59 protein-coding genes and 1 other RNA gene (2 of these 60 only partly in view) are annotated in these 55455 nt (G+C 68.4%); 16 read left to right on the top strand and 44 right to left on the bottom strand.

Annotation, left to right across the window (positions count from 1 at the left end; translation table 11 throughout):
* Positions 1-726 carry the 5' end (the start) of a DNA gyrase/topoisomerase IV subunit B gene (locus ACTJKH_RS14650; RefSeq protein WP_372443554.1) on the bottom strand. 1377 nt of this gene lie to the left of the window's left edge, so the window shows 726 of its 2103 coding nt (coding positions 1-726); its start codon is at positions 724-726; its stop codon lies beyond the left edge, outside the window.
* Between the two features lie 182 nt (positions 727-908).
* On the opposite strand from ACTJKH_RS14650, the gene ACTJKH_RS14645 reads away from it, so the two are divergent.
* Positions 909-1121, top strand: a complete 213-nt coding sequence (locus ACTJKH_RS14645) for a DUF7455 domain-containing protein (protein ID WP_042540282.1) — start codon at positions 909-911, stop codon at positions 1119-1121.
* An 87-nt stretch (positions 1122-1208) separates the two neighbouring features.
* On the opposite strand, the gene ACTJKH_RS14640 is transcribed toward ACTJKH_RS14645, so the two are convergent.
* A complete protein-coding gene (locus ACTJKH_RS14640) occupies positions 1209-2249 on the bottom strand; it encodes an alanine racemase (RefSeq protein WP_440737515.1) in 1041 nt (346 codons plus the stop codon).
* On the bottom strand, positions 2246-2953 hold the full coding sequence (locus ACTJKH_RS14635) for an alanine racemase C-terminal domain-containing protein (protein WP_440737514.1): 708 nt from the start codon (positions 2951-2953) through the stop codon (positions 2246-2248). The genes ACTJKH_RS14640 and ACTJKH_RS14635 overlap by 4 nt, the downstream gene beginning before the upstream one ends.
* Before the next feature lie 79 nt (positions 2954-3032).
* Between ACTJKH_RS14635 and ACTJKH_RS14630 the strand changes: the two genes are divergently transcribed.
* A complete protein-coding gene (locus ACTJKH_RS14630; protein ID WP_440737513.1) occupies positions 3033-4049 on the top strand; it encodes a sugar-transfer associated ATP-grasp domain-containing protein in 1017 nt (338 codons plus the stop codon).
* Positions 4050-4128: 79 nt separating this feature from the next.
* Here the strand turns inward: ACTJKH_RS14630 and ACTJKH_RS14625 are convergent, their stop codons facing one another.
* The 3 genes from ACTJKH_RS14625 to ACTJKH_RS14615 all read right to left on the bottom strand — a co-directional run bounded on the left by ACTJKH_RS14625 (position 4129) and on the right by ACTJKH_RS14615 (position 7164).
* A complete protein-coding gene (locus ACTJKH_RS14625; protein WP_210098072.1) occupies positions 4129-4821 on the bottom strand; it encodes a coenzyme F420-0:L-glutamate ligase in 693 nt (230 codons plus the stop codon).
* Positions 4821-6056 carry an RNA polymerase sigma factor gene (locus ACTJKH_RS14620; protein WP_056517175.1) on the bottom strand — a complete coding sequence of 412 codons (1236 nt, stop codon included), beginning with the start codon at positions 6054-6056 and terminating at the stop codon, positions 4821-4823. Before ACTJKH_RS14620 ends, ACTJKH_RS14625 begins: the two co-directional genes overlap by 1 nt.
* 166 nt (positions 6057-6222) lie before the next feature.
* On the bottom strand, positions 6223-7164 hold the full coding sequence (locus ACTJKH_RS14615; RefSeq protein ID WP_440737512.1) for a proteasome assembly chaperone family protein: 942 nt from the start codon (positions 7162-7164) through the stop codon (positions 6223-6225).
* Positions 7165-7268: 104 nt separating this feature from the next.
* On the opposite strand from ACTJKH_RS14615, the gene ACTJKH_RS14610 reads away from it, so the two are divergent.
* The 3 genes from ACTJKH_RS14610 to sucB all read left to right on the top strand — a co-directional run bounded on the left by ACTJKH_RS14610 (position 7269) and on the right by sucB (position 11963).
* Complete coding sequence (locus ACTJKH_RS14610) at positions 7269-8741, top strand: leucyl aminopeptidase (RefSeq protein WP_440737511.1); 1473 nt, start codon at positions 7269-7271, stop codon at positions 8739-8741.
* A gap of 2 nt (positions 8742-8743) precedes the next feature.
* The gene (gene lpdA, locus ACTJKH_RS14605) at positions 8744-10117 is read left to right on the top strand and encodes a dihydrolipoyl dehydrogenase (protein ID WP_440737510.1); all 1374 of its coding nucleotides are present in this window, start codon (positions 8744-8746) and stop codon (positions 10115-10117) included.
* 67 nt (positions 10118-10184) lie between these two features.
* A complete protein-coding gene (gene sucB, locus ACTJKH_RS14600; RefSeq protein WP_440737509.1) occupies positions 10185-11963 on the top strand; it encodes a 2-oxoglutarate dehydrogenase, E2 component, dihydrolipoamide succinyltransferase in 1779 nt (592 codons plus the stop codon).
* Positions 11964-11971: 8 nt separating this feature from the next.
* On the opposite strand, the gene ACTJKH_RS14595 is transcribed toward sucB, so the two are convergent.
* Positions 11972-13492: a hypothetical protein gene (locus ACTJKH_RS14595; RefSeq protein ID WP_440737508.1), complete on the bottom strand. Its 1521-nt coding sequence runs from the start codon at positions 13490-13492 to the stop codon at positions 11972-11974.
* A 163-nt stretch (positions 13493-13655) separates the two neighbouring features.
* Between ACTJKH_RS14595 and ACTJKH_RS14590 the strand changes: the two genes are divergently transcribed.
* Entirely contained in the window at positions 13656-14366 is a 711-nt protein-coding gene (locus ACTJKH_RS14590; protein ID WP_259162624.1) for a DUF4191 domain-containing protein, read from the top strand.
* Positions 14367-14417: 51 nt separating this feature from the next.
* On the opposite strand, the gene ACTJKH_RS14585 is transcribed toward ACTJKH_RS14590, so the two are convergent.
* Positions 14418-15605: a RimK family alpha-L-glutamate ligase gene (locus ACTJKH_RS14585; RefSeq protein ID WP_056307480.1), complete on the bottom strand. Its 1188-nt coding sequence runs from the start codon at positions 15603-15605 to the stop codon at positions 14418-14420.
* 27 nt (positions 15606-15632) lie between these two features.
* Here ACTJKH_RS14585 and ACTJKH_RS14580 point away from each other — a divergent pair, with 27 nt between their 5' ends.
* On the top strand, positions 15633-16112 hold the full coding sequence (locus ACTJKH_RS14580; RefSeq protein ID WP_259162628.1) for an ATP-dependent zinc protease family protein: 480 nt from the start codon (positions 15633-15635) through the stop codon (positions 16110-16112).
* 6 nt (positions 16113-16118) lie between these two features.
* On the opposite strand, the gene ACTJKH_RS14575 is transcribed toward ACTJKH_RS14580, so the two are convergent.
* Positions 16119-16505, bottom strand: coding sequence for an RDD family protein (locus ACTJKH_RS14575; RefSeq protein WP_210099192.1), 387 nt, complete (start codon positions 16503-16505; stop codon positions 16119-16121).
* Positions 16506-16665: 160 nt separating this feature from the next.
* On the opposite strand from ACTJKH_RS14575, the gene glnA (ACTJKH_RS14570) reads away from it, so the two are divergent.
* Both glnA (ACTJKH_RS14570) and ACTJKH_RS14565 read left to right on the top strand, forming a co-directional pair.
* Complete coding sequence (glnA, locus tag ACTJKH_RS14570; RefSeq protein ID WP_140037208.1) at positions 16666-18090, top strand: type I glutamate--ammonia ligase; 1425 nt, start codon at positions 16666-16668, stop codon at positions 18088-18090.
* A 125-nt stretch (positions 18091-18215) separates the two neighbouring features.
* The gene (locus tag ACTJKH_RS14565; protein WP_440737507.1) at positions 18216-19037 is read left to right on the top strand and encodes a hypothetical protein; all 822 of its coding nucleotides are present in this window, start codon (positions 18216-18218) and stop codon (positions 19035-19037) included.
* A gap of 47 nt (positions 19038-19084) precedes the next feature.
* Here the strand turns inward: ACTJKH_RS14565 and ACTJKH_RS14560 are convergent, their stop codons facing one another.
* A complete protein-coding gene (locus ACTJKH_RS14560; RefSeq protein WP_440737506.1) occupies positions 19085-19585 on the bottom strand; it encodes a GNAT family N-acetyltransferase in 501 nt (166 codons plus the stop codon).
* A 131-nt stretch (positions 19586-19716) separates the two neighbouring features.
* On the opposite strand from ACTJKH_RS14560, the gene ACTJKH_RS14555 reads away from it, so the two are divergent.
* On the top strand, positions 19717-20865 hold the full coding sequence (locus ACTJKH_RS14555) for an AI-2E family transporter (RefSeq protein WP_440737505.1): 1149 nt from the start codon (positions 19717-19719) through the stop codon (positions 20863-20865).
* On the opposite strand, the gene ACTJKH_RS14550 is transcribed toward ACTJKH_RS14555, so the two are convergent.
* From ACTJKH_RS14550 to ACTJKH_RS14535, 4 genes are all read right to left on the bottom strand, one after another.
* Positions 20852-21769: a diacylglycerol/lipid kinase family protein gene (locus tag ACTJKH_RS14550; protein WP_440737504.1), complete on the bottom strand. Its 918-nt coding sequence runs from the start codon at positions 21767-21769 to the stop codon at positions 20852-20854. The two genes, ACTJKH_RS14555 and ACTJKH_RS14550, sit on opposite strands and share 14 nt — an antisense overlap.
* A 69-nt stretch (positions 21770-21838) precedes the next feature.
* Positions 21839-24814 (bottom strand): bifunctional [glutamine synthetase] adenylyltransferase/[glutamine synthetase]-adenylyl-L-tyrosine phosphorylase, encoded by a 2976-nt coding sequence (locus tag ACTJKH_RS14545; protein ID WP_440737503.1) that lies wholly within the window; start codon positions 24812-24814, stop codon positions 21839-21841.
* A gap of 9 nt (positions 24815-24823) precedes the next feature.
* On the bottom strand, positions 24824-26161 hold the full coding sequence (gene glnA / locus ACTJKH_RS14540) for a type I glutamate--ammonia ligase (RefSeq protein ID WP_042541155.1): 1338 nt from the start codon (positions 26159-26161) through the stop codon (positions 24824-24826).
* A gap of 2 nt (positions 26162-26163) precedes the next feature.
* Entirely contained in the window at positions 26164-26379 is a 216-nt protein-coding gene (locus ACTJKH_RS14535; protein WP_210098084.1) for an SPOR domain-containing protein, read from the bottom strand.
* A 70-nt stretch (positions 26380-26449) separates the two neighbouring features.
* Between ACTJKH_RS14535 and ppgK the strand changes: the two genes are divergently transcribed.
* Positions 26450-27196 carry a polyphosphate--glucose phosphotransferase gene (ppgK, locus tag ACTJKH_RS14530; protein ID WP_440737502.1) on the top strand — a complete coding sequence of 249 codons (747 nt, stop codon included), beginning with the start codon at positions 26450-26452 and terminating at the stop codon, positions 27194-27196.
* A 64-nt stretch (positions 27197-27260) separates the two neighbouring features.
* Here ppgK and rnpB read toward each other — a convergent pair.
* From rnpB to ACTJKH_RS14510, 4 genes are all read right to left on the bottom strand, one after another.
* An RNA gene (gene rnpB / locus ACTJKH_RS14525) (RNase P RNA component class A) lies at positions 27261-27617 on the bottom strand.
* A 30-nt stretch (positions 27618-27647) separates the two neighbouring features.
* Entirely contained in the window at positions 27648-29342 is a 1695-nt protein-coding gene (locus ACTJKH_RS14520; protein WP_440737501.1) for a bifunctional 3'-5' exonuclease/DNA polymerase, read from the bottom strand.
* Between the two features lie 25 nt (positions 29343-29367).
* A complete protein-coding gene (locus ACTJKH_RS14515) occupies positions 29368-30099 on the bottom strand; it encodes a zinc ribbon domain-containing protein (RefSeq protein WP_440737500.1) in 732 nt (243 codons plus the stop codon).
* A gap of 34 nt (positions 30100-30133) precedes the next feature.
* On the bottom strand, positions 30134-30556 hold the full coding sequence (locus ACTJKH_RS14510) for a YchJ family protein (protein ID WP_440737499.1): 423 nt from the start codon (positions 30554-30556) through the stop codon (positions 30134-30136).
* Between the two features lie 22 nt (positions 30557-30578).
* Between ACTJKH_RS14510 and ACTJKH_RS14505 the strand changes: the two genes are divergently transcribed.
* Together ACTJKH_RS14505 and ACTJKH_RS14500 are read left to right on the top strand one after the other, a co-directional pair.
* Positions 30579-31418, top strand: a complete 840-nt coding sequence (locus ACTJKH_RS14505; RefSeq protein WP_440737498.1) for an aldo/keto reductase — start codon at positions 30579-30581, stop codon at positions 31416-31418.
* A 23-nt stretch (positions 31419-31441) separates the two neighbouring features.
* Complete coding sequence (locus ACTJKH_RS14500; RefSeq protein WP_440737497.1) at positions 31442-32377, top strand: methyltransferase family protein; 936 nt, start codon at positions 31442-31444, stop codon at positions 32375-32377.
* Here the strand turns inward: ACTJKH_RS14500 and ACTJKH_RS14495 are convergent.
* Positions 32349-33185 carry a helix-turn-helix transcriptional regulator gene (locus ACTJKH_RS14495; RefSeq protein ID WP_440737496.1) on the bottom strand — a complete coding sequence of 279 codons (837 nt, stop codon included), beginning with the start codon at positions 33183-33185 and terminating at the stop codon, positions 32349-32351. The genes ACTJKH_RS14500 and ACTJKH_RS14495 overlap by 29 nt on opposite strands.
* Before the next feature lie 100 nt (positions 33186-33285).
* On the opposite strand from ACTJKH_RS14495, the gene ACTJKH_RS14490 reads away from it, so the two are divergent.
* Entirely contained in the window at positions 33286-34050 is a 765-nt protein-coding gene (locus tag ACTJKH_RS14490; RefSeq protein ID WP_440737495.1) for an SDR family oxidoreductase, read from the top strand.
* A 23-nt stretch (positions 34051-34073) separates the two neighbouring features.
* Here ACTJKH_RS14490 and ACTJKH_RS14485 read toward each other — a convergent pair whose 3' ends face one another.
* On the bottom strand, positions 34074-34964 hold the full coding sequence (locus ACTJKH_RS14485) for a TIGR01777 family oxidoreductase (RefSeq protein WP_440737494.1): 891 nt from the start codon (positions 34962-34964) through the stop codon (positions 34074-34076).
* Positions 34965-35066: 102 nt separating this feature from the next.
* Between ACTJKH_RS14485 and ACTJKH_RS14480 the strand changes: the two genes are divergently transcribed.
* Positions 35067-35900, top strand: a complete 834-nt coding sequence (locus ACTJKH_RS14480) for a hypothetical protein (RefSeq protein ID WP_440737493.1) — start codon at positions 35067-35069, stop codon at positions 35898-35900.
* A gap of 19 nt (positions 35901-35919) precedes the next feature.
* Here ACTJKH_RS14480 and ACTJKH_RS14475 read toward each other — a convergent pair whose 3' ends face one another.
* Entirely contained in the window at positions 35920-36300 is a 381-nt protein-coding gene (locus ACTJKH_RS14475) for a hypothetical protein (RefSeq protein WP_440737492.1), read from the bottom strand.
* 130 nt (positions 36301-36430) lie between these two features.
* Between ACTJKH_RS14475 and ACTJKH_RS14470 the strand changes: the two genes are divergently transcribed.
* Positions 36431-37519 carry an AAA family ATPase gene (locus tag ACTJKH_RS14470; protein WP_440737491.1) on the top strand — a complete coding sequence of 363 codons (1089 nt, stop codon included), beginning with the start codon at positions 36431-36433 and terminating at the stop codon, positions 37517-37519.
* A gap of 36 nt (positions 37520-37555) precedes the next feature.
* Here the strand turns inward: ACTJKH_RS14470 and ACTJKH_RS14465 are convergent, their stop codons facing one another.
* From ACTJKH_RS14465 to ACTJKH_RS14355, 23 genes are all read right to left on the bottom strand, one after another.
* Positions 37556-38359 carry a sigma-70 family RNA polymerase sigma factor gene (locus tag ACTJKH_RS14465; protein WP_440737490.1) on the bottom strand — a complete coding sequence of 268 codons (804 nt, stop codon included), beginning with the start codon at positions 38357-38359 and terminating at the stop codon, positions 37556-37558.
* A 171-nt stretch (positions 38360-38530) separates the two neighbouring features.
* Complete coding sequence (locus tag ACTJKH_RS14460; RefSeq protein ID WP_210098113.1) at positions 38531-38845, bottom strand: HU family DNA-binding protein; 315 nt, start codon at positions 38843-38845, stop codon at positions 38531-38533.
* A gap of 234 nt (positions 38846-39079) precedes the next feature.
* Complete coding sequence (locus ACTJKH_RS14455) at positions 39080-39475, bottom strand: flagellar assembly protein FliW (protein WP_259162650.1); 396 nt, start codon at positions 39473-39475, stop codon at positions 39080-39082.
* Positions 39472-40359, bottom strand: coding sequence for a flagellar hook-associated protein FlgL (gene flgL / locus ACTJKH_RS14450; RefSeq protein WP_440737489.1), 888 nt, complete (start codon positions 40357-40359; stop codon positions 39472-39474). Before flgL ends, ACTJKH_RS14455 begins: the two co-directional genes overlap by 4 nt.
* Before the next feature lie 17 nt (positions 40360-40376).
* On the bottom strand, positions 40377-41783 hold the full coding sequence (gene flgK / locus ACTJKH_RS14445) for a flagellar hook-associated protein FlgK (protein ID WP_440737488.1): 1407 nt from the start codon (positions 41781-41783) through the stop codon (positions 40377-40379).
* Positions 41784-41790: 7 nt separating this feature from the next.
* Positions 41791-42273 carry a flagellar export chaperone FlgN gene (flgN, locus tag ACTJKH_RS14440; RefSeq protein WP_210098118.1) on the bottom strand — a complete coding sequence of 161 codons (483 nt, stop codon included), beginning with the start codon at positions 42271-42273 and terminating at the stop codon, positions 41791-41793.
* Positions 42274-42395: 122 nt separating this feature from the next.
* A complete protein-coding gene (gene csrA, locus ACTJKH_RS14435) occupies positions 42396-42644 on the bottom strand; it encodes a carbon storage regulator CsrA (RefSeq protein ID WP_259162653.1) in 249 nt (82 codons plus the stop codon).
* An 88-nt stretch (positions 42645-42732) separates the two neighbouring features.
* Positions 42733-44799, bottom strand: coding sequence for a flagellar biosynthesis protein FlhA (locus ACTJKH_RS14430; protein WP_440737487.1), 2067 nt, complete (start codon positions 44797-44799; stop codon positions 42733-42735).
* 48 nt (positions 44800-44847) lie between these two features.
* Positions 44848-45951, bottom strand: a complete 1104-nt coding sequence (locus tag ACTJKH_RS14425; protein WP_210098121.1) for an EscU/YscU/HrcU family type III secretion system export apparatus switch protein — start codon at positions 45949-45951, stop codon at positions 44848-44850.
* A complete protein-coding gene (locus ACTJKH_RS14420) occupies positions 45948-46709 on the bottom strand; it encodes a flagellar biosynthetic protein FliR (RefSeq protein WP_259162656.1) in 762 nt (253 codons plus the stop codon). Before ACTJKH_RS14420 ends, ACTJKH_RS14425 begins: the two co-directional genes overlap by 4 nt.
* The gene (gene fliQ, locus ACTJKH_RS14415) at positions 46709-46984 is read right to left on the bottom strand and encodes a flagellar biosynthesis protein FliQ (RefSeq protein ID WP_210098123.1); all 276 of its coding nucleotides are present in this window, start codon (positions 46982-46984) and stop codon (positions 46709-46711) included. Before fliQ ends, ACTJKH_RS14420 begins: the two co-directional genes overlap by 1 nt.
* Positions 46984-47820, bottom strand: coding sequence for a flagellar type III secretion system pore protein FliP (fliP, locus tag ACTJKH_RS14410; protein WP_440737486.1), 837 nt, complete (start codon positions 47818-47820; stop codon positions 46984-46986). Before fliP ends, fliQ begins: the two co-directional genes overlap by 1 nt.
* A 127-nt stretch (positions 47821-47947) precedes the next feature.
* Positions 47948-48373, bottom strand: coding sequence for a flagellar biosynthetic protein FliO (locus ACTJKH_RS14405; protein ID WP_440737485.1), 426 nt, complete (start codon positions 48371-48373; stop codon positions 47948-47950).
* A gap of 3 nt (positions 48374-48376) precedes the next feature.
* On the bottom strand, positions 48377-49033 hold the full coding sequence (locus tag ACTJKH_RS14400) for a FliM/FliN family flagellar motor switch protein (protein WP_440737484.1): 657 nt from the start codon (positions 49031-49033) through the stop codon (positions 48377-48379).
* Positions 49030-49950: a flagellar motor switch protein FliM gene (locus ACTJKH_RS14395; RefSeq protein ID WP_440737483.1), complete on the bottom strand. Its 921-nt coding sequence runs from the start codon at positions 49948-49950 to the stop codon at positions 49030-49032. The genes ACTJKH_RS14400 and ACTJKH_RS14395 overlap by 4 nt, the downstream gene beginning before the upstream one ends.
* 4 nt (positions 49951-49954) lie before the next feature.
* On the bottom strand, positions 49955-50764 hold the full coding sequence (locus tag ACTJKH_RS14390; protein WP_210098126.1) for an OmpA/MotB family protein: 810 nt from the start codon (positions 50762-50764) through the stop codon (positions 49955-49957).
* Positions 50761-51561: a motility protein A gene (locus ACTJKH_RS14385; RefSeq protein WP_259162660.1), complete on the bottom strand. Its 801-nt coding sequence runs from the start codon at positions 51559-51561 to the stop codon at positions 50761-50763. Before ACTJKH_RS14385 ends, ACTJKH_RS14390 begins: the two co-directional genes overlap by 4 nt.
* A gap of 2 nt (positions 51562-51563) precedes the next feature.
* The gene (locus tag ACTJKH_RS14380) at positions 51564-51779 is read right to left on the bottom strand and encodes a flagellar FlbD family protein (protein WP_210098128.1); all 216 of its coding nucleotides are present in this window, start codon (positions 51777-51779) and stop codon (positions 51564-51566) included.
* A 123-nt stretch (positions 51780-51902) separates the two neighbouring features.
* Entirely contained in the window at positions 51903-53069 is a 1167-nt protein-coding gene (locus ACTJKH_RS14375; RefSeq protein ID WP_210098129.1) for a flagellar hook protein FlgE, read from the bottom strand.
* A 30-nt stretch (positions 53070-53099) separates the two neighbouring features.
* Positions 53100-53549 carry a flagellar hook capping FlgD N-terminal domain-containing protein gene (locus ACTJKH_RS14370; protein ID WP_440737482.1) on the bottom strand — a complete coding sequence of 150 codons (450 nt, stop codon included), beginning with the start codon at positions 53547-53549 and terminating at the stop codon, positions 53100-53102.
* Between the two features lie 12 nt (positions 53550-53561).
* The gene (locus ACTJKH_RS14365; protein WP_440737481.1) at positions 53562-54905 is read right to left on the bottom strand and encodes a hypothetical protein; all 1344 of its coding nucleotides are present in this window, start codon (positions 54903-54905) and stop codon (positions 53562-53564) included.
* Positions 54902-55252, bottom strand: coding sequence for a hypothetical protein (locus tag ACTJKH_RS14360; RefSeq protein ID WP_440737480.1), 351 nt, complete (start codon positions 55250-55252; stop codon positions 54902-54904). The genes ACTJKH_RS14365 and ACTJKH_RS14360 overlap by 4 nt, the downstream gene beginning before the upstream one ends.
* Positions 55249-55455, bottom strand: the 3' portion of a protein-coding gene (locus ACTJKH_RS14355) for a hypothetical protein (RefSeq protein WP_440737479.1). Its footprint extends 219 nt past the window's final position; the window shows 207 of its 426 coding nt (coding positions 220-426); its start codon lies beyond the right edge, outside the window; the stop codon is at positions 55249-55251. The genes ACTJKH_RS14360 and ACTJKH_RS14355 overlap by 4 nt, the downstream gene beginning before the upstream one ends.

Here is a 55455-nt window from a genome sequence, read left to right as displayed (position 1 = left end):
CGTGGGCTGACCTTCGACCTCCGAGCCGTTCGCCGCACGCTCGTCGCGGATGACCAGCTCGAGGCCGGGGACGAGGAAAGCGGTCTGGCGCGCCCGGGTCTCCAGTTCGTTGAGCTGGAAGGCAGCGTCCTTCGTGAAGATCTGGTGATCCGCCCAGTAGCGGATGCGGGTTCCACTGGTACCGCGGGGGGCCTTGCCGACGACCCGGAGCTCGCTCTTGTCGCGGAACGGTGTGAACTTCGCGTCCGGTCGCTTCTCGCCCGAGTCCGCGAAGAGACCCGGCTCGCCGCGGTGGAACGACATCGCGTACGTCTTGCCGCCGCGGTCGACCTCGACGTCGAGGCGCTCGGAGAGTGCGTTGACGACCGACGCGCCGACACCGTGCAGACCACCGGATGCCGCGTATGACCCGCCGCCGAACTTTCCGCCGGCGTGCAGCTTCGTGAACACCACTTCGACGCCGGTGAGACCGGTGCGGGGCTCGACGTCGACGGGGATGCCGCGGCCGCGGTCATGGACCTCGACGCTTCCGTCCTCATGCAGGATGATGTCGATCTTCGAGCCGTTGCCCGCGACGGCCTCGTCGACGGCGTTGTCGATGATCTCCCAGAGGCAGTGCATCAGGCCCGGGGATCCGTTCGAACCGATGTACATACCGGGACGCTTGCGGACAGCCTCGAGCCCTTCGAGCACCTGGAGATGATGGGCGGAATACTCGGCGGTCACAATCTCCGAGTCTATTCGCGATGCCCCCTCCGGGCCCGCAGACACTCCCCGCAGAGGGGCACTGGGGCACCGGCGCGTACGCGCTGAGCGAAACACGCCGCAAACCGGGCATTACTACAGCCACAGCGTGGTTACATTGAACACGCCCAACCAGCGAACCCGACACTCAAGGAGGCACCGTGATGAACGCAACGACCGAACGTGAGACCTCCGCCGTCGAGTTCCGCCTGACCGCCATGGATCGCTGTGATTCGTGTGGCGCTCAGGCCTACATCGCGGCCGAGGTCAACGGCTCCGAGCTGCTCTTCTGCGCCCACCACGGACGCAAGTACGAAGAGAAGCTTCGCAGCATCGCAACGAGCTGGCACGATGAGACCGCTCGTCTGATCGACTGAACCACTCGGTCTGATCTGCCTCGGAGCCCGTCATGAGACGGGCTCCGCTTCTGTTAAGCAGCGGCTTTCGTCGCGCGGCCTCGCTCGTCAGGCGACGACGACGCGTCGAACACGCGACGTCAGTCGGGTGAGGATCTCCTCCCCGACCGTGTCGACGCGCTCGGCGAGCGTCGTCGCGCTCGACTCTCCGTGCTCGCCGGCACCGAAGAGCCACACCGGATCGCCGGCTCGCATGCCCGGCCACCCCGCGACGACCGCCGTCGTCGCGTCGATGCGACGGAGCTCACGCGCGCCCGCGGTCGTCCCGACGTGGCAGCCTGCGAGAGTCGAGGGGATGCCGTCGAAGGAGCCGATCGCGATCACGGCCTCATCATCGCGGACGGTGACGACCGTCGCGACGAGCTCCGCGACGGGGAGGACACCCTCGAGCTCCGGACCGTCAGCCGAACGGACGCCGTAGCAGAACGCGCCGATCCGCGACACGGATCCGCGCAGCTCCGGTCGCCACCACGATGCTGCGGATGCCGTCAGGTGCAGCGCCTCCGGGGTCGGCCCCGACGACTCGACCACACGGACGGCCTCGAGGAACACCGCCTGAGCGTCGTCATCCTCGGCGTCGCTCGCCTCGGCGAGGTGGCTCCAGATGCCCGCGAGTTCGAGATGACCCGCAGCCTCCGCCGCGCGGACGTTCGCGATCGTCTGCTCCCACTCCTCGGGGAGGAGTCCGTTGCGGTGCAGTCCGGTGTCGATCTTGAGATGGACGCGGGCGCGCACGCCCTGGTCCCGTGCCCGGGTGACGATCCGGGTGAGGTACTCGGCCGACCCCACTCCCAGATCGATCCGGTGGTGCAGCGCGTCGTCGATCTCCGCGTCGGTCGATGTCACCCAGGCCAGGATCCTCCCGGTGTCGCCCAGCACGCGTCGCGCCTCGACTCCGCTGCCCACGTCATACGAGCCGTACCACTCGACGCCTGCCTCCTTGGCCGCGTCGACGGCCCACCGCAGCCCGTGGCCGTAGGCATCGTCCTTCAGCACGACCATCAACGTCGACGGGGCGATGCGCTCGCGGACGGCGGCGATGTTCGACACGAACCTGTCGGTGCGGATGCGCAGCTCCGGGCGAGTCACGCCTCCCACCCCCGGTCGGCGTGCGAACCGGCCACCGCGATGAGCTCGGCGATCGTGAGCCCGGTCACGGCGCTCCAGCGCGCGAGACCAGGGCCTGCAGACCCTCTGCCGCCGAAGTACGTGGCATCCGCCCCCAGCTCGACGTCGTCCGAGTCCTGGAGGTCGATCACGCACACGTCCATCGCGACACGCCCGACGATCGGCCGCGACGCACCGGCGATCTCGACGGTCGCCGCGTTGCCGAGCGCACGGACGATGCCCTGCGCGTACCCCCCGGTGATCAGCGCCGCGGTCGTGTCCTGCGTCGCCCGGTGCGTGTATCCGTAGGAGACGGCATCCCCGGCCTTGAGCGGCTTCGTCGACAGGACCCTCCCGGCGAGCCGCATCACCGGAGTCGTGCGAAGCGTGCCGTCTGCACCCGGGAGTCCGTAGAGAAGGGATGCGTCGATGTCGGCCACGCCCTCGGTGAGCGCCTCGATGCCCTCGAGGCGCAGCGCCTCGACTTCTTCGGAATGGTCCACCAACACCGCGGCTGCGCCGGCGGCGGTCACGGCGTGGGCGATCGCGAGCACCCCATGCCCCCAGGCATCCCTGCGCAGATCGGCGACACGGCCCCCTGCGTCGACGGCTGCGGTCGATGCCGCTGCCAGAGCCGACCGGGAGATCACCGCGCGTGGACGGGAGCTGGATGTCTTCTCACACACCTGTCCAGCCTAGCTCCGGCTTCCCAGGATGCTCTGTGCGCCCCCCGTAGACTGGTCATGACCCCGAATTTGGAGATCCATGTCACGCTTTTCCCTCGTGCCCCGCGTCCGCTACCTGCTGGCGCGCGCCCGCCGCATCGACGTCGCCTCGGTGATCGAGAGGGCCAAGGAGTCATCCGCCCAGCACGGCAAGGCCGTACCTCTCGTCGTGGTCGACATGCTCTGGTCGGCTGGACGCCACAACGTCGGATTCCAGGACTACATCGACTACGACTTCGCGATCCTCACCAAGGCGGAGCGCGACACGTTCATGACGCATCCGGTGTCCAACGAGATCTCGCAGAAGTACGACCACCCCGACTACCGGCACCTCTTCCATGACAAGGCCGAGTTCGACGCACGCTTCGACGCGTTCCTCAAGCGCGAGTGGATGCTGATCACCGAGGGCAACGCCGACGAGCTGCGCGCGTTCACCGAGCGCCAGGGCACGATCGTCGTCAAGGAGACCCACGGCCAGGCCGGCACCGGAGTGCACCGCTACCACGCGGCCGACGTCACCGACTGGGACGCGTTCCACGCCGAACTGCTGGCGAAGAAGCAGGTGCTGGTCGAAGAGGTCATCCGCCAGCACGCCGACCTCGCCGCCGTCTGCCCCGGCACTGTGAACACCACCCGCATCACCGCCTTCTTCGACGGGGAGAAGACGCACATCCTCGCCATGGCGCAGAAGTTCGGCCGCGGCGCGGTGAGCGACCAGATGAGCTTCGGCGGTTTCTACACGATGCTCGACGAGAACGGCCACTCTGTGGGCTCCGGCTACGACTCCCACGGCCACGTGCACGTCACGCACCCCGACTCCGGCTTCCCGATCGCCGACTTCCAGCTGCCGATGATGGACGAGGTCCGTGAGTTCGTCGACCAGGTCGCCCGCGTCGTGCCGCAGATCCAGTACGTCGGCTGGGACATCGTCGTGACGCCCGACGGCCCCGTGCTCGTGGAGGGCAACTGGGGCGCCGGCGTGTACGAGAACAAGCCCAGCGTCACCGGCATCCGCACCGGTCACAAGCCTCGCTACCAGGCCGCGATCGGGTTCTGACCCCGAAGCGCAGACGCAGAGAAGGCCCGGATGCTGAGCATCCGGGCCTTCTTCGTGAGTTCTGGGCTCAGTGAGCGCTTCAGACCGCTCGGACGATGCCCATCGGTGTCGACTGCGTCGCCTGGCCGAGCGGGTTGTCTCCGAGGATCTGCACGAGACGACGCTCACCGGCCTTGTCGAGAGTCGAGCCGAGGATGTTCCCGCCGATGTCGTTGATGTCGACCACCGCGACGTCGGCGTGTCCTCCGACCAGCTTCTGCAGACGGAGAGCGACCTCACGCGGATTCTTCGGTCCGAGCACGACCGCCTCGTTGTAAGGCGGGATCGTGTTCTTCGTGGGTCCGTCGATGGCACGCGCCTTGTCTCCCGCGATGCGGTAGAAGTCGCCACGTCGCCCGAAGGCCTTCGTGATCACCGAGACGCCCGCCGCGAACAGGATCCGCAGGGTGCCGCACTCGCGCAGCGCCATCTCCATCGTCTCGGGCATGCCGAGGCCGATGCCGTACGACGTCCGCACCACATAGCGCGAGAGGAAGCGCGCGAGCGGACGCGGCGTGATCTCGTCGAGACGGTAGGACCGCCCCTGCGTGATCGCGACGATCTTCTCGGTGACGAACAGCAGGTCACCCGGCTGCACCGCATCCTTCGCGTACTCCGTGATCACCGAGTCGAGATCGTCGTTCGGCATGATGACGCGGGTGCGCAGCGGAATGCGCGCATAGCTCTTGCCGTCGACGCTCGCCTCGAGCGCCTTGCCCTCGTTCGCCTGCATCACTCGAGGTAGTCCCGCAGCGACTGCGAGCGGCTCGGGTGGCGCAGCTTCGCCATCGTCTTCGACTCGATCTGACGGATGCGCTCACGCGTCACGCCGAACGTGTCACCGATCTGGTCGAGCGTCTTGGGCTGGCCGTCGCCGAGTCCGAAGCGCATCCGGATCACACCGGCCTCACGCTCGGAGAGCGAGTCGAGCAGCTGCTCGAGCTGACGCTGCAGCATCGTGAAGCCGACCGCGTCCGCGGGGACCACGGCCTCGGTGTCCTCGATGAGGTCACCGAACTCGCTGTCGCCGTCCTCGCCGAGCGGCGTGTGGAGCGAGATCGGCTCGCGGCCGTACTTCTGGACCTCGACGACCTTCTCGGGCGTCATGTCCAGCTCGCGGCTGAGCTCTTCCGGGGTGGGCTCTCGGCCCAGGTCCTGCAGCATCTGGCGCTGCACGCGGGCCAGCTTGTTGATGACCTCGACCATATGCACCGGGATGCGGATGGTACGGGCCTGGTCGGCCATCGCGCGGGTGATCGCCTGACGGATCCACCAGGTGGCGTAGGTCGAGAACTTGAAGCCCTTGGTGTAGTCGAACTTCTCGACGGCGCGGATCAGGCCGAGGTTGCCCTCCTGGATCAGGTCCAGGAACTGCATGCCGCGACCGGTGTAGCGCTTGGCGAGCGAGACGACGAGACGCAGGTTGGCGCCGAGCAGGTGGCTCTTCGCACGCTGTCCGTCACGAGCGACCCACTGCAGGTCGAGTCCGAGCTGACCCGCCTTCTCTGCGGCGGTCATCGTCGAGAGCTTCTCCTCGGCGAACAGGCCGGCCTCGATGCGCATCGCGAGCTCGACCTCTTCGGCCGCGTTCAGCAGCGCGACCTTTCCGATCTGCTTCAGGTAGTCCTTGACCGGGTCGGCGGTCGCGCCGGTGATCTGCGTGGAGTAGACCGGCACATCCTCGTCGTCGTTCGACGAGATGACGATCGCGCCGGTGGGCAGCGGCTCGGTGAACTTGGGCTTGGAGTCCTCGTCGTCCTCGTCGGGCTCTGCGGCGGGAGGAGTCTCGTCGTCTTCGACGATGTCATCGGCCTTCTTCTTCTTCGCGGGCGCGCGCTTGGCAGCGGCCCGCTGGGCTGCGGTCTTGGGAACCGGCTTCTCAGCGGCCTCCTCGACCGGAGCGTCGACCTCGGGAGCGTCGGCGGTCTTCTTCGTCGTCCGGGTCTTCTTCGTCGTGGCAGGAGTCACGTTTCGCCTTTCACGGGGCCGCTCGCAGGCCCCGGAGCATTTCGGACACTAGTAAGACCCTTGTCAAGTCAGATCTCCGGAAAGATCGATTGACAACGGGTCAGAGTCCTAGTATCGCACACGTGTGGGCATGCAGATGCATTCCGCCGAAGTTCGCGCCCGGATGTCAACCCCGACCGGGCTTGTCCTCGTCGCTGCTGGGGCGCGAGGCGAGATAGCGCTCGAGCTCGGCGGCCAGTTCATCGGCGCTCGGGAGATCGCGCTCGTTGAAACCGCCCTCGTCGTACGAGCCGTCCTCGGGGTCACGGCCCGCCATGTAGGCGTCGTAGCGGCGCTCGAGACCCTGCACCATCTGCTGCAGCTCGTCGTTTCCGAGCACCTGCTCGTCGACGCGTGTCAGGTAGTCCTGGCGGCGCTCCTGCACCTCATCGAGCAGGATCACCAGGCCCGTAGCGGCCATCAGCTTCTCGGCGGCCGCGATCACGGCCTCCGGATTCTCGGTCTCTGCGAGGTAGTGCGGCACGAGCAGGACGAAACCGACGACGCGGTCGCCGTGCTCGGCGAATCGGAACTCGAGCAGATGCCCTGCGGTCGCCGGCACCTGTGTGCGCGGACGCCACACGGAGTGCGCGACCGTGAGCTCGCGGCGGTTGCCGCTGACCGTCGTGCCGATGGGACGGGTGTGGGGCACGGGCATCGCGATCGAGTGCACCCAGTTCAGACCCGAGACCTCGAATTCGTCGGCGAGCTCGAGCACGGTGCGGGCGAACTCGTTCCAGGCGAAGTCGGGCTCGTAGCCCGCGAGGAGCAGGAACTTCTGACCGAGGGCGTCGGTCGCGAGCGAGAGCTCCAGTCGAGCGGGACGGAACTCCGCGAGGTGGTCCTGATCGAACGAGATCACGGGGCGACGCGCGCGGTAGTCGAGGAGTACGTCGTTGTCGAAGACCGCGATCGGCTCGGGAGAGGTCGTCTCGCGGAGGTGCTCGATGAGCCCTGAGACAGCGTTGCCCGCGTCGGTGAAACCCGTCAGGAGCAGGACAAGGGGCAGCCCGCGCGGCACCGCCGGCGCGTTCGCTACACGTTCATGGATCTCTCCGGAGAAGGGCATGAGTCCATGCTACGAGCAGGTTCCCGCGGGCGGGCGGCGACCGTCATGCTGAGAGCGAACAGCCGCTCCGCGTCTCCCCCGGCAGGCTTCCCTAGGATGGAGTCATGACGCTTCCCGCGCTCTCGCGCACCTCAGATCAGTTCCCCGGAAGCGCTGCAGACGCCGCAGTGCTCGTCATCGCCGACATCTCCGACTCCACAGAGTCGTTGTCCGGCCACCCGGGACTCGCCGACTCACTGAAGGGCATCGGCTTCACGGGCTCGCCGTCGGCGTTCACCCGCGTGTACGCCCCCGAGGTCACCGAGCTGCCCTTCGCCGTCGTCGGTGTCGGACGCACGCCCGATGCCGCAGCCGTGCGCAACGCGGTCGGCGCTGCGCTTCGCTCCCTCACCGGGTTCGAGAACGTCTCGCTCGGACTCGCTCCCGGGCTCGAGGAGTTCGCCTCCGCTGCCGCCGAAGGCGCGGTTCTCGGCGGCTACCGATTCGACAGCTACCGCCGGGAGCCCGGCAAGAGCCGCGCCACGTCGGTCGTGCTGCATGCGGATCTCGACGAACAGGATCTCTCTCGCGCCGTCGCCGTCGGCGAGGCCGTCGCCCTCGTCAAGGACCTCGTCTTCGTCCCCGCCGAGTGGCAGAGCCCCACCCAGCTGGCGCAGAGTGCGGCGGACAGCGTCGAGGGCCTCGACGTCACCGTCGAGATCCTCGATGAGGATGCGCTGGCCGAGCAGGGCTTCGGCGGGATCCTCGGCGTCGCCCAGGGCTCCGACCGCCCTCCTCGTCTCGTGCGCCTGGACTACGCACCCGAGAACGCCACCCGGCACATCGCGCTGGTCGGCAAGGGCATCACCTTCGACACCGGCGGGCTGTCGCTCAAGCCCGCGGCATCGATGGTCGGCATGAAGTTCGACATGGCGGGCGCCGCGACGAGCGTCGCCGCGCTGCGGGCGATCGCCGCGCTCGGTCTTCCCGTGCACGTCACCGCCTGGCTGTGCATCACCGACAACATGCCCTCCGGGCGCGCACTGCGCCCCGGCGACGTCATCCGGATGCTCGACGGCACGACCGTCGAGGTTCCGAACACCGATGCCGAGGGCCGACTGGTCATGGCAGACGGCCTCGTCGCCGCCAGCCGCGAGAACCCGGACGTCATCATCGACGTCGCGACGCTCACCGGCGCGATCGTGATGGCGCTGGGTCACCGTCACACGGGCGTCTTCGGCGCCGACGACGCGGTCGCCGAGTTCCTGAGCGCCGCGCGGGCCGCGGACGAGCTCGCCTGGCACATGCCGCTCCCCGAGCACATGGAGGACTCGCTCGACTCCCCCATCGCCGACATGCAGAACGCGAACATGAGCGATCGCATGGGCGGTGCGTCGTACGCGGGTCTCTTCCTGCGACGCTTCGTCGGACGCGTCTCCGACGAGAAGGACGCCCCTCGCATCCCCTGGGTGCACCTCGACATCGCCGGATCCGGCGAGCACAACGGTGCGCCGTACGGCTTCACCGACAAGGGCCCCACGGGCGCGATGGTCCGATCGATCATCGCGTTCGCCGAAGCATCCCACACGGAGGCATGACCATGACCACGCACACCTTCGACATCGTCGTCCTGGGCGGCGGAAGCGGCGGATACGCCGCAGCACTGCGCGCGAGCGAGCTCGGCAAGTCCGTCGCGCTGATCGAGAAGGACAAGGTCGGCGGCACCTGCCTGCACCGGGGATGCATCCCCACAAAGGCACTCCTGCACGCGGCCGAGGTGGCCGAGCACGTGCGGGATGCGGCTCACGTGGGCATCTCCGCCACGCTCGAGGGCATCGATCCCGCCGGGGTGCGCGCCTACCGCGAGGGCATCGTGGCGAAGAAGTACAAGGGTCTCGAGGGGCTGGTGAAGGCCCGCGGCATCACGACGGTCGCCGGCGCCGGCCGTCTCAACGCGGACCGCTCGGTCAGCGTCGGCGACGACGTCTATGTCGGCACCGACGTCATCCTCGCCACCGGCTCGTACAGCCGCACGCTGCCGGGTCTCGAGATCGGCGGCCGGATCCTCACGAGCGAGCAGGCGCTGGCGCTCGACGTCATCCCAGAGCGCGTGCTGATCCTCGGCGGCGGCGTCATCGGCGTCGAGTTCGCGAGCGTGTGGCGGTCGTTCGGGGCCGAGGTCACGATCATCGAAGCTCTTCCGCATCTCGTCCCGAACGAGGACATCGCGATGAGCAAGGGCCTCGAGCGCGCCTTCCGGCGCCGCGGCATCCAGTACTCGCTCGGGATCCGATTCCAGAGTGCGACGCAGGACGACGGATCGGTGACCGTGACGCTCGACGACGGCAAGGAGTTCTCCGCCGACTACCTGCTCGTCGCAGTCGGCCGCGGGCCGGTGACAGCCGATCTCGGCTTCGAAGAGGCCGGCATCGCCCTCGACCGAGGATTCGTCACGGTCGATCAGGATCTGCGCACGGGCGTCCCCGGAGTGTGGGCCGTCGGCGACATCACCCCGGGTCTGCAGCTCGCGCATCGCGGCTTCCAGCAGGGAATCGCCGTCGCCGAGCGGATCGCCGGGCTCTCTCCCGCCAACATCCCCGACATCCAGATCCCGAAGGTCACGTACTCGAGCCCCGAGGTCGCGTCGGTCGGAGTGACCGAAGAGGCGGCCGTCGCCGAGCACGGCACGGACGCCGTCGTCGCCTACGAATACAACCTCGCGGGCAACGGCAAGAGCGAGATCATCGGAACGAGCGGCCTCGTCAAGGTCGTCCGGCTCAAGGACGGCCCCGTCATCGGCGTCCATCTGCTCGGCGATCGCGTGGGCGAACTCATCACCGAGGGCCAGCTGGCCGTCGCGTGGGAGGCTCACCCCGAGGACATCGCGCCGCTGATCCATGCGCATCCCACGCAGAGCGAAGCACTCGGCGAAGCCTTCCTCGCGCTCGCCGGAAAGCCACTGCACGCCCTCTGAACACCAACCGGTGCACAGTTCACTAAGCTAGACACGCGTCATTTAACTTCTTGAAGGAGACTCAGTCATGAGCACATCCGTCGTCCTCCCCCCTCTCGGCGAGAGCGTCACAGAGGGTACGGTCACCCGCTGGCTCAAGCAGGTGGGAGACACCGTTCAGGCGGATGAGGGCCTGCTCGAGATCTCGACCGACAAGGTCGACACCGAGATCCCGTCGCCCGTCACCGGAGTGATCGAGGAGATCCTCGTCTCCGAAGACGAGACCGTAGAGGTCGGCGCGCTGCTCGCGCGCATCGGCGACGGCAGCAACTCCGCTCCCGCCGAGGATGCTCCTGCCGCAGCCGCTCCGGTTGCCGAGCAGGCACCCGAGCCCGCCGCGCCGCAGGCCGAGGCGCCCGCCGCACCGGCAGAGCCCGCGCCTGCAGAGGCAGCACCGGCCGCCGCACCGGCAGGAGACGCCACCGACATCGTCCTCCCCGAGCTCGGCGAGAGCGTCACCGAGGGCACCGTCACCCGCTGGCTGAAGCAGATCGGCGACACCGTCGAGGTCGACGAGGCACTCCTCGAGATCTCCACCGACAAGGTCGACACCGAGATCCCCTCGCCCGTCGCCGGCGTGCTGCAGGAGATCGTGGCCGCCGAAGACGAGACCGTCGCCGTCGGCGCCGTACTCGCACGCGTCGGCTCCGGTGCTGCACCCGCGGCTCCGGCAGAGGCTCCTGCGCCGGCAGCCGAGGCTCCGGCACCCGCTGCTGCTCCGGCTCCCGCACCTGCCGCACCGGCGCCCGCCGCGGCTCCCGCACCTGCCGCACCGGCGCCCGCCGCGGCTCCCGCACCTGCCGCACCGGCGCCCGCCGCGGCTCCGGCACCGGCCGCTGCTCCGGCACCCGCTGCCGCACCGGCACCCGCCGAGTCGAAGCTGTCCCTCCCGACCGAGAGCGACAACCTGTACGTCACCCCGCTCGTGCGCCGTCTGGCCTCGCAGCAGGGCGTCGACCTGGCCGGCGTCACCGGCACCGGTGTCGGTGGACGCATCCGCAAGGAAGACGTCCTCAAGGCCGCCGAGAGCGCCGCATCCGCACCCGCTGCGGCCGCAGCGCCCGCCGCACCGGCCCCGCTCGAGGTCTCGCCGCTGCGCGGAACCACGCAGCCGATGTCGCGTCTGCGCAAGGTCCTCGCCAAGCGCGCCGTCGAGTCGATGCAGCAGACCGCTCAGCTGACGACGGTTGTCGAGGTCGATGTCACCGCGCTCGCGGAATACCGCGACAGCGTCAAGGGCTCGTTCCTCGAGAAGACCGGCGACAAGCTGTCGTTCCTGCCGTTCTTCGCACTCGCTGCCGCCGAGGCGCTGCGCGCCTTCCCGATCGTGAACGCCACGGTCGACGGTGAGAACATCGTCTACCCGGAGTCCGAGAACGTGTCGATCGCCGTCGACACCGAGCGCGGTCTGCTCACGCCCGTCCTGCGCGACGCCGCGTCGAAGAACATCGCCGAGATCGCTCACGAGATCGCCGATCTCGCTGCGCGCACCCGCGACAACAAGCTGAAGCCCGACGAGCTCGCCGGCGGCACGTTCACGCTGACCAACACCGGTTCGCGTGGCGCACTGTTCGACACCCCCGTCGTGTTCCTGCCGCAGTCCGCGATCCTCGGCACGGGCACCGTCGTCAAGCGCCCGGGCCTGGTGAAGGTCGGCGGTACCGATGCGATCGCCGTGCGCTCGTACGTGTACCTCGCGCTGTCGTACGACCACCGCATCATCGACGGTGCGGACGCTGCCCGCTTCCTGGGCGCCGTCAAGGCCCGCCTCGAGTCGGCGCAGTTCGCCGCTCAGCTCGGAGCCTGACCTCAGCATCACTCTGGCTGGTCCGCGACGTCGTAGGCGTCGCGGACCAGCCATTTCTCATTCACCCGCGCGAGCACCATCATCTGCTCCTCCCCGCGCGATGACTCCGTGTCTCCCTCCGCAGCGGTCCACGTGACCCGGACGACCGCGACATCGCCGTACTGATCGACCGGCGAGAGCGTCGGCTCGGCCTCCGCGTGCGTCATCAACGCCTCGACGACTCCCGTCGATCCCCCCGCGACGGCCTCAGCACAGATCATGTCGCCAGCCTCTGCGCAACGCAGCACCGACGACAGCGCACCACGAGCCGCCGCCAGCGGGTCGTCTGAACTCGCCCGCTCGTCCGGCGACTCGGACGACGGTTGCGGCGACGGGCCGGATGACACCTCGACCTCGCCGACGGCGACCGTGGGCTCTGCCGACGGTGCGGCGCCGACCGGGCCCGTCGTCGCGGACGGCCGATCGGTCGCCCCACCCGACTCCTCCCCTGCGCCGCCCGGCCAGCTGAGCCCCACTCCGAGCACGACGACGGCCACTCCGACCGCGACGACGACCATGCGTCCTCGGCGTCCGCGCTCACCGCTCTCGTGACGCGGCGGAGCCGACTCGGAGACGTGGCCCGGTGTCTTTCGCTGCTCGGCGCGTCCCGGTCGCCGGTTCGCCCAGCCGCGCGCTGTCGCGTCACGGAGTCGATCCTGCAGAGAGACCCTCACCTCGCTCAGCCGACGCCCCAGCACCCGCACAGCGCGCCCGACTCCCGAGGCAGCCCGTCGCCCGCCGAAGCCCTCGTCTCCCCCGCTTCGCGCCGCGCGCCTCGTCTCAGCCGACATCGTCACGCGTCGAGCCACGTCGACGTCCCGCGCACGCTCCGGCGCGTGTGCATCGCGACCGATCGGTCGCGGAGCAGCGATCGCGAACAGCTCGCTCTCCCAGCGATCGAGCAGACGCTGCGGCATCCCCGGGCGGTCTCCGTTCGTGCTCAACCCCTCTCTCACCTCGGTCAGCAGACGACTCAGCGACCGGTCCGCGCATTCCCGCTGCATCCGGCCGATGAGGCGAGCGGCTGCGGTGCGCGCGTCCTCACCCGCGCCGATGACGAACATCGGGCGCCCGTCATCGGTCAGCCACCATTCGCCGGAGACCGCGTGGTCGCCCGTGCGGGTGAGTTCGCCCAGTCCTCTCAGGATGCTGGCGACCATCGTGGTGGCCTCGCCCGGCGTCAGCGGCGTCGCGGCCGCCGCACGCCTCCCGAGGAAGGCCGCGACGCGCTCACTGCACCACGGAAGGAGGACGTCGTGGCCGTCCGCTCGCCGAGCGATGTCGAGCGGGCCCGCGACGTGCTCGGCCCCCGCGTGCTCCCATCCCGCCCAGCCGGCGATCTGGGCCGCATCGATCAGCACCCCGACCGATTCGCCGCGACTCACCAATGCACCGGCGTAGGGTCCTTCGCCGGCGTCGAGATGTCTGATCACCCGGTGGGCGCCCGGCACGAGCCCCGTCGTGCGCCCTCGCGCGTCTGCAACTGCCATTCGCCCATGTCACCGGATCGCCACACGCTGCAGCGGGCAGAGTGGCCCCTGTGGACGGATCTCGGCCATCTCAGTGATGGTGCAGGGCGGCTGCTCGGCGTGATGAATCCGCCTGACGCGAACGACGACATGAGCGCATCCGAGAGTCGGTATTCTTATGGACATGGCAAACCGTTCGTCCGCGCCCGAGAAGCGTCCGGGGTTCTTCTCCCAGATCAAGTCCCTCTTCAAGTTCACGAGGGAGATCTACCCCTGGCTGCCCTGGGCGCAGATCGCGCTGCTGGTCGTCGGCGTCCTGCTCGGACTCATCGTCGGCTACCTGATCCCTCCGTTCCAGGTGTGGACCCTCATCCTCTGGGGCATCTCCGGTCTGATGCTCGGCGTGCTGGGAGCGATGTTCCTGATGACGCGCCTGTCGACGTCGGCGATGTACCAGAAGATCGACGGGATGCCCGGCGCCACCGGCCACGTGATCAGCACGAGCCTCGGTCGAAACTGGCAGGGTTCTGAGACGCCGGTGGGCATCAACCCGAAGACGCAGGATGCCGTCTACCGCACCGTCGGCCGCGGCGGCGTCGTGGTCGTCGGAGAGGGCTCGCGCGGGCGCCTGACCCGTCTGGTCAACGACGAGCGCAGCAAGGCCGCCCGCGTCGCGCACGGCGTGCCCGTGACCGTGATCTACGTCGGGCACGGCGACGACGACGTGGCGATCGCCGACCTCGCCAAGACCATCAAGAAGCTTCCCAAGGTGATCGACAAGGCCACGATGGCTGCAGTCATCCGGCGCATCGAGTCGGTGTCGCAGTCGATCTCGTCGCTGCCGATCCCGAAGGGCATCGATCCGACCAAAGTCCGCGCGCAGCGTCCGCGCTGACCCGCACGCGCACCCGCAGACGTAAGAAGCGNAGCGGCCGCGCTTCTTCGTTCACTCCGAGAGCGGCTGGCGCGGAAGTCGGCGCACCTTGGCGCGGCGACGGCGACGCTCGGGAACCATGGAGCGCATCTCGTCGAGCTTGCCGAAGCAGAACAGGCGGTCATCCGCCTCGAGCACGACATGCTTGCGGGGGTTCGGGATGACCGAGACGCCGCGGTGCAGTGTCAGCACCGTGATGTCACGCTCCCACAGCCCCGCCTCGCCGAGAGTCTTGCCGACGAGGTCGACGGCCCCGTGCACCATCAGCTCCGCGACGCCGTAGCCCGTCGAGACGGTGAGGCGCTGGCGCACGTCGATCTCGGGGAAGGCGACCTGACCGGCGATGTAGTCGATGATGGCTCCTGCCACATCGAGCTTCGTCGCGGTCTCGATCCCCTGCAGACCGGGTGAGGAGTTGACCTCCATGACGAGCGGCCCGTCGTCTCCCTCGAGCATGTCGACACCCGCGACGCGGAGTCCCATGATCTGGGCGGAGCGCACCGCTGCCCGCTCGTAGATCGGATCCAGCTCGACGGCCTCGACGGATCCACCGCGGTGCACGTTCGAGCGGAACTCGTCTCCCGCGGCCGACCGGCGCATCGCCGCGACCACTCGGTCCCCCACGACGAGCGCGCGGATGTCGCGGCCGCGGCTCTCCGAGATGAACTTCTGGATCAGCACGTTCTGCTTGGTCGAGTGGAGGGTCTCGATGATCGCCTCGGCCACCTTGACCTGCGGCGCGAGGATCACTCCGATGCCCTGGGTGCCCTCGAGCAGTTTGATCACCACGGGAGCACCGCCGACGCGCTCGATCGCCGGCCGGACGTCGGCACGGTTTCGCACGAAGGCCGTGGGAGGCATCGCGATGTTGTGCCTGGACAGGATCTGGTTCGCGCGGAGCTTGTCACGCGCGCTCGAGATGCCGTTGGCGGTGTTCGGCGTGTAGACGTCCATCTGCTCGAACTGCCGCACCACCGCTGTGCCGAAATACGTGATCGAGTTGCCGATGCGCGGCAGGATCGCGTCGTAGTCGCTCAGCTGCCGGCCCCGATAGTGCAGGTCGGGTTCATCCGCGGTGAGATCGATCGCGAAGCGCAGCGTGTTCAGCACCTTGACGGTGTGACCACGCTGGAGCGCGGCCGCACGCAGTCGTTGGGTGGAGTACGCCTGCGGCGCGCGGGAGAGCACTGCGATCTTCACGGGGGGATTTCCTGCCAGGATGGTCGGGTGAGTAAGTCATCCCATTCAAACACTCTTATCGGGTGGCGAGAATGGGTGAGCCTGCCCGATCTCGGCGTCGATTGGCTCAAGGCCAAGATCGACACCGGCGCACGTACCTCCTCGCTCCACGCATTCGAGATCCAGGAGTTCGAGCGAGACGGCGTGTCGTGGGTGCGCTTCCGGGTGAAGCCCTGGCAGGACAGCCAGGAGGACGCCGTGGTCGTCGAATCTCCCGTGCACGATCGCCGTGCGATCCGCAGCTCGTCCGGACACGCGCAGGAAAGACTCGTGGTCGAGATGCTCATCCGACTGCACGACCGCGAGGTGCTCGCGGAGGTGACCTTGAGCAATCGGGACGAGATGGGTTTCCGGATGCTCATCGGCCGCGAAGCCCTGCGCCAGGGCTACATGGTGGATCCGGCACGATCGTTCCTCGGCGGACGCGCGCCACGAGAGGCCAGACGCCGCAACCGCGGCAAGGAGTGAGTCCGCTCAGGCGCGGATGAGCACGAGGTCGGTCGCCTTGTCGTGCAGACCCCGCTGGTCGGCGTCCCAGATCACGGCGGGGATCACCACCACCAGAAGAAGTGTGCGCACGATCGGACGCCACAGCCCGACCCAGCCGCCGCCGAGACGGACGATCCGCATGCCGAGGATGCGATGCCCCGGGCTTCCCCCGGCAGTCGGGATGAACAGGATCTGCAGGACGGCGAACACCGCCATGGGGGCGAACTGCGTGAGTCCCGCCTCGCTGGGGAGCGCGAACTGGTCGTAACCGAGGAAGCCGGTCGCGATGATCGTCGCCGCGAGGTAGTCGATCAGGAGAGCACCGATCCGCCGGCCGGGGCGGGCGATGCTGCCGGTTCCTGTCTGCGGCATTCCGAGTCGCTCACCCGGGTACGTGTTCACTGCGTCCGTCACGTCTCAAGCCTACCGGCGCGTAACATGCCGGAAACAAAGTCGATACCGTGGGGTAACGCCCCGCACGTACTGTGCACAATGGCCGTGAAGCCATCGATCCGCAATCCAGGAGTCGTACATGTTCAAAGATTCGTCCGAGGTGCTCACCTACATCAAGGAGAACGACGTCAAGTTCCTTGACATCCGATTCACTGATCTCCCTGGTGTCCAGCAGCACTTCAACATTCCTGCGTCCACCGTCGATGAGGACTTCTTCGTCAACGGCCAGCTGTTCGACGGCTCCTCGATCCGCGGATTCGCCAGCATCCACGAGTCCGACATGCAGCTCATCCCGGACGTGACCACGGCCTACGTCGACCCCTTCCGCGAGGCGAGCACTCTCGTCATGGTGTTCGACATCTACAACCCGCGCACGGGTGAGATCTACTCGAAGGACCCGCGTCAGGTCGCCAAGAAGGCCGAGAAGTACCTCGCCTCCACCGGCATCGCCGACACCGCGGTCTTCGCCCCCGAGGCCGAGTTCTACATCTTCGACGACGTGCGCTACTCGGTGACCGCCGGCGAGAGCTTCTACAAGGTCGACTCCGAAGAGGCCGCGTGGAACACCGGTCGTGAGGAAGAGGGCGGAAACCTCGCCAACAAGACCCCGTACAAGGGCGGCTACTTCCCCGTCAGCCCGGTCGACAAGACCGCTGATCTGCGCGACGACATCACCCTGAAGCTGATCGACGCCGGGTTCATCCTCGAGCGCTCGCACCACGAGGTCGGCACCGCCGGCCAGCAGGAGATCAACTACCGCTTCGACACCATGGTGCACTCGGCGGACGACATCCTGAAGTTCAAGTACATCGTCAAGAACACCGCCGAAGAGTGGGGCAAGGTCGCCACCTTCATGCCGAAGCCGCTCTACGGCGACAACGGCTCGGGCATGCACACGCACCAGTCGCTGTGGAACGACGGAAAGCCGCTGTTCTACGACGAGGCCGGCTACGGCCAGCTCAGCGACATCGCTCGCTGGTACATCGGCGGCCTGCTCGCGCACGCTCCCGCGGTGCTCGCGTTCACGAACCCGACCCTGAACAGCTACCACCGTCTGGTCAAGGGCTTCGAGGCCCCCGTCAACCTGGTCTACTCGGCCGGTAACCGCTCGGCTGCGATCCGCATCCCGATCACGGGCTCCAACCCGAAGGCCAAGCGCATCGAGTTCCGCGCACCGGATGCTTCGGGCAACCCGTACCTCGCGTTCGCCGCGCAGCTCATGGCCGGCCTCGACGGCATCAAGAACCGCATCGAGCCGCACGAGCCCGTCGACAAGGACCTCTACGAGCTTCCCCCCGAGGAGGCGAAGAACATCCCGCAGGTTCCGAACTCCCTGCTGGACTCGCTCGAGGCGCTGAAGGCCGACCACCAGTTCCTCCTCGAGGGCGGCGTGTTCACCGAGGAGCTCATCGAGACCTGGATCTCGTACAAGTACGAGAACGAGATCCTGCCGATGGCTCAGCGCCCGCACCCGTTCGAGTACGAGCTGTACTTCGGCGTCTAAGCACACCGACCAGGCTTCGGCCCCTCCGCGCTTCGATCATCGAGCGCGCGGAGGGGCCTTCGTCTTTTTGGAATCGCGAACGCGGATCTCCAGGCCTTGACATCCATGGACTCGCGGGTCGACCATTGCTCATCACACTGGGGGTGATCTCGATGGACGACGCCGCCGCCCTGGCGCAGAGCAGACAGGGCCATGTGCTGGCGCTCGTCGCGGTGGGCGCCGGCATCGCCGCCACGCTCCTGTGCTCGGTCCTCGGAATCGGCAGTGACATCACCGGGGTGATAGTCAGCGCAACCGCAGGGATCCCCGCGGTCATCGGCTTGGTCGGCACTCGTGCACGTCGGGACAAGAGCGCTGATCTTCGGCGGTTGCAGCACGGCGAACTTCGTCGTCCCGTTTCCTCGGTGGTGTTGCTCCTCGCCGTCTCGATACTCGCCGTGGACTCGGCCCTCGGCGTGCTCCTCGTCGCGATCGTTCCGCCGGATGCACCTGCGGGGGTGGGGTGGCTCGTCGTCCTGGCCATCTTCGTCGCATCGTTCCTGATGGCGACCTACGCGAGCCACTATCTCGACCCGCGGCCCTATGCGATGGCCAGCGTCGCGGTTCTCGGCATGGTCGCCGCGAGAGTCGTCATCCTGGTCGTGACCCTGAGCTCGATCGGCGCGCCGGAGGCGATCCCCCTGTACCTCGGGACGCTGGTGCTGCACGTGTTCACCCTCGGCGCCGTGCTGCTGGGCGTCTTCGTCGGACGCCGGCGCCACACCCGTTTCGTCGCAGAGAAAGCAGCACGGCTCGAGTCCGAACTCCGCCTCGACGCACCATCGGATGCCCGCACGCAGGAGCCGTCGCGAGCTCGTACACGGATTCCTCCGAGAAGCCGTCTGCGTTCCGCCTCTCTCGGTGCACCGCTCAGGCGTCGGCGTCGTGGTCGAAATGAGAGCGGCTGACGGTGTTCCGGCCGAGGGCGATCTGACGGTGCCCTCGTCCGCCGCCTTCACCGAGTCAGATCCAACACCCACTCGTTCATCGTCAGATCGGCGCCGCGGAACTCCTCGGTGAAAGTGCCTGCCAGCTCGAAACCGCTTCGTCTGCAGGCGCCGTTGGACCCCGGGTTCGTGATCGAGGGAAACGCGACGAGGAATCGCCGATTGCTGCGGTGCTCTCGAGCGTCGTCGATCAGGAGCCCGAGGGCGCGTGAGGCGACGCCCCTCCCCTGGGCCTCCGGCACCACGAACCAACCGGTCTCGAAAGCGGGCTCGCCACGCCAGTCCGCACGCCAGTAGCCGATCGACCCCAGCGCTCGCTGCGCGGAGTCCTGGATGACGAACATCCTGGCTTCACCCGAGCGCCACAGGCGGAGGTAGCGCTCGCTCCGCTCGATGAGCTGCTGCTCGGTCTCGACCCCGTTCAGGTGCTCTGTCATCTCCGGGGTGTTCGCGATCCGGAGCAGATCGCGGTCGCCGTCGGACCACGGTCTGAGCGTGAGAGTCTCCATCTCCGCACGATCTCACAGACCTCGGACATCACGCACCCGCCTCTCGCGCCCGACCGTGCCCGTGTCGCGCTTGCTTCGAAAGGCTCCGGGTGGTGCACTGAGAGGTCGGGATCAACAGAGGGGACGACGCCATGCGCCGGAAGACCGAGAAGCAGCAGCTGAGGCATACGAGCGAGACTCCCCCGGCGCAGCCCAAGACCGCTGCCGCAGCCATCGCCCGCATCAACCCGTTCATGTACGGTCTGCTGGGCGCGCTCGGCGTGCTCGTCGCCCTGATGCTCGGCGGCATCGTCAATCAGCTCGCGACCGTGCTGGTCTACATCGGGGTGGCGATCTTCCTCGCCCTGGGCCTGGATCCGATCGTCTCGTTCCTCGAGCGCAGGCTCCCCCGCCCTGCGGCCGTCGCCATCGTCGTGGCCGGGGTCGTGCTCGCGTTCGCGGGCATCATCCTCGCGATCGTCCCGATCCTCGTGGAGCAGGTCGCGAACCTGATCGAGAACGGACCGCAGATGGTCAAGGACATCATGGCGTCCGGGTGGTTCAAAGACCTCAACGCGCAGTTCGGCTCGACGTTCGAGGATGCCGCGAACGGCGTCCTGTCGTTCCTCCAGGACCCCGGCAACCTCGCCGACATCGGCGGCGGAGTCTTCGCCGTCGGCGCCGGGATCGCCGGAGGATTCACCGGCGTCACGATCGTGCTGATCCTCACCCTGTACTTCATGGCATCCCTGCGGAGCATGAAGGGCGTGGCCGCACGCTTCGTCCCCGCGTACCAGCGCGACACGTTCAGCGGTCTGCTCGACGACGTCTCGGGTGCCGTCGGACGCTACGTGATCGGTCAGGCCAGCCTCGCGCTGGTCAACGGCATCCTCAGCCTCATCGTGCTGAGCATCATCGGCGCACCTGTTCCGGCGCTGCTCGCCCTCATCGCCTTCATCGGATCGATGATCCCGCTCGTCGGCACCCTGAGCGCCTCGATCATCAACTCGCTGATCTGCCTGATCGTCAGCCCCGTCACCGCGCTGATCGCGTTCATCTACTACCTCGTGTACATGCAGATCGAGGCATACATCCTGTCGCCGCGGATCATGAACAAGGCGGTCGCTGTACCGGGCGCCCTCGTGGTGATCGCAGCGGTCGCCGGCGGCGCGCTCGGCGGAATCCTCGGCGCGCTGGTCGCGATCCCCGTCGCCGCCAGCATCATCATCATCGTGCAGAAGGTCGTCTTCCCCACTCAGGACAGCAAGGTCGTGCCGCCGGGGACCCTCAGCGAACGGTGAGGGCCGCGGGCTGGACCCGTACGGAGAACGTCGAGACCTCGCCGACCTCTTCGCCGTCGATCTCGAACGCCAGCGGCGACGAGAGTTCGATCGTCGCCTTCTCGGCCGAGATGTGACGCGTGGAGTCGGTGCTGACCGCCTCGTCGACACCACCGAGGATGCGCCGGATGCCGTTCTCCCACACGAACGAGCGCACGGTGTCGAGCCACTGGAGCGGCCCGTCGGCACTCACCAGCAGGATGTCGAGGAGGCCGTCGTCGAGGACGGCGTCGGGAAGCAGGCGGATGCCGCCCTGCACCATGCCGCAGTTGCCGATCAGCATGGTGTGCCCGCGCAGCTCCTGCGCGTCGCCATCGTCGAGGGTCACCGTGATGTCGGTCATCTCCGTGCCGGCGAGTGCGCGGCCCATGGCCTCGACGTACGCGAGCCAGCCCGCCTTGTCCTTGAGGTCGTCGTCAGTCTCGACGAGCATCTGCGCGTCGATGCCGAAGCCCACCATCACGACGAACCCGTGCTCGGTGCCGTCGAGCTCGACCCAACCGATGTCGATCTTCTTCGGCTCGCCGTCGCGGACGCGCTTCAGCGCCGCAGGGATGCTGTTGAGCGGGATCTCGAGATTGCGAGCCAGGAGGTTGCCCGTTCCCTGCGGCACGATGCCCAGCGCAGTCTCGGTGCCCGCGAGCGCCTCTGCGACCGCTCGCACGGTGCCGTCGCCGCCGACCGCGACCACGACGTCGCAACCCGCCTCGACCGCGAGCGTCGCCATTCCCCGACCAGGATCGTCGACGCTGGTCTCCCACCACTCCACCTCGGAATCGGCGAAGGTGTCGGACACGGCGGCGCGCAGCTTGTCCTCATCGATTTTCGAGGGGTTCCAGATCACACCGAGCTTCGAGATCGTCATGGGCTCAGCCTGTGGGAACCGCCCCCAAAAGGCAAACGACGCGCCATCCCTTGACGGGAGACGAAACCGCTACCCGTAGAAGAGATGCTCGAAGGCCCGGCGGGCACGTCGGGTGACGCCGAGGTAGTCGTCGTCGAGCACGCTCGCCGAGCGGTCGGGGTAGCCGAGCAGCCGGCCGATCGCGTCGAGCTCGCGCGGGTCGGTGGGCAGCACGTCGCTCGTCTTGCCGGTGAACAGCGTGATGGCAGAACGCAGGCGGCTGGAAAGGAGCCATGCTTCGCGAAGTAGATCGGCGGATTCCGCCGGAACGAACCCGGCGTCGACGGTGGCATCGAGGGCCGCGAGCGTCGAGGTCGTCCGCAACTCGGGCACCTCATGCGCGTGCTGCAGCTGGAGCAGCTGCACCAGCCATTCGACGTCGCTGAGGGTGCCGGGGCCGAGTTTCAGATGGCGTCTCGGATCCACGCCCTGGGGAAGCCGCTCCCCCTCGACGCGCGCCTTGATGCGCTTGATCTCCCGGGTGCCCTGCAGATCGATCTCAGCCGGATAGCGGATGCTGTCGGCGAGCGCCGTGAACTTCTCGATGAGTGTGGTGCTGCCGGCCACGCCGCGCGCGCGGAGAAGCGCCTGCGCCTCCCACGACAGCGACCAGCGCCGGTAATACTCCGCGTATGCCTCGATCGAGCGCACGACCGGGCCGTTCCGCCCCTCCGGTCGCAGGTCGGCATCGAGATCGAGCGGCACCCGGTGGTCGGTGAGGTGCTCACGCAGCCCGGAGACGATGCGCGTCGCGAGGGTCTGCGCCCGCTGCGGATCCACGCCGTTCGCGTCGTATACGTACAGGATGTCGGCATCCGATCCGAATCCGAGCTCCGCTCCGCCGAAACGGCCCATGCCGATCACAGCGAAGTCGAGCGCCTCGTCTTCGGAGGGGACCAGCTCTCGGCGGACGGCTCGCAGCGCGGCCTGGATCGTCGCGTCAGTGATCTCGGTGAGGGACGTGGCGACCTGCTCGATCGTCAGCACATCGAGTACCCCGCCCATCGCGGTGCGCAGCAGCTCGCGGCGCCGCAGCGCGCGGACGGCCTGCAGCGCATCACCGACACTCGCGTGACGGGTCTGGATCGCTCGCGCCTCCTCGTCGATGGCGGCGCCGCTGCGCGGGCGGAGCAGCTCGCTGCTGTCGAGCCAGGCGACGGATTCGGGGATCCACTCCATCAGCTCGCCGACGTACCGCGATGACGACAGGAGTCGGGTGAGGCTCTCGGCCGCCCCCGACGAGTCTCGCAGCATCCGAAGGAACCACGGGGTGTCGCCGAGTCGCTCACTGATCCTGCGGAATGCGACGAGGGCATAGTCGGGGTCGCTGCCGTCGGCGAACCATCGCACCATCACCGGCATGAGGTGCCGCTGGATCGTCGCCTTGCGACTGAGGCCCGTGGTCAGCGCGCCGATGTGCCGCAGCGCGCCGGCGGGGTCGCGGAACCCGATCGCCATGAGGCGGTCGTGCGCCTGAGCGGTCGACAGCGTGCGCTCCTCTTCGGGAAGCGAAGCCACAGCGCTGAGCAGCGGGCGATAGAACAGCCGCGTGTGGATGTCGCGGACCTCTCGCCGCACGCTCTCCCACCGGGCCCAGATCGCCTCGCCGGACTCTCCGAGACCGGTGCTGCGGGCGAGCACGCGCAGCCCTGCGGGAGTGCGCGGCATCAGGTGGGTGCGGCTGAGCTCGGTGAGCTGCAGTCGGTGCTCCATCAGTCGCAGGACGCAGTAGTCGTCAGCGAACGACGCCGCCTCGGCTCGACCGATGTATCCGCCCTCGACGAGGGCATCGAGGCTCTCGAGGGTCCCGCGTGTGCGCAGACGCGGGTCTGTGAGGCCGTGCACGAGCTGCAGGAGCTGCACGGTGAACTCGATGTCCCGAAGCCCGCCGGAGCCGAGCTTGAGCTGGTACGGAGCATCCTCCGGGTCGATGTGCTCCATGACCCGCTCGCGCATGCGCTGCACGCTGTCGACGAAGTTCTCCCGTGCTGCGCTGGAGAAGACCTTGGGCTGCACTGCGGCGATGTACTCCGCCCCGAGGTCGGGGTCGCCCGCGAGGGGTCGTGCTTTCAGCAGCGCCTGGAACTCCCAGCTCTTGGCCCACCGGTCGTAATACGCCAGATGGGACGTGAGGGACCGCACCAGAGCACCCTGCTTGCCCTCAGGGCGCAGGGCCGCATCGACCTCCCACAGGGGCGGCTCGACCTCGATCCCGCTGAGTGCCCGCATCGTCTCCCGTGCGAGACGCGTGGCGATGTCGATCGCCCGCGCCTCCGACACGGTCTCCTCGTCCTTCGTGCCGCCGACGAAGATCACGTCGACGTCGCTGACGTAGTTCAGCTCGCGCGCACCGGCCTTGCCCATGCCGATGATCGCGAGCTGCGTCGCCGCGACGTGCTCACGACTCAGGGTGTCGGCGAGACGACGGCGTGCGACAGCGAGCGCGGCCTCGAGCGCAGCACCGGCGATGTCGGCGAGAGCCGCCGCCACGTCGCCCACGATGCGCACCGGGCTGTGCGCGGTGAGATCGAAGGCGGCGATCACCGCGAGATTGCGCCGATAGGCGACCCGCAGCGTCACGATCGCCGCATCGTCTCCGGAGTCGGCGAAGCCGTCGTGCGCCCCCACCGCATCCAGCATCCGCTCGCGAAGAGTCTCTGCCGACGGTAGGGCGACCGTCGATTCGCCGAGCACCGAGATCTCGTCGGGGTGTCGCAGGAAGAAGTCCGCGAATCCCTGTGACGCCCCGAACACCCGCCAGACACGCTGACGCGAACCCGGGTCGGCGAACAGGGCGGCGATCGGCGCCGCGTCGCGACGCGCGACACGGAGCATGCCCTCGACCGCGGCATCGGGGTCGGCTCCGTCGGCCTCACCCAGCAGGACCGACCGATCGATGCCGAGAAGGGTCGCCAGCTCAGCGAGGTTGGCCGCAGCCTCGCTGAGCTCGGCGAAACCGAGCCTGGCCAGCGCGGAAAGAGAGACGGAGTCGTCCGAACGGGCCATGCGCGACTCTCAGAGGAGCTCGAGGTTGTTCTTCAGCTCCAGCGGGGTGACCTGGCCACGGTAGGCCTCCCACTCCTTGCGCTTGTTGAGCAGCACGTAGTTGAAGACCGACTCGCCGAGCGTCTCGGCGACGAGCTCGGAGCTCTCCATGTACTCGAGTGCGTGGTCGAGGCTCGCCGGCAGCGCCGAGTAGCCGAGCGCGCGACGCTCGGCATCGCTCAGCGACCACACGTTGTCCTCGGCCTCGGGAGGAAGCTCGTACTCCTCCTCGATGCCTTTGAGGCCCGCAGCGAGCATGAGCGCGTAGGCGAGATACGGGTTGGCCGCCGAGTCGAGCGCGCGGTACTCGACACGAGACGAGCCGCCCTTGTTCGGCTTGTACATCGGGACGCGCACGAGCGCCGAACGGTTGTTGTGCCCCCAGGTGACGAAGCTCGGAGCCTCGTCACCGCCCCAGAGACGCTTGTACGAGTTCACGAACTGGTTCGTGACGGCAGCCATCTCGTTGGCGTGCCGCAGCAGGCCGGCGATGAAGTGACGGCCCGTCTTCGAAAGCTGGTACTTGGCGCCCTCTTCGTAGAACGCGTTGCGCTCGCCCTCGAACAGCGACATGTGGGTGTGCATGCCGCTTCCGGGGTGACCGCTGAGGGGCTTCGGCATGAACGTCGCGTAGACGCCCTGCTCGATCGCGACCTCTTTGATGACCGTGCGGAAGGTCATCACGTTGTCGGCCATGGTGAGCGCATCCGCATAACGGAGATCGATCTCGTTCTGACCGGGGCCGCCCTCGTGGTGGCTGAACTCGACCGAGATGCCGAGGTCTTCGAGCATCCGCACCGAGCGACGACGGAAGTCGTGCGCCGTGCCGCCGGGCACGTTGTCGAAGTAGCCGGCGGAGTCGACGGGCACGGGCCCCTCCGGACCGAACGACGACGACTTCAGCAGGTAGAACTCGATCTCGGGATGCGTGTAGAACGTGAAGCCGGCATCCGCAGCCTTGGCCAGGGTGCGCTTGAGCACGTGCCGGGGGTCGGAGACCGCCGGGCGACCGTCGGGCGTCGTGATGTCGCAGAACATGCGCGCGGTGGGGTCGATCTCACCGCGCCACGGCAGGGTCTGGAAGGTCGTGGGGTCGGGCTGCGCGAGCAGATCGGACTCGTAGCTGCGGGTCAGGCCCTCGATCGCAGAGCCGTCGAAGCCGATCCCCTCGGCGAATGCGCCCTCGACCTCGGCCGGGGCGATGGCGACGGACTTGAGCGTGCCGATGACGTCGGTGAACCACAGGCGCACGAACTTGACGCCGCGCTCCTCGATCGTCCGGAGGACGAAATCCCTCTGCTTGTCCATGGTCACTCTGCGCCCTTGCCGATGCCGGCGTCCCAGCCGCTCTCGGCTGCTTCCTCGTCGGCCCAGGCGCGCGAGCGCTCCTGGAGCTTCTCGGGCGCACGGCTCGCCTCGGCTTCCGTGTCGAAGGGTCCGACTCGGTCGGCGGACGGCGAGATCATGCCGAACTCCACCTGACCGGTCTCCAGGTTGTACCAGTACTTCTCATCGCCGTTCGACATGGCAGATCCCCTTCATCACGTGGTGTCATCGATCCTACTGGCGCTGACGACGGTCGCTAAGCTATCGACCATGGCAAAAGCGATCGGCGTCGACATCGGCGGCACGGGTATCAAGGCAGGCATCGTCGACCTCGAGCACGGCATCATGGCCTCTGACAGGGTGCGTGTCCCCACGCCGGAGGGCGCATCGCCCCAGGACGTGCTGGAGGCCGTGAAGACGGTCCTGAAGACCCTCGACGTGCACGACTCGACCCTTCCCCTCGGCGTGGCGTTCCCCGCCATCGTCAAGCGCGGCAAGACCCTCTCGGCCGCGAACGTCTCGAAGGAATGGGTCGACTTCGACGCCGAGCGGTTCTTCCGCGACGGTCTCGGTCGCAACATCGTCTTCGTGAACGACGCGGATGCCGCCGGCGTCGCCGAGGCCCGCCACGGCGCAGCCCGCGATGTGCGCGGCTTCACGCTCCTCACGACCCTCGGCACGGGCATCGGCTCGGCGTTCCTCTACGACGGCGTGCTCCTGCCCAACACCGAGCTCGGTCATCTGAACTTCGGCAAGTACGAGTCGGTGGAGACGTACGCGGCGACGTCGGCGCGCGAGCGCGAAGGCCTGAGCTGGGCCGACTGGGCCGAGCGTCTGCAGGAGTTCTACTCGCACATCGAGTTCCTGTTCAGCCCCGACCTGTTCGTCGTCGGCGGCGGCGTGTCGAAGAACGCGGGAGACTTCCTGCCGCTGCTCGATCTCAAGACGCCGATCGTCCCCGCGATCCACCGCAACAACTCGGGCATCATCGGCGCGGCGTCGCTCGCCGGAGACTGAACGGCATCCTCGACCACGACGAAGAAGGCCCCGCCGGATCGGCGGGGCCTTCTGCATGTCTGGACGAATGGGCCGACCTGTACGCCGGGTTCTGTTCCGGGGTTCTTCGCCCCTTCGACGGCCATCTCTCTCGGCGACACGTTGCCGTGGCACTCTAGCGGTCTACCCGAGGACTCGGCGAGCCGCGTCAACATCCTCTGTCTGACCTTGCTCCGGACGAGGTTTACCTGGCGGGCCATGTCACCATGGCCCCCGGTGGTCTCTTACACCACCCTTTCACCCTTACCCCTTGCGGGGCGGTCTGCTCTCTGTGGCACTTTCTCGCGGATTGCTCCGGGTGGGCGTTACCCACCGTCCTGCCCTGAGGAGCCCGGACGTTCCTCGGTGCGGTTGCCCGCCACGCGGCCGTCCAGTCGACCCATTCGCAGTCCCAGTCTACGTCGAGCCGCGGCTACTTCTCGGCCGACTCCGCGATGCGCAGATCGAGCGGCACGTCGATCGGGAAGCCGCCGAAGAGCCGTCGGGTGGCGACCGCTGCGGCGTCGCGCACGGCATCCGCCGCCGCCTCGGCCTGATCGGCAGGAACGTGCAGGATCACCTCGTCATGCAGGAAGAACGCCAGGTGCGCGCGGGAACGGAACACTCCGGATGCCGCCGCGGGCCGCTCCGCATCGGGCAGCGCCTGCAGGCGGTGCCTGATCTCGGCGAGCCAGATGAGCGACCACTCAGCCGCCGTGCCCTGCACCACGAAGTTGCGGGTGAACCGGCCCCAGTCCCTCGCACGGCGCCGCGCGAGAGCGACGTCCGCGGGATCGGCGTCGGCATCCGTCGCACGCGCCTGCATCGCCTCCCACTCCGCGGACGGACGAGGCGAGGAGCGTCCGAGCCAGGTCGAGACGACTCCCCCGTCCTCCCCGAATCGCGCGGCCTTGTCGACGAGAGCCATGGCGCGCGGATACACCTTGCGCAGACGAGGGACGAGGCGGCCGCTGTCGCCGGTCGTCGCGCCGTACATCGCGCCGAGCACCGCGTACTTGGCCTCTTCGCGGGTGGCGACGGCCCCGGATTCCACGACCCCGGCATAGAGGTCCTTGCCCTGCGCAGCCTTCGCCATCGCCCGGTCTCCGGCCATGCCGGCGAGCATCCGCGGCTCGAGCTGCGCGACGTCGGCGACGACGAGGGTCCACCCCTCGTCCGCGCGCACGGCCGCGCGCAGGTTGCGCGGGAGCTGGAGGGCTCCCCCGCCGGCGGATGCCCAGCGCCCGGTCACGACGCCGCCGGTGATGTAGATCGGCCGGAAGCGACCGTCATGCACCCACTCGGCGAGCCACGCCCACCCGTTCGCGCTGAGCAGCCGCGACAGCTTCTTGTACGCCAGCAGGGGTTCGACGACCGCGTGGCTATGCTGGGCGAGCTCCCACCGGCTGGTCGACTCGACCTGCACTCCGACCCGGTGCAGCGCCCGGAGCAGCTTCGGCTGGCTCTCGAGGTTCAGCGTGGGGTCGCTGAGGATCGAGCGCACCCGCTCGCCCTGCGCCACCATGTGGCTGGGAAGACCACCCGCGACCGGGCGCGTGCCGAGGATCTCGGTGAGGATGCCGTCGTGCACCGACTCGTTCCACGGCACGCCCGCGGCGCGCATCTCCTCGGCGATGAGTCCCCCGGCGGATTCCGCGGAGGCGAGCAGCGTCAGCCGGCCGTCCTTGCCGTCGCGAAGCACCCGGCGCTGCTCGCGGTACTGGTCGAGGGCGTCGCCCACGGGGTCGCCCGAGTCGCTCTGCTCCACGACGTCGAAGAGGGCCGGGGCCTCGTCGACGGGGTCGCGTCGCACCCACGATGCCGAGGGCGCGAGAGGCCGCGCCACCTTGTCGGTGTCGCGGAGGATCGCGTGACAGAGCAGCAGGTCGTGCGAACGCCCCAGGAGCACACCGGCATCGAGCAGCACCGGGTAGATCTCTCGCGCACTGCGGATCACCCAGCGCGGCGCGTTCTCGTGTTCCTGAGCCGCGACCCACGCCGGCATCTCGGCAGCCTCGAGCTCCACGCGTCCGATCTCGGAATCGTCCGCGCCGAGTTCGACCGCCGTGTATCCGCCGGCCCGGGCCAGCAGTGCGACACGGCGTTCCGGAGGCCTCTGAGAGGTCACCGCCGCCGCGCGCACGGCGCGGGGATCACAGCCCGGATTCCTCGGTGCGGACGAGGATGCAGCCGCACTCGGGGCACGAGACGACGAGGTCGTCTGCGGCGTTCCGGATGTCGTTCAGGTCGGTGCCGGGAAGGAGCATGCGGCACCCCTCGCACGTTCCGCGGGTGAGCAGCGCAGCGCCGGCGCTGTTGGCCGTCCGCCGCGTGTACTCCGCCAGCAGCGGCGCGGGAAGGGCTGCGGTGACCGCCTCGCGGTCGCGCGTCAGCTGCGCCCCCAGCTCGGTGGCCGCAGCGACGTCTGCCTTGGCCTGCGCGGTGAGCGCGCTTCCCTCGGCGGTGGTGGTGGCGAGCAGTGCCTGCTGGGCCGCGACTGCCGCATCGGCGTCCTCGACACGACCCATCACGTCGAGCTCGATGTCTTCGAGATCGCTCTGGCGCTTCAGGAGACTGGCGATCTCGTGCTCGAGCGCCTGCGCGTCCTTGGGGTTGGTCGCGGTCGCGAGCCGATCGGCATCGCGAGCACGACGCTGTTCGACGAGCCTGACGTCGGCCTCGAGGCGCGTGAGCTCGGTGCGTACGTCGTCGCGCGTGCCGGTGAGAGCCGTCAGCTCACGGAGCTGCTCCTGGCGGATGGCGACGAGCTCGGTGATCCGAGCTCCCTGTGCGGGCTTGGTGCGTGCGCGCTCCGCCTGCGCGATGCGCCGGTCCAGGTCGGCGACGTCGAGCAGGATGCGCTGGTGTTCTGGGCTGGCGTTCACGCTCTCAAATCTAGTCGCTGCACGGTCGCGTGCATCACCCGACCTGCCCGTCGAGGTACAGCCACGAGCGTCCCTCCCGTACGAAGCGACTGCGCTCGTGCAGGGATCCACGCTCTGCGCCCTGGCGGAAGAACGCCTCGAACTCGACGACGCCCTCACGATCGAACGGCCCGCCGGCGACGCGATCGACGATCACGAGCCTCTTCCAGACCAGGTCGTCATCGAGGTCGAGCACCGCCGGGCGGGTCGAGGGATGCCAGCTCGCGCGAAGGTATGCCGCATCGCGCAGCGCGAACGCGGTGAACCGGGACCGCATCAGGCGCTCGGCCGTCGGGGCTGCAGACCCCGCGAGCAGCGGTCCGCAGCATCCGCCGAAGACATCGCCCGACCCGCACGGGCATCTGGTCGCATCGCCGGTGATGCCGTCACCGACCGCCGCGTCTCGCTCTCCTGTCACGGCACAAGCGTACGCTGGCGGCATGACGGCTCTTCCTCAATTCACCGCGCACAACGGCTTCACGCTTCCCGCCCTCGGATTCGGCACCTACGCCCTCAACGGTGACGCAGGAGCCGCCTCGGTGACCACGGCGATCGGCGCCGGATACCGGCTGCTCGACTCGGCCTTCAACTACGAGAACGAGGGATCCGTCGGTCGGGGCGTGCGCGCCGCCGATGTCGATCGTGCCGAGATCATCGTCACGACGAAGCTCCCCGGTCGCCACCACCCGCGCGACAAGGCCCGCACGAGCATCGAGGAGAGCCGCTCGCGCCTCGGCGTCGACGCCATCGACCTGCACCTGATCCACTGGCCGAACCCCCACCAGGACGAGTACGTGCAGGCCTGGGAGGCGCTGGTCGAGGCCCAGCAGCGCGGGACCGTCAGGCAGATCGGCGTCTCGAACTTCCTCCCCGAACACCTCGAGCGCATCGAGCGCGAGACGGGCGTGCGCCCGGTCGTGAACCAGATCGAGGTGCACCCGTACTTCCCGCAGCACGAGCAGCTGGCCTATCACCGTGAGCACGGAATCATCACCGAGGCCTGGAGCCCGCTCGGGCGCGCCAAGGAGCTGATCGAGGAGCAGGTGATCGGCGAGGTCGCCGCCGCGCACGGGATCTCCCCCGCACAGACGGTGCTGGCCTGGCATGTCGCACGTGAGACCGTCGCGATCCCGAAGGCGTCATCGCTGGAGCATCAGGCGTCGAACCTGGCGGCCGGCGAGATCGTGCTGACCGCCGCAGAGGTCGAGGCGATCAGCGCGCTCGGACGCCCCGACGGCCGACTCTTCGACGCCGACCCGGCGACGCACGAGGAGTCCTGAGCACCACTCGTAGACTGGCGGGCATGCTCGTCGTCGCGGGAATCCGCATCACTCCGGTGACGGCACGGGTGTACTTCGGCATCCAGGCTCTCGCCGGTGCGCTGTGGTGGATCGCGGTTCCGCTGTCCGATGTCGTACGCCGAGCCACCCTCGGAGACCTCCCGGTCGCCACGGTGGCGATGTTCGACGTCCCGCTCTTCGTGGTCGCCTCCGCACTGGCCGCTGCGGGTGTCCGCTGGGCCCTCTGGGTGGCGGCGCCGTGGACGGCCCTGGTGGCCGCAGGCATGTGCGTCTATGCCACGGTCACCTCGCTCGCCGGCTGGGGCGCACTCCTGATGGTGGTCGCCGCCGGAGCGAGCATCGCGGCGGCGATCATCGTGCTCTGCGGGCGCGTCCCGGTGGAATGGATGGTCACCGGTCCGCTCGCCTTCCGGTCCGCCGACCGCGTCGGCGCCGGGCGCCTCCTCGCCCGCACAGGCATGCAGACTCTCTTCTTCTGGGGCACCTTCCTCGTCGCGATCCCCGTCGTCGTCTCGATCGTCGAAGCGCGCTGGATGCTCCGGGTCGAGCTTCCGCTCGCGGTACGGATCTCCGGTGGCATCCTGCTGGTCTGCGCCACCGCACTCGGCATCTGGTCGGCCGTGTCGATGTCGGTGAAGGGCGAGGGCACACCGCTTCCGTCGCAAATGGCGCACCGGCTCGTCGTCACCGGCCCCTACCGGTACGTGCGCAACCCGATGGCGGTCGCAGGCATCGCTCAGGGTGTCGCGGTGGGCCTGCTGCTCGGGTCGTGGATGGTGGTGGCGTACTCGCTCTTCGGTTCGGTGCTCTGGAACACGGTCGTGCGGCCGCTCGAGGAGGCGGACCTGCACGCCAGGTTCGGGTCGGACTTCGTCGCGTATCGCCGCCGCGTCGCCTGCTGGGTGCCGGTCAGACCCGCTGCGTCCCGAGCACTCTGAGAAGTTCGAGCTTGCTCTCGGCGTCGCTGCCGGGCGCGGCAGTCAGGACGATCAGCGCCTGCGATTCGTCCTCGGTGAAGAGCGCTTGGCAGTCGACCTCGATCGGCCCGATCTCCGGATGGATGAGCACCTTGTGGTCCTCGAAGCGCCGGCGCACCTCGTGCACGTCCCAGAGCTCGGCGAACTCGGCGCTGCCGGAGGAGAGCTCCCTGACGATGTCTCCCGCTCGCGAGCGCTCACCCAGAGCGCCGTACGCCGCGCGGAGCGATGCGACGAGCACGCGGCTGTGCCGAGGATGGTCGGCCAGCGGGTACCGGCCGCGCTCGTCGTCAGGGTGTGCGAACCACCGGTAGATGCCGCTGCGCTCGAGTCCCTCGAGGCCGCTCGCGTCGCCGAGGAGAGCCCGCGCCGCGTCGTTCTGGATGAGCACCTCGTCGAGCACGGACACCACGAACGCCGGTGTGTCGTCGAGACGATCGAGGACGCGGAGCATGCCGGGGTGCACGTAATCGGTGAACATCGTGCGGTCGGGAGCACTGTGTCCGCAGACGCGGTGCAGATAGTCGCGCTCATCGGGAGTGAGTCTCAGGGCCCTGGCCAGGGATGCGAGGATCTGCACGCTCGGCTGCGGCCCCCGCTGCTGTTCGAGACGTGCGTAGTAGTCGGTCGACATCGAGGCCAGCTGAGCGACCTCCTCGCGGCGGAGACCGGGCGTGCGACGTCGTGCCCCGGCGCCGAGACCGACGTCGGACGGTTTCAGCTGCTCCCTGCGCCGCAGGAGGAACTCTGCCAGTGCCTGTCTGTCCACCCCCTCAGTATCTCGCGCGACCCGTCGCCCATCCAGGGATCGCGGATCCCTGGATGGGCGCTCTCTGGTGAGCGGGTGCGCCGGCCCGGAGAGTGGAGTCATGGACATCAGCGGAAACACCATCTTCATCCCCGGGGCGACGAGCGGAATCGGACTCGCCCTCGCTCAGTGCCTCGCTGCGCGCGGCAACACGGTCATCGTCGGCGGGCGCCGCACGGCGCTGCTCGAGCGGATCGCGACGGAGAACCCCGGAATCGACACGGTGCAGATCGACACGACGGATGCCGACAGCATCCGCGCCGCAGCGGAGACCGTCGTGACCCGGCACCCGAATCTCAACGTGGTGATCACGATGGCCGGGATCATGCGCACCGAGGACTGGACGACGCCCGCAGGCTTCCTCGAGACCGCGGAGGCGACCGTGACGACCAACCTGCTCGGCCCGATCCGACTGATCGCCGCCTTCATCGAGCACCTGCGCACCGTGCCGGACGCGACGATCATGACGGTCTCCTCCGGTCTCGCCTTCGCCCCGCTGCGGGTGACACCGACCTACAACGCGACCAAGGCGGCGATCCACATGCTCAGCGAATCGGTGCGCCTGCAGCTGGCAGGCACGAGCGTGAGAGTGCTCGAACTCGAGCCGCCCGCAGTGCGCACCTCCCTCATGCCCGGCCAGGAGTCGAGCGACTTCGCGATGCCGCTCGAGGCCTTCGTCGACGAGGTCATGGAGCTGATCGAGACTCAGCCGGACGCGACCGAGATCCAGGTCGAGAACGTCAGGTTCCTCCGGTACGGCGAGGCGCGTGGCGACTACGCACAGGTCGTGGAGACGCTGAATCGGCGCGATCCGCACGCTCGCTGAGCCGGCGGGCGTCGACCGGGCTGTCAGAGCGCCGCGTCGACCGCCTGCTGCGCCGTCGGGTGGGTGAACTCGAACCCTGATCGCTCGAGTGCGACCGGTCGCACGTCCGCATCCGACAGGAGCAGCGAGTCGGCGGCGGCGCGGCTCAGCGCGAGGCGGAGGGCCCAGCTGGGAGCAGGGATCCAGAACGGACGTCGCATCCTCGTGGCGAGGGCGCGACCGATATCGTTCGCCGAGGCCCGCGTGGGACCCGTGAAGTTGACCGGGCCGTCGAGGCGGGCGTCGATCACATGGCGGATGCCGCGGACCTCGTCGTCGAGCGAGATCCACGGCCAGATCTGGGTGCCGGGTCCGATGGGACCCGCGACGCCGAACCGGGTCAGCTGGATCAGCGGTTTGAGGACGCCCCGGCGATGGATGATCGGCGCGGTCCGCAACAGCGACACGCGCGTGTGCTCGCCCGCGCGCAGCGCCTCCTGCTCCCACCGCACGCAGAGCTGGGCGAGGAACGTGTCGCCCGGGAGGGACGCCTCGGTCAGGGTCTCCCCCGGTGCCGAGCCGTAGTAGCCGACGGCGGATGCCGAGACGAACGCCGGTGCGTCGTCGCGCAGCGCACGCACAGCTGTCGCGAGGGTGCGGGTCGTCGTGAGGCGGGACTCGGCGAGCTCACGGCGGTACCGGCGAGTCCAGGGAAGCCGGCCGACGCTCGCGCCGCCGAGTGCGACGACGGCATCGGCGCCCGCCAGCACGTCGGGATCGAGCTCACGCTCTCCCGGTCTCCACTCGACCTCGGACGGCCCACGTGGCGTCCGACGCACGAGCGTCGTCACCTCCACGTCGTCAGCCCGCAGCGACGCCGCCAGCGCCGTGCCGATGAGACCAGATGCTCCGCTGATCACGATCCGCTGCGTCATGGCTGCTCCTTCTCTCCGACGACCGGGTTCGCGCCGTCTCCGCGAGTCTGTCACGTCCGCTCGCTCTCCGGCGATGTCGGAGCCGGCAGGTACGTTCCGAGCGTGACCGAACCCGTGCAGCAGTGGTGGGCGAGACGCCAGTTCTCCCGCGGGCGCGACGTGCCCTACGACGTCGGTACCTATCGCTCGGCATGGGCCGCCTACCCCGAGCTGATCCGCCAGTACCACCCCGAACTCAACCACGGCATCGTGCTCTCGCAGGTGCCGCTGGCGGCCGATGTGCTCCTGTGCTGGGAGTGCCGGCTCGGGCACCGCTTCGCTGCGACGCCCACCGAGCAACGCGAACGCCCCGGACGCGTGCGCCGGCAGTCGTCGTGGTGTCCTGAGTGCTCGTCACTCGCCCGCCCGCAACCGGTGGTCCTCGGCGAAGCCCGCGCGATCCCGCGACGACCGAAGCCGCCGACGACGCTGTGCACGAAGACGCCCGATCTCCCCGCCGGAGAGGCGTTCCTGAGCGTGTGCGCTCCCGCCGTGGCCTCAGCCACCGAGGCGAGGGTGCGCGCTGCCCTCACCCGACGACTGGCATGCGTCTCGGGAATGAACGCGGTCAAGATCTCACGGCCGTTCTTCCGCCACACCGAAGTCTGGCCCGACATCCTCCTGCCCGAGCTGCGGGTCGCGATCGAATACGACACCGTCGGCCGACACGGGCTCGAGCACGTCGGCAAGCGACAGGATGCCGACCTGCGCAAGGATCGGGCCCTGCGGGCCACCGGCTGGGAGGTCGTCCGCATCCGCACCGGAAAGCTCGAGCCGCTGGGTCCCCACGATCTGCAGATGCCGTCGTTCACCGCGCGCGGTCTCGATCGACTGCTCGACACGCTCCGCGAGATCCGAGGGTCGCTGATGCTCGACGCCTACCTGGTCGACGACTGAGGCAGCGCATCGCTCGCCCCTAGTCTCCTCGGGCCTCTTCCTCGACCTCGCGCACGACGGCATCCCACTCGGACCTCAGGAACCGCGCATCGCCCGCGGCCACGATCTGGGCGTTGTCGTTCGGCCCGACCTCGGGGCGCATCGTCAGCCCGCCGACGTCGAGACTGGGCACGCTGCGCCGGATGCACTCGACGCTGCCCCGCACGAGCAGGTCGGCGGTCTGCTCGGGCGACGTCGCCGCGCCGATGACCGCGTCGTCGTGAGCGATGAGCAGTGCCCGCCAGATCGGCTGTCGAGCGTCCGGATCCAGCGTGTACTGCATGAGTCCCTGTGGCGCCGCCTCGACCACGATGACGATCGAACCGTCGACCGGTTGCTCCACCCCTGCGTCCCCGTCCATGACGGTCCCCTGACCCGGGCGTCCCCACGCCCGCTATCCGCACAGGCTACTGCGAAAACTCGTCCGCGAGAGGACTTACGGTTCGCGAACTACGACCGATATCTACAACGGGGAGCGAAGGAGGAGGACCGTGACCAGCACCTACATCGAGACCGGCGGGCATGTACGCGTCTATGACGACGCCGTGCGCACCCACCAGGTCTTCCCTCTCGGCACCTATCGGGTGCACTTCACCTCGAAAGAGGGCTTCAGCCTCATCAAGGTCGACGACCTGACCGTGGGGACGGAGCGCATCTACGGCGGACGCGACAAGAAGGTCGACAAGATCTTCCGGTCGTACGCGCTCTCGGATCGCAGTCTCGGTGTGATGCTCTCCGGCGACAAGGGGATCGGCAAGACGCTGTTCCTGCGCATGGTCGCGGAGGAGGCCCGAGAGCAGTGCCTTCCCGTCGTGATCGTGTCGGAGGACAACGACGGCATCGTCGAGTTCCTGGACAGCCTGGACGAATGTCTCATCGTGTTCGACGAGTTCGAGAAGAACTTCCCGGCAGGGCGCCGCGGCATCGCGGACGGGTCGAACCGTCAGAACCAGTTCCTGTCGCTCTTCGACGGACTCTCGTCGGTCAAACGCATCTACTGCCTCACGGTCAACGACATCGCCGACGTGAGCACGTACATCGTCAATCGCCCCGGGCGATTCCACTACCACATGCGCTTCGAGTACCCCGGCCCCGACGAAGTCAGGCAGTACCTGCTCGACCAGGCCCCGCATGCCCACCCCGACGAGATCGAGAACGTCGCGCTCTTCTCCCGCAGAGCACGCCTGAACTACGATCACCTCCGCGCGATCGCCTTCGAGCTCGACCAACCGGACACCCTGTTCTCGGAGATCGTCGAGGATCTCAACATCAAGTCGGTCGAGCCGAGCACCTATCGCATCGAGGCGCGGTTCCCCGACGGCAAGGTCTGGTCGGATGAGGTCGAGATGAACCTCTTCGAGCGCGGCGACGTCGGTCGCACCTACGAGCTCCGCAACTCGACCCGCTCGATCTTCGCGTCGTTCGTGCCGAAGGACCTGATCTTCGAACCGGACGGCAGCATCTTCGTGCCGATCCACAAGCTCGACCTGCTCGACGACGAGGACGAGGAACCCGAGGTCTACCCCACCACGGTCAGCCTCATCCTGGTCGGACAGGCGAGCTACGGGTTCGGGCTCTGAATCGTCGAGGCCGCGAGGCCGCGGCGCTCAGGGGCGTCAGACGCCGACGGCGTGCGACAGGATCGCACGAGTGAAGCGCTGACCGCTCTCGGTGAGCCTCTCGAAGTAGGCGTCGAGCACCGACGCCGACGAACGCGATGTCGGCGGCGCGTCGACGGCAGGCGAATCTGCGTAGTGACGATCGAGGGCGTCCCGCAGCATCCGCACCCCCTCGGCGCGCTGCTGCGACACAGCCGCGTGCGAGACGCCGAGCTCGTCGGCGATCTCTTTGACCGTGCGATCTTCGAAGTAGATCGCACGGACGACGACGCGCTTGCGATCGGGCAGGGCATCCACCGCACGGCGGAGGAACTCATCGCGCTCTGAGGCGATGGCAAGCTCTTCGGGAAGGTATCCGGTCCAGACGATCTCGGGGGCGTCCGGCGCGTCGAGGCTCGTCACCATCCGCTCGGCGTCGGCGAGTCCCTCGCGCACCGTGGCCGTGTCGACACCCATGGCGGCAGCGATCTCGGTGACGGAGGGAGTGCGTCCCAAGGCCGAGGTGAGCGTCTGCCGGACCTTCGCCGTCGCCTTGGCGCGCACCCGCACCTCACGAGGCGCCCAGTCCATCGCCCGCAGCTCGTCCTTCAGCGCCCAGTTCACGCGCCCGCGTGCGAACGCGCCGAACGGGACGCCGAGCGTGGCATCGAACTTCTCAGCGGCGCGCACGAGAGCGAACGCGCCGGCGGAGGCCAGATCGTCACGGGAGACATGAGTCAGTCGAGAGGCGACGTAGGCCGTCGCTGCTCCGACGATGTGCAGGTGATCGACCACGAGCTGGTTGCGCGCACGCATCGGCATCGGATCCGCCTCTTCTCACTGTAAGTGCAAGCCCTCCCCAGCGACTCACAGTGCGACCTCTCCCCAGTGGCCAGAACTACTTTCAACTACATGCTAGGGCCGAGAAGGGCACGAAAGATCCCCGACGGCCGAAACCACCGGGGATCTTCGTTTACGTTCAGATAACGATGACTAGTCGTTCACCTTGACGCGGCGGTTCACCTCACGCGTCGCCGAGAACTTCAGCACCGTGTAGTCGTTCACCTCGGCGTCGCCCTCATCCTTCGCGAACTGCACGCGATGCCCCTTGTGGGTCTGCGGGTAGAACTTGCCGAAGTTGGTGAGAGTGACGGTGTTCCCCCGGCCCACGAGATCGAGCAGCTCGTCGATCATCGCGCTGTATGCCGTCTGTGCCGCCTGCACCGAGATGCCCCCGCGTCGCGCGAACCTCTGCACGAATTCACGCTTGCTCACCCGGTTGGTCTCGAGCGTCCTTGATGTGCTCATGTCGTCTTCCGTCCCATGGAATGCGCTCGTCGCCGAACGCCTTGCGCTGTACCCCTACCAGCCATCCATGGCGCGCGCAGGATCCCATCTCCTGCGACGACGCCGGGATCTGCCAGTACCCCAGCCTGTGCCCTCAGAGCCTACGGGCTCTTCCTTGGTATATGCGGTGAATCTCGATATTCTCTGCTTTCCCCCGGCTCACGCCGATCACCGGCGGTCGGGTCATGAAGACGATCAGCCCCCGAGCAGCGCCCGGATCGGATAGGTCTGGTCGTCGAGGATCGTCTGCGTCGCGCGTCCTGTCTCACGGTGGATCAGGATCGGCGCTCGCAGGTTGACGTGCACGCCGTCCGCCGACGGATTCGCCACGACGAACACATCGACCTCGGAGGAGTCGACGGCATCCACCTCTGCGAACACGTCCGCAGGCACGACCGGGGCGTACCCCGGGTCGGCCGAGCGCGGATCCAGGACGAAGAGTCGGACGTCGGCGTCGGTCGCACGCAACGCGTACAGCCCGTCGGCCCCGGCGATCGGTTCGAGCGCGAAGGCCCGGTACGGGCTGAGACCCAGCATCGGAGAGCGGAACTCGACGCGGATGCTCGTCGTCTCGGCGGTGGTGGTGCTCATCGCAGGAACTCCAGAAGGTTGGTCTGCAGCGATCGCGCGGTCACCTGCAGGGCTGATTGGAACACGAGCTCGGCGGACTGCAGCTTGACCAGGACCTCGAGACTGTCGACGTTCTCGACTTCGGCGCGACGCGCCTCGAGGTCGGTCGACGCCGACAGGTTCTGCGACGCGGCGCGCTCGAGCTGCACCTGACGAGCACCGGTGGCTCCTCGGGCGGAGACGACGTCCTTCAGCCGAGCGTCGATGTCGTCGAGACGTCCACCGACATCCGCTCCGCCACGAAGCTCCGCGGCGATGTCGTTCAGCAGCGCGAAAGCGCTGGCGGCTCCCTGGCCGAACGCCTGCGCCCCGTCGAAGTCGACGCGCACGGTCTCGTTGTCGCTGATGCGCCGACGCACTCCCTCACCCGGGATGCCGTTGAAGGCGAAGGTGCCGGTGTCGAACGCCGTGCCCGAATCGCTCGTGCCGGCGAACACGCTGCGCCCGAGCACCGTGGTGTTCGCCTGAGCGAGCAACTCTGCGCTGATGGTCTCGAGCTCCTGCGCGATGGACTCGCGCGCGGTCGGGCTGAGCGCCCCGGAGTTCGCACCCTGCACGGTGAGGTCGCGCGCTCGATTGAGAAGGTCGGTACTGGCCCCGAGCGCCGTGTCGACCGTGGTCACCCAGGCCATCCCATCACTGAGGTTGCGGGCGAACTGCGCGACACGGGACTGATCGCCGTGCACGCCGAGCGTGGTCGCGGCAGCGGCCGGATCCTCGCTGGGCGTGCGGAAGGCACGCTGCGAGGCGGCCTGGTTCTGCAGTCGCTCGCGGTCGGCGAGGTTCGCCTGCAGAGTCCGCAGCGACTGCTGCGTCATCGTGTTGCTCGTGATGCGTCCGATCATGATGGCTCTCCCCAGAGTCAGCGGCCTACGAGGCCTGTGCGGTTGATCAGAAGGTCCAGCGCCTCATCCACGGCAGTGAGCACCCGCGCCGCGGCCTGGTAGGCGGTCTGGTAGGTGAGGAGGTTGATCGTCTCCTCATCGCCGTCGACCGACGCGTTCGACTGCTGCGCGGTCACGGCCGCGACGGCGCCCATGTCGGCGATGTCGGCACGCTGCCTGTCGCCGGCGACGGCGACGGCGAATCCGGTGACGAAACTCGACCAGGTCTTGCTCGGCCCCGTCGCCGACGATCCCAGCGTGCTGATGCGGTCGGCGATCGTGGTGTCCTTCGCGCCGGCACCCGGAGCGGCCAGGGCGAGGTCGTCGAGGCCCGTAGGCACGACGCCGAGCCCCAGAGCCGCGGGTCCTGCGCCGGCGACCGAGAAGAAGTCGCCTCCCGGGGCGCCCGACGACGTCACTCCCGTGCGATGCACGTCGTTGACCGCTGTAGCGAGAGCGGTGGCTGTCTCGTTGTAGGCCGCTGCCACGCCCGCGAGAGTTCCCCCCTCCGACGCGGGAGCGAGAGAGCTGATCGTGCCGCCGATGATCCCTCCGGTGACCGACACGGCCAGGCCCGGTCGATCAGCCCAGGCGACACCGATGCGACCTCCGTCGGCGATGTCCCGCGGGCCGCTCGCGATGAGCGCACGACTGCTGTCGCCCGAGACGAGGGCGTTCCCGTCGACACGCAGAGTGAGCGTGCCGTCCGCCTCGACGCTCCCCTTCGCCCCGACTGCCGTCGAGAGCTGCTGCGCCAGGACGTTGCGCTGATCGATCAGCTCGTTCGCGTTCCGGCCCGACTGCAGAGCATCCCTGATCTGCCCGTTGAGCGTCGCCACCTGCCCGGCGACCGCGTTGACGTCGGCGATCTGACTGTCGACCTGACCGCGCAGGTCGCTCCACTGCCCCGCGATCGACTGGTACCCGGCCGCGATCTGGCCCACGAGCACGCTGGCGTTGGTGAGCACGACCTGCGCCGCGGCGGGATCCGGCGTGTTGGCCAGGTCCGACCATCCCGCCCAGAACCGATCGAGGTTGGCTGCGAGCCCGGCTTTGGTGGGTTCGGCGAGCACGTCCTCCGCCTGCCCGGCCGCCGTTGCACGAGCCACCCAGAAGCCGGACGTCGCGAGGGCATCGCGCACGCGGGCGTCGAGGATGTCGTCACCGAGCCGGGCGATGCCGGTCACCCCGACGCCACCGCCGATGCCGAGGCCCGACGGCCACAGCCCCGTCTGACCGGGTGCCGAGACCGACACCTGATCGACGCGCTGGCGGGTGTATCCGGGTGTCGCCTGGTTGGCGATGTTCTGACCGGTGACGGTCATACCCGCCCGTGCGGCGGAGAGAGCGGATTCTGCGAGCCGGAGCCCTGCGAAGGAAGACATGGTCCCCTCACACCCGGGTGTCGAGAAGTCGGGCGTCGGCGCCGCGGACGACATCGCCCTGCGGGTCGTACTCGCCGGTCGGCACACCGAGTCCGGCGATGGTCTCCTGCGTCACCCGGATCGCCGTGCGCAGTCGCTGCTCGTTGACCTTCTTCATGTCGCCGATCTCGTCGGCGAGAGCCGTCATCGCGTCGAGGTGCCCCGAGAGGACCTCGCGCCAGGCATCGGTGGGCGCGGCGTCGATCAGATCGCGAAGGGTCGTCGCCTCGGGGACACCCCATTCGTCAGCGACGGAGATGACGAGCGTGTCGCGGGAGAGAGCGACCGTCGGCATCGCCGCCAGAACGCGCTCGATCTCGTTCGCCGCGTGGTGGATCCAGCGGTTGCGTCCGGTCGCGAGCAGCATCTGCTGCTCGTCCAGCTTGAAGAGCAGCACCTCCAGCAGATCGCGCTCTCGCATCAGTTGCATGCTCAGGTCGTGAGCGGCCACGATTCGTCACCTCGTCATGTCACGGTTTCCGTGACGGGATCGCCCGTCACATCCACGACTATCGCGACAACGTGCGGACCAGTAACTCGGAGCGCATGGGGAGAACTCCCCATTGACAGATGTCAGGAGGTGGTGCTTGTGCGTCCGAGGGCCCCCAGGAGCAGCGCCTCAGCCGACTCGCCGGACGAGGTCTGCGCCGCTTCCTGGTTGGCGTCGCTCACCGCGAGGACGATCTCTGCACGGTTGATGCGCTTGTCCCGCGGAGCGTCGATGCCGACACGGACCCCGCTCGGGGTCACCGCCAGGATCGTCACGGTGATGTCATCACCGATCACGATGCTCTCATTGGCGCGTCTCGTGAGTACCAGCATGCGTCGTCTGCCTTCCATGGCGTGAGAGCTGTCGCGCCCTCTGCTCACAAACGTACCGTACTCGACTCGTAAATGAGCAGAACCGCACCTATACCGCAGCGCTCGGCAGAGCAGACTGCGTCGTCCGAACGACCCCGACGACATCAGTCGCGAGACCGCCGGCCGCCGCCTCGTCGTAAGACAGCACGGGGAGCCCGCCGACCTGCGATGAGACCATCCTCCGCACCGCCTGCCGCAGCGACGGAGCGCACACGAGCACCGGCTCCGGTCCGATCTGATCGAGCTCGGCGACCGTGCGCCGCACGTTCTCGAGCACCTGCATGGTCGCCTCGGGTGTCAACACGATCTGCGGTTGCCCCTCGACCACACGCATCCCCTCGAGCATCTGCTGCTCGAGCATCGGCTCGAACATCACGACGCGGATCCGCCCGTCCTCGGCGAACCGAGCGGCGATGGCCGGGCCGAGCGCGGCTCGTGCCGCATCGATCAGCCCTGCCGTCTCGGTCGACGTCTTGCCGCGGAGGGCGAGGGCTTCGTAGATGCGGGCGAGATCGTTGATCGGGACCCGCTCGGCGAGCAGCCCGGCGAGGACGCGCTGGATGCCGGCGAGCGACAGCACGGCGGGTGTGAGCTCCTCGACCGTCGCGGGGCTCGACTGCTTGAGGTGCTCGGTCAGCTGACGGACGTCCTCGAGCGACAGCAGCCGGTCGGCCTGGCTCTGCACGATGTCGGAGAGATGCGTGATGATGACGCTGGCCCGATCGATCACCGTGGCACCGGCCATGTCGGCGGCGTGCGACATCTCGGCCGGAACCCACTTGCCCTCGAGCCCGAACACCGGGTCCACCACGGCGGTGCCGGGCAGCTGCTCGAGCCCCGTGCCGATCGCGAGAACATGGCCGCGGGGCACGGCTCCGCGCCCCGCCTCGACGCCGGCGATGAGGATCGAGTACGTCTGCGCCGGCAGGTCGATGTTGTCGCGGGTGCGCACCGGCGGCATCAGGATGCCGATGTCGAGGGCCAGCTTGCGACGAAGCGACTTCACCCGCGTGAGCAGGTCGCCCGCTCCCCCGGAGGCGAGATCGACGATGTCGGGAGAGAGCGAGATCTCGAGGGCGTGCACACGCATCCGATCCATCAGCTCCTCGGGTCCCTCGGCCCCCGCCTCCTCGGCCTCCTGCTGCAGGGCGTCGGCCTCGAGTGCCGCATCGCGGTCCTCGTTGGCCTTGACCCGGGACGCCGCGAACAGGAGCACGCAGCCGATCACCAGGAACACCAGCAGCGGCATCCCGGGGATGAAGCCCATCGCGATCGCGGCGAGGCCGGTGATCACCAGTGCGTTGCGCGACTGCATGAGCTGTCGCCCTGCCGCCTGCCCCATCTCGGTCTCGGCGTTCTCGCGCGTGACGATCATGCCCGTCGACACGGCCATGAGGAGTGCCGGGATCTGGGTGACGAGGCCGTCGCCGATGGTGAGGATGCTGTAGGTCTCCAGCGCGTCCCCCACCTCCATGCCGTGCTGGACCATGCCGATGATGATGCCGCCGACGAAGTTGATGACGACGATCACGATCCCGGCGATCGCGTCTCCCTTGACGAACTTCGACGCACCGTCCATCGCGCCGTAGAAGTCGGCCTCCGCGGCGACCTCGGCACGGCGCCTGCGCGCCTCCGTGTCGGTGATGAGCCCGGCGTTCAGGTCGGCGTCGATCGCCATCTGCTTGCCCGGCATGGCGTCGAGGGTGAAGCGGGCACCGACCTCGGCGACGCGCTCGGCGCCCTTGGTGACCACGACGAACTGGATCACGGTGAGGATGAGGAAGATCACGGCGCCGATGACGAGGGATCCGCTGATGGTGATCTGCCCGAACGCCTGGATCACCTGGCCCGCGTGGGCTTCGCTGAGCACCAGGCGGGTGGAGGCGACGTTGAGCCCGAGTCGGAACAGCGTCGCGACCAGGAGCAGGCTCGGGAACACCGAGAAGTCCAGCGGCTTCTTGACGAACATCGCCGTGAGCAGGATCAGCAGCGCGAACGAGATGTTCAGCACGATGAGCACGTCGAGCAGCGGCGTCGGGATGGGAACGATGAGCAGGAGGATGATGCCGACGACGCCGACGGGCACCGCGCCCTTGGACAGGATCTGACCGATCATGGGTCTCGCCTTCTCGTTCTCTCTACTCGTTCGTCACTGTGCGGCGGCTCAGAGGCCGCGGTCTCGGGTGCTCGCGAAGGGCATGGTGTGCGTGCCGCGAGCCGTGCCCCGCCGCTTCAGGAATTCGATGAAGGCGAGGACCTGCGCGACGGCGGTGTAGAGCTCCTCCGGGATCTCCCTGCCCAGCTCGCAGGCCGCGTGCAGCGCACGCGCCAGCGGGATGTCTCGGACCATCGGCACCCCGGCCTCCTCCGCCTTCTCGCGGATCTTCTGCGCCACGATGCCTGCGCCCTTGGCGACGACTCGCGGGGCCGATTTGCCCGGCTCGTATCGCAGCGCCACCGCCACGTGCGTGGGGTTCACCAGCACCACGTCGCTGTCGCCGACGGCCGCGATCATGCGGTTGCGGCTCATGGCGAGCTGGCGAGAACGACGCTGGGAGCGCACCAGCGGGTCGCCCTCGCTCTTCTTGTGCTCATCCTTCGCCTCGTTCTTCGTCATGTGCGTGTGCTTGCGGTTGCGCCGCATCACCACCGCCACATCGATCGCCGCGAGCAGGATGCCGACGGCGACCGCCACCTGCAGCAGGGCGACGGCTCCCCCGGCGGCCTGCTCGAGCAGCCAGGTGATGTTGTGGCTGCCGCTCGCCATGAGCACCGGCACGAGACCGGACACGACGATCCACAGCGCGACACCGATCGCCGCCGTCTTGAGCAGGGCCTTCGCCCCCTCCCACAGGGCCTGTCGGCCGAACACCCTCTTGAGACCCGAGACGATGTTGAACTGCTCGGTGCGCATCGTCACACCCCGCAGATGGATGCCGCCCTGGGCGACCGCCGTCGCGGTCGTGGCGAGGAGGACGACCACGAGCATCGGCAGGAGGATGCCGCCGAGCGACGAGATCGCCGATCCGAGCACGTCGACGGCGGCACCGTCTGTGGGGTTCTTCGCCACCGGCGCGACCGCGAGGAAGAGCTCGGTGAGCACCTGCGTCCCGGATCCGATGGTCGGCACCATCATGACCCCGGCCGCCGCGATGCACACCCACGCGGTGAAGTCCTGGCTGCGGCCGATCTGCCCCTTCTTCCGGGCCTCCTTGAGGCGGCGCTCGGTCGCCTTCTCGGTGCGTTCCCCGCTGTCGCTCTCGCTCATCGGGTCACCCCCAGGAGCAGTCGGGCGGCGTCCTCGGCGATCACCGCGACCACGCTCGGTAGCGCCGCGTACACGAATCCGACGAGCAGCAGGGTGAGCCCGATCTTGATCGGGAAGCCCATCGCGAACGCGTTGAGCGCGGGTGCCACACGGCTGACGAGGCCGAGCCCGACGTCGGCGAGGAACAGCACGATCAGCAGAGGACCGGCGATCTGCACGGCGCTCAGCATCATCTGCCCCGCAGCGCCCACGAGCGCCTCCGCGGGCTTGCTGAGATCGATCATGCCCGTGACGGGGACGGCGTCGAACGAGCGGAACAGCCCGCCGAGCACCAGCTGGTATCCGTCGGAGGCGAACAGCAGCATGATGGCCGTCATCTGGAAGAGTCTCGTGAACTGCGCACCGTTGATCGCCATCCCCGGGTCGAACGCCTGCGCCAGCTGGAAGCCGCCGAACGTGTCGACCAGGTGTCCGGCGCCCTGGATGGCGCTGAAGAGCACCATCACCAGAAATCCGAGCAGGGCTCCGGTGAGGGCCTGACCCGCCAGCGCGAGCATGAACGCTCCGGTGTCGAGGCGCTCGTAGCCGGCGGTGACCACGGGTGAGACCGCCAGGGCCAGCCCGACGCCCAGCATCGCCCTGACCCGCATCGGGATCGTGCCGTGGCTGAACGGCGGGGCGAGCACCAGGAAGGCCGTGATCCGCACGCACGCGAGCGAAGTGGCCTCGAGCCAGGTGAAATCGATCGGGATGTTCATCAGCCGCCGTTCAGCAGCGAGGGGATCCGCGCGAACATCTCGTTCGTAAAGGCGATCAGCTCTGCGATCATCCACTGACCGCTGATCAGCAGCGCGATGCCCACGGCGACGAGCTTCGGCACGAACGAGATGGTCATCTCCTGCACCTGCGTGATCGACTGCAGCAGCGAGATCGCGAACCCGACCACGAGCGCCGTGATGAGCAGAGGCGCGCAGAGCTTCGCCCCGACGATGAGGGCCGCCTGTCCGATGTCGATGACCGCTTCCGGGCTCATCAGCCACCCCCGTTGTAGGACTGGATGAGCGCGGTGATGACCATGCCCCAACCATCGATGAGCAGGAACAGGAGGATCTTGAACGGCAGCGAGATCATCACCGGCGGGAGCATCATCATTCCCATCGACATCAGTGCGCTGGCGACGACCAGATCGATGACGAGGAACGGCACGAAGATGATGAAACCGATCAGGAAGGCGGCGCGCAGTTCGCTGATCATGAAGGCCGGCACGAGCGTCTGCAGCGGGATCGCAGCAGGATCCGTGGGGTTCTCCATCTGCGCCGCCCGGTGCATCAGGGCGATGTCCTCTTCCCGCGTGTACGAGAGCATCCATTGCCGCAGAGGTTCCTGGGCGAGTTCGAACGCCCGCCCGAAGTCGATCTGGCCTGCGGTGAAAGGGGCGACCGCGACCGTGTTGATGTCGGTGAGCACCGGCCACATGATGAACAGCGTCAGGAAGAGGCTGAGACCTGCCAGCACCTGGTTCGGCGGGATCGAGGGCAGTGAGAGCGCGTTGCGGGTGAGCGCGAGCACCACGAAGATCTTGGTGAAGCTCGACATCATCAGCAGCAGGGCGGGGGCGACGCTGAGCACCGTGATCCCCAGCAACGTCATGATGCTGTCGGACGGCGTGCCGTTGATGCCGTTGATGGTCACGCCGTCGCCGTCGCCGGTCTCGCTCGGCACCAGCGCCGACACCGACGCGGCATGTGCGCCCGTCGCACCGACCATGACGAGGACGGCCGCGACGCCGAGGGCGGCGGCGAGGAGGATCCACACACGCCGCGACGGAGACGTCACTCGCGCAGGCGGCGAGGCGGCGGATGCGGGCACGGCGGCACTCCGAAGATGGGTGACGTGGCCGATCCGTAGCCAGAGGGGCGAGCTATCCGTGCTCGCAGTCGACTATCGCGACAGGAGGGCGCGGGCGTAACCGGGAGCGCTCGAGTCTCCGAGCAGGTCAGGCCACGGACTTGAGCGCGCGATCCACGATGTCGTTCGACTGGTCGTCGTCGAGCGGAGACACGTCGGTCGTCGACTCCTCCTCGACGGGCGGGGCCTCCTGGGTGTCGACCACGTTGATGCCGTGCTCGGTGACTCCGAGGACGTAGCGGATGCCGCCGAACTCGGCCACCACGAGCTGAGCCTTGCCGCCGATGCCCGACCGTGCGACGACCGTGATCTTCTCCGGGCGCACTCGCGCGGTTGCGGCCGGGCGCGTGGGCCTGAGCTCCGTCAGCTTGGCGAGCTTCTTGGGCATCAGACCCGCCAGCGGGCTCACGCCCTTCGCCTGCGATCTCTGGAGGCGGCGACTGAGGAAGAGCAGCAGACCGAGCACCGCTCCCAATGCGACGATCGCACGCAGTGCGACGAGGATGTCGTCCATGGGTCAGACGGCCTCTGCGCCGTCGAGGATGCGCTCGACACGGATCGCGAAGTCGCCCTCGGCGACGACGACGGTGCCGTGCCCGATCAGCCGACCGTTGAGCTTGATGTCGGCGGGCGAGCCTGCGGCACGGTCGAGTTCGACGACCCGGCCGGGCTCCAGCGAGAGCACGTCGCGCACCGGCATCCGCGTGCGTCCGATCTCGACGACCAGCTCCATCTCGACACCGGCGATACGGCTCAGGCGCTGTGGGCCGGTGGAGGCGGCGGTCCTCGGGCCGTCGATGCGCACGGCGGCTCGCGCGACGACGCTCCCCGCCGCGTCGACCATGTCGAACACCTGGGTGCCGGCGTCGGTGAAGACCTCCACGGCATCCACCTGCTCGCCGTCGCCGAGGGCACCTCCACCGAGAACGGCGACCGCCGCCTCGAAGATCGGATGCAGCCGATCGGCCAGAGGCGCGTCCTTCGAGCCGTCCTCGAGCTGGGACGGATCGACCACCTGGATCGCGAGACGCGCACCGGGGCTGCCCGTGAAGGTGACGGCGACCGCCTGCCCCGATGCTCCGGGGTCGGTCGACGGCGTCGGGATCACGGGGTAGCCGAACGGCAGCTTGCCGGCGATCGCCGCGGCGATGGCGGTCTCGTGGAAGGTGCTCATGAGTGGGTCTCCTCAGGGGTGGTCGTGATCTTGCAGGTGAGGCGCGAGCCCCTGCTGCCGGGTGTCGCGAGGGCGATCCTGGTGCCCCCGGCCACGAGTTCATACGGTCTGGTCTCGGGGTGCGGCAGACGCAGCAGATCACCGGGGGCGAGATCGAGGATCTCGCCGGCGCCGATCGTGATCGGAGCGAGGCGCAGCGTGATCTCCAGGGGTGTGCTACGCAGCTGCTCCAGCGTCTGATCGGCCGTGTGGGCGGCGCTCGCATCCGAACCCGTCGCCGCCAGTCGGTCGACGACCGCGGATGCGGGGAGCATCACCGTCGCCGTCGTCTCCGAGTCGCCGAGCCGCATCGTGTATCGCGCGACGATGACGGCAGCGTTCGCTGCGATCACCTGCATGTACTGCGGGTTGTAGTGCACCGCGCTGAACCGCGGCGCTCCGGGAAGGAGCGCATCGAGACTCGCGTGCAGGTGCTCGAACGTGCCCTCCATCAGGTTGCGCACCAGAGCCAGCTCGATGGGGGTGAACGTGCGGGCCTCGGGCAACGACGTGCTCCGCCCACCCATCATCTGCACGACCCACAGCAGGGCTGTGTCGAGACCGAACTGCACGACGCAGGGCTCGTCGCGGTCGGCGAACGCCCCGGCCACCATCGCGGTGGTGCCGGGGAGCGTCTCGGAGTACTCCTCGTACGACACGAGGTCGACCGACTCGAGCGCCAGATGGGCACGCACCCGGATCTTGTCGGTGAGCTGCGACGACCACAGTCGCGCGAACGACTCGAAGGCCGCCTCCAGATGCCGCGTGCTCTCCCGACCGAGCTGGGCGGGGCGACCGAAGTCATAGGCGGGGTGACGTGCGGTGTCCTCGAGCACGGCGCCTGTGGTCATGGGTGTCTCCTCGACGGTGATGGTCATGCGCTCAGCCCTTCGCCGCAGCCGCGAGAGCCGGGATCAGTGCTCGCACCTGCTCTTCCTCGTCGGACTCGACGACGATGTCGACGCGTCTGTTGCTGGCCAGCGCCTGCGGGGTGTCACCCTGTGCGAGCGGGCGTGTGTCCGAGAAGGCGGTCGCCTTCACCCGTGGTCCGCCGACGCCCTCGTGCTCCACCAGGAACCGGGCCACCTGAGTGGCGCGTCCTCCCGAGAGCTCCCAGTTGGTCGGGAACGGAGCAGCGGAGACACGGTGGTCGGCGTGGCCTTCGACGCTGACCTGATTGTCGACCGTGACGAGCACGTCGCCGATCGTGTTGAGCACGGCATTCGCCTTCGCCGACAGGGCTGTACTGTTGTCGGCGAAGAAGGTCTCGGCGCCGACCAGTCCAACCTGGAGCCCGCGGTCGTCGATCACGAACTCGACTGTTCCCTGCAGCCCCTGGGCCGCCAGCGCGGAGCTCATGCGGTCACGCAGCTCCTCGAGCGACTCCAGCTCGGCCTCGGCTCGCGCGGACAGATCGACCACGCCGTCATCGTCCTGCAGTTCGGGCGGCACGATCAGCCCCTCTGCGGTGTCCGCCCCTCCTTCGGTGCTCTCCTGACCGAATCCGGTCGCGAGGCTGTTGGCGAGCAGCTCGAACTTCGTCTTGTCGACGTTCGACACGGCGAACAACACGATGAACAGGCACATCAGGACAGTGACCATGTCGGCGTAGGACACGGCCCATCGCTCGTCCGGCTCGTCGTGCGAGTCGTCCTCGTGTCCTCTGCCGCGCGCGCGTCGGGCCGGGCTCACAGGATGTCCTCCACGGACGACTCCTGCTCGCGCGCCTTCTTCGCCGCCTTGGGCTTCACGCTCGACAGAGCTTCGAGGCGCTCCTGCAGCAGATGCGGGGCGCTGCCCGCCTGGATGGCGAGCATCCCCTCGGAGACGAGGGTCATGCGCTCGAGCTCGACCGCGCCGATGCGGTTGAGACGGCCGGCGATCGGGTTCCAGATGAAGTTGGCCGACAGCAGACCCCACAGCGTCGCGACGAAGGCCGCCGCGATCATCGGGCCGAGATGATCGGGTTCGTCGAGCTTCTCGAGCACGTGAGTGAGGGAGACCACCGTCCCGACGATTCCGATGGTCGGCGCGTAGCCGCCGAGAGACCCGAAGAACTTCGAGGCGACGCGATTGCGCGACGAGGTCGCCGCGATCTCGTCATCCATCACCATCTGCAGATCCTCGGCGTCGGTGCCGTCCGCGAGCGCCTGAAGGGCCTGTCTCGTGAACGCGTCGGGAGCACCGTCGAGCTCCTGCTCGAGAGCGAGCAGCCCCTCGCCGCGCGCCTTCTCGGCATAGCCGACCAGGAACGGGATCACGGCCTCCGGGGTCATCTTCGGACCGCGGACCATGCGGCCGAGACTCTTCACCGCGAGGATGGTGTCGCGCATCGTGTGGCTGGCGATGCCGACGCCGATGGTCGAGCCGAGCACGAGGATCATCGGGGCGGGGATGAGCAGCGCCTCGAAGCTCGCGCCCTCCATCGTGATCATGGCGACGAGGGCGCCGAACGCCAGGATGACGCCGATGATGAATGCGGGATCCACGGTCACATCCCCGTCTGCGGGGTCAGTGCGTGGGCTGCGCCGAGCACGCGTGCGCGGTACGCGACGATCAGGTCGATCACCGAGTCGAGCGTCTCCTCGACCACGTGGACCTTGCCGTCGACCATGTGCAGAGTCGTGTCGGGCGATGCGAGGATGCGTTCGATCAGGTCGGGGTTCACCGCGAACCGGGTGCGGTCGAGGCGGGTGACGATGATCATCGCGGGGTCTCCGGGATCGGACGAGAGGGGGAAGTCTGCCCCGACTATCGCGACGCGGCCCGCCCCCGGTAACCAGGGACGGGCCGCGTGCACAGCGGGAGGCGCTCGAACGCGTCGAGTCGATCAGCGCTTCAGCTGCGTGAGCTCCTGGAGCACCTCGTCGCTGGTCGTGATGATGCGCGCGTTCGCCTGGAAGCCGCGCTGGGCCACGATCAGGTTCGTGAACTCCTGCGAGAGGTCGACGTTGCTCATCTCGAGCGCACCGGAGACGAGATCGCCGAAGCCCGCCTGGCCCGGCTCACCCATGCGAGCCGCACCCGAGTTCACCGAGACCCGGTATGCCGTGCCACCGGCCTTCTCGAGACCCTCGGGGTTCGCGAAGGTCGCCATCGCGATCTTGCCGAGCGTCTGCGTGGCGCCGTTGCTGAACGTGCCGACGATCGACCCGTCGCCGGTGATGCTGTACGACTTGAGCGACCCGGCCGCCGAACCGTTCTGTCCCGACACCGCGACGGTCGACATGTTCGCGTACCCGGTCACCGCGCCGAGGTCGACGCTCACGGCGCCCGCGGTCAGGGTGAGCCCCGCGCCCGCCTGCTTGCCGTCGGTGAACGTCAGCGAACCGGTCGCTCCGCTCACCGGCTCCGTGACGTCCCAGCCCGTCGCCGTCTTCGTGAAGGTCAGGCTCAGCGTCGACGGGGTGCCCTGCGCGTCGTAGACCGTCACATCGCGGACGAGCTCGTCACCGTCGGCCGCGGTGGAGGGGAGGTTTCCGGTGACCGTGGCACCGGTCGTCGCCTTGGCCGGCGAGACCGCGTCGAGCGGGAGCACGATGTTGCCGGTCGCCTGACCGGTGTTGACGACGCCGTTCTGCGCCGACCATCCCTGCACGACCGCACCGTCGGCGGTGACCATCTTTCCGGTGGGGTCGAACGAGAAGCCGCCCGCCCGCGTGTACAGCGTCTCCCCGCCCGAGCGAACCGCGAAGAAGCCGTCACCCGAGATCATCAGGTCTCCCCCGCGCCCTGTGGCCTGCGCCGAACCCTGCGCGAAGTTCGTGCGCACGCCCGCGACCTGCACGCCGAGGCCGACCTGCGCGGGGTTGCGACCGCCGACCTCGTCGTCGGGGATGCCGGGGTTGCCGATGAGCTGCGACAGCGAATCCTGGAACAGCACCGACGAGCCCTTGAACCCGGCCGTGTTGACGTTCGCGATGTTGTTGCCCGTGACATCGAGCATCGTCTGGTGCGAGCGGAGTCCGGAGATCCCGGAGTAGAGCGAGCGAAGCATGTGTTTCTCTCTTCCTGTGTGAGACGGGGGTCAGGCTGCGGCCGGGGTCGGCGTCGCAGGGGTGGTCGGGGAGGCGACGCCGGTGATGGCATCCAGAGCGATGGTCTTGTCGCCGATCGTCACCTGAGGGATGGGACCGTCGAACGACACCTTGGTGACGATGCCCGAGACCGCCTTGCCATCGGCGTCCTTGTAGCTCGCCTCCTGGCCGATGAGGGCGCTCGCCGCCTGGCGCATGTTCAGCGCGAAGGCCTCGGCACCGTTGTCCGCGAGCGTCGTGAGCTGCTCCATCATGGCGAGCTGGGTCGTCTGCGAGATCATCTCGTTCGTGTCCATCGGGCTGGACGGGTCCTGATGGGTCAGCTGCGTGACCAGGAGCTTGAGGAAGACCTCGCCGTCCAGCACCTGCTTGCGTGCGGCGGGGTCGGTCGTTCCTCCGGTGTGGATCGAGCTCGGGGCGCTCACGGCGTCGACGGTCATGTGGTCTTCCTCTCAGGCGAAGATGTCGAGACCCGCGCCGACGCCGGCGTGGGAGATGGTCGGGGTCGGTCGGGCGACCTCGGGGGCGCGTTCCGCGCCGGTGCGCTGCGGCGGGCGGCCACGGTCCGAGTCGCGATCGCCGGCGGCCTGGTCTCCCCCGGCGCCGCCCGCCCCTTCCTGGCCGCTGCGGGCGCTGTTCGCGTCCGATGCTGAGCCCTGGTTGATGCTCAGCGTGGCGTGCGGCATCACGGTGGCCAGGTCACGTCTCAGATCGATGAGGATGCCACGCAGCGCATCGCGCCCCGCATCCGTCGCTCCGCTCAGCTCGACCTGCACCTCGCCGCTCGCGCTGATGTGCGCGCGCACGGTGACGGGGCCGAGGCTGTCGGGGTTCACCGTCATGGTGAGATGATGCGTCCCCGTCGGACGCTGGGCGATGCTCACCACGACCGGCGAGACCTGGGCCGCGACGGCGCGGTTCGCCGCCGCAGTCTCCGGCGTCGAGACGGGAGCGGCCGGGGCCACCGCAGATGAGGGCACGGCGACGGGAGGAGCATTCGTCGCAGGCGATGCCGACGGGGCGCGCTCGCCGGAGTCGACGCGTGTCACCTGGTCTCTGGGGATCGCGCCTGCGGCGGCTGCCTCGCCGACGACCGCGACCGGGGTGGACGGCAGGGCGGAGACGATGGCCGAGGCAGGCTGCCCGGCGACCTCGCTGCGCACCCACGGGGCATCTGCGAGAGACGCAGACGCGGAGGTGCCCGGTGCCGAAGCCGGCGCGACCGATCCCGCAGACGTCGCGGCGACAGCGGCACCGGCGACCAGGTCGCCGACCGGCGTGGCGGTGGCCACGGATGCCGTCGACTCGTCGGCTGCGAGCATTCGGCTGCTCGGCGACGGGTCCGAGGCCGCCGGAGCCGACGCAGCTGCCGGAGCCGACGCATTTATCGGCGCTGCCAGAGCTGTCGGAATGATGAGCGGCTCGACCGATGTCAGCGCGGCGGTCGACGTGGACTCGTCCTCGCTGCTGCTGTCGGGCGCGGCTCCGTCTGCCGACGGCGGGATCGTAGCCCGGATGCCGGGAACGAGCTGCGCGGCGAGCTGGAGCATGGCGGTGGTCGTGGCATCCACCTCGACGGGTGTCCCGAACTCCCTGGCCGGTGCGTCGCTCGGATCCGTGCTGCTCTCCCCTGCGAGATCGGATGAGGACGACGAAGCGTTCTCGGCGTCGTCGAGCATCTGCCCTGCGGCGATCAGCGCATCCCCGAAGAGCGCTCCTGAGCCGCCCTCCGTGCGAGCGGAGTCGGCGTCCGACTGCGCGCCCGGCATCACACCGATCAGGCTCACCGCGGTCATCCGATCATCTCGATGAGCTTCTGCATCGATGCCGACGACGAGGAGGAGGATCCGGACGCGCTCGCCGAGAACAGGGTCTGCAGGGCAGAGACGAGCTCCGCGTTCTTCTCGCCCGTCGTGGCATCCGTGACAGCACCGACCACAGACTCCGGTGTCGTGGTGCCGGTGCTCGCCGCCGCCTTCGCCGCCTCCAGCACGCCGGAGAACGTGGCAGCGCTGGTCGCGCCGGTCGTACCCGTCTCCGATGTCGACTCGGTCGCGGCCGCCGCCCGGGCCACCGGGTCGAGCGAGACGATCTGGCTCTCGATCGCGTCGATGCGAGCGATCACCGCTCCGAGGCCGCTCATGCCGCACTCCCTTCACGGCGCGAGGCGTTCACGACCGCCATCTCGTCGAGGGCCGACTGCTCCGCGGCCAGCTCCGCTCGGGCGGATTCCACCCGGTGGCTGGTCTCGAGCCGCTCGAGCCCCTTGAGTTCGCGACGCGCGTCGACATGGGCGGACTTCGCCTCCGACTCCGCACCGCGCCGCATGTCGACGAGGGCCTGCAG

The organism is Microbacterium sp. 22215 (assembly GCF_052045655.1).
GTDB lineage: Bacteria > Actinomycetota > Actinomycetes > Actinomycetales > Microbacteriaceae > Microbacterium > Microbacterium phyllosphaerae.
The sequence above is the reverse complement of the archived record's forward strand: the minus strand, read 5'-3'. Positions and strand labels throughout refer to the sequence as shown.

Coding starts and splice junctions, on each gene's coding strand:
- ACTJKH_RS14645 (WP_042540282.1), top strand. CDS start 909: ATGAACGCAACGACCGAACGTGAGACCTCCGCCGTCGAGTTCCGCCTG.
- ACTJKH_RS14630 (WP_440737513.1), top strand. CDS start 3,033: ATGTCACGCTTTTCCCTCGTGCCCCGCGTCCGCTACCTGCTGGCGCGC.
- ACTJKH_RS14625 (WP_210098072.1), bottom strand. CDS start 4,821: ATGCAGGCGAACGAGGGCAAGGCGCTCGAGGCGAGCGTCGACGGCAAG.
- ACTJKH_RS14615 (WP_440737512.1), bottom strand. CDS start 7,164: ATGCCCTTCTCCGGAGAGATCCATGAACGTGTAGCGAACGCGCCGGCG.
- ACTJKH_RS14610 (WP_440737511.1), top strand. CDS start 7,269: ATGACGCTTCCCGCGCTCTCGCGCACCTCAGATCAGTTCCCCGGAAGC.
- lpdA (WP_440737510.1), top strand. CDS start 8,744: ATGACCACGCACACCTTCGACATCGTCGTCCTGGGCGGCGGAAGCGGC.
- sucB (WP_440737509.1), top strand. CDS start 10,185: ATGAGCACATCCGTCGTCCTCCCCCCTCTCGGCGAGAGCGTCACAGAG.
- ACTJKH_RS14595 (WP_440737508.1), bottom strand. CDS start 13,492: ATGGCAGTTGCAGACGCGCGAGGGCGCACGACGGGGCTCGTGCCGGGC.
- ACTJKH_RS14590 (WP_259162624.1), top strand. CDS start 13,656: ATGGCAAACCGTTCGTCCGCGCCCGAGAAGCGTCCGGGGTTCTTCTCC.
- ACTJKH_RS14575 (WP_210099192.1), bottom strand. CDS start 16,505: ATGCCGCAGACAGGAACCGGCAGCATCGCCCGCCCCGGCCGGCGGATC.
- glnA (WP_140037208.1), top strand. CDS start 16,666: ATGTTCAAAGATTCGTCCGAGGTGCTCACCTACATCAAGGAGAACGAC.
- ACTJKH_RS14560 (WP_440737506.1), bottom strand. CDS start 19,585: ATGGAGACTCTCACGCTCAGACCGTGGTCCGACGGCGACCGCGATCTG.
- ACTJKH_RS14555 (WP_440737505.1), top strand. CDS start 19,717: ATGCGCCGGAAGACCGAGAAGCAGCAGCTGAGGCATACGAGCGAGACT.
- ACTJKH_RS14550 (WP_440737504.1), bottom strand. CDS start 21,769: ATGACGATCTCGAAGCTCGGTGTGATCTGGAACCCCTCGAAAATCGAT.
- ACTJKH_RS14545 (WP_440737503.1), bottom strand. CDS start 24,814: ATGGCCCGTTCGGACGACTCCGTCTCTCTTTCCGCGCTGGCCAGGCTC.
- glnA (WP_042541155.1), bottom strand. CDS start 26,161: ATGGACAAGCAGAGGGATTTCGTCCTCCGGACGATCGAGGAGCGCGGC.
- ACTJKH_RS14535 (WP_210098084.1), bottom strand. CDS start 26,379: ATGTCGAACGGCGATGAGAAGTACTGGTACAACCTGGAGACCGGTCAG.
- ppgK (WP_440737502.1), top strand. CDS start 26,450: ATGGCAAAAGCGATCGGCGTCGACATCGGCGGCACGGGTATCAAGGCA.
- ACTJKH_RS14505 (WP_440737498.1), top strand. CDS start 30,579: ATGACGGCTCTTCCTCAATTCACCGCGCACAACGGCTTCACGCTTCCC.
- ACTJKH_RS14500 (WP_440737497.1), top strand. CDS start 31,442: ATGCTCGTCGTCGCGGGAATCCGCATCACTCCGGTGACGGCACGGGTG.
- ACTJKH_RS14490 (WP_440737495.1), top strand. CDS start 33,286: ATGGACATCAGCGGAAACACCATCTTCATCCCCGGGGCGACGAGCGGA.
- ACTJKH_RS14485 (WP_440737494.1), bottom strand. CDS start 34,964: ATGACGCAGCGGATCGTGATCAGCGGAGCATCTGGTCTCATCGGCACG.
- ACTJKH_RS14475 (WP_440737492.1), bottom strand. CDS start 36,300: ATGGACGGGGACGCAGGGGTGGAGCAACCGGTCGACGGTTCGATCGTC.
- ACTJKH_RS14465 (WP_440737490.1), bottom strand. CDS start 38,359: ATGCCGATGCGTGCGCGCAACCAGCTCGTGGTCGATCACCTGCACATC.
- ACTJKH_RS14460 (WP_210098113.1), bottom strand. CDS start 38,845: ATGAGCACATCAAGGACGCTCGAGACCAACCGGGTGAGCAAGCGTGAA.
- ACTJKH_RS14455 (WP_259162650.1), bottom strand. CDS start 39,475: ATGAGCACCACCACCGCCGAGACGACGAGCATCCGCGTCGAGTTCCGC.
- flgL (WP_440737489.1), bottom strand. CDS start 40,359: ATGATCGGACGCATCACGAGCAACACGATGACGCAGCAGTCGCTGCGG.
- flgK (WP_440737488.1), bottom strand. CDS start 41,783: ATGTCTTCCTTCGCAGGGCTCCGGCTCGCAGAATCCGCTCTCTCCGCC.
- csrA (WP_259162653.1), bottom strand. CDS start 42,644: ATGCTGGTACTCACGAGACGCGCCAATGAGAGCATCGTGATCGGTGAT.
- ACTJKH_RS14430 (WP_440737487.1), bottom strand. CDS start 44,799: ATGATCGGTCAGATCCTGTCCAAGGGCGCGGTGCCCGTCGGCGTCGTC.
- ACTJKH_RS14425 (WP_210098121.1), bottom strand. CDS start 45,951: ATGAGCGAGAGCGACAGCGGGGAACGCACCGAGAAGGCGACCGAGCGC.
- ACTJKH_RS14420 (WP_259162656.1), bottom strand. CDS start 46,709: ATGAACATCCCGATCGATTTCACCTGGCTCGAGGCCACTTCGCTCGCG.
- fliQ (WP_210098123.1), bottom strand. CDS start 46,984: ATGAGCCCGGAAGCGGTCATCGACATCGGACAGGCGGCCCTCATCGTC.
- ACTJKH_RS14405 (WP_440737485.1), bottom strand. CDS start 48,373: ATGGACGACATCCTCGTCGCACTGCGTGCGATCGTCGCATTGGGAGCG.
- ACTJKH_RS14400 (WP_440737484.1), bottom strand. CDS start 49,033: ATGAGCACCTTCCACGAGACCGCCATCGCCGCGGCGATCGCCGGCAAG.
- ACTJKH_RS14395 (WP_440737483.1), bottom strand. CDS start 49,950: ATGACCATCACCGTCGAGGAGACACCCATGACCACAGGCGCCGTGCTC.
- ACTJKH_RS14380 (WP_210098128.1), bottom strand. CDS start 51,779: ATGATCATCGTCACCCGCCTCGACCGCACCCGGTTCGCGGTGAACCCC.
- ACTJKH_RS14375 (WP_210098129.1), bottom strand. CDS start 53,069: ATGCTTCGCTCGCTCTACTCCGGGATCTCCGGACTCCGCTCGCACCAG.
- ACTJKH_RS14370 (WP_440737482.1), bottom strand. CDS start 53,549: ATGACCGTCGACGCCGTGAGCGCCCCGAGCTCGATCCACACCGGAGGA.
- ACTJKH_RS14365 (WP_440737481.1), bottom strand. CDS start 54,905: ATGACCGCGGTGAGCCTGATCGGTGTGATGCCGGGCGCGCAGTCGGAC.
- ACTJKH_RS14360 (WP_440737480.1), bottom strand. CDS start 55,252: ATGAGCGGCCTCGGAGCGGTGATCGCTCGCATCGACGCGATCGAGAGC.